Here is a 57,671-nt window from a genome sequence, read left to right as displayed (position 1 = left end):
AAACTGTGAGTTTTTATACAATCCAGCATATATCTAAAATAATGCTCGTAAGAATCTTTTTTACTTCGATTTATATAAAAATTCTTATCAAGCACATCCATATTATCTACAAGGTGAACAGAGCCAATAACATAATCAAAAGGATAGCTTTCAATAACTTTTCTATTTTCCTCTACCTGATTAGTTATCATCCCTAACTCAATACCTAATAAAACCCTATCACTTCTATACTTTGAATATTCGTTAAAGTATTGATCAGGATCGAATATAAACTGATTTTTATCTGGAAAGTTTAGGTCCATGTGCTCAGTTGTAATAATACCTATGTCTAACTCTGAAGCCTTCCTTATTGCAGCTTCTATAGTCATTTTAGAATCAGTTGAAAAGTTTGTATGCATATGCGTATCAAACATATCTTTTTACCCCCTACACACCGTAATTCCACTTGTTGTAATTTATTCTATACATAAAAATTATTGATTTTTATTTCTTTTATTCTAAATATTTCATATGTAATTACTAATACTATAGATATCGCGTCTTTAATTTTTCATTTTTATCACTCAAGACAAATATCTCATAATTCTCATTTATTGTTTAAATTATACTATGTATTTACTATTTTTGCACAAATCTAATATTTATAATAAAAAGTCTCAGTGACAGCTATTTCATTAGCCGTCACTAAGACTTTGCCTATTACTATTGTTGATTTGGTTTCATTGTTGGGAATAATAGTACGTCTCTAATAGATACAGCATCAGTTAAGAACATTACTATTCTATCTATACCTATTCCAAGTCCGCCTGTTGGAGGCATACCTGTTTCAAGAGCGCTCATAAATTCCTCATCAATCATGTAAGCTTCGTCGTCACCAAGCTCTCTTTCCTTAGCCTGCTGCTCGAACCTGTCTCTCTGAACTATCGGATCGTTAAGCTCTGAGTAAGCATTACATACTTCTCTTCCATAGATAAAACCTTCGAATCTTTCAGTAAAGTCTGCATTTCCTCTCTTCTTTTTAGTTAAAGGAGAAATTTCTACAGGGTAATCTATAAGGAAGGTTGGTTGTATAAAGTGATGCTCAGCAAATTCTTCAAATAAGCCATTTAATACATCCGCCTTTGTACAATCCTTTATTTCCTTCTTGAATTCAAGATGCTTTTCCTTAGCTATGGCTTGAGCTTCTTCATCAGTCTTAACTGCACTAAAGTCTATTCCAGCATATTCCTTAACTGCATCTACCATTGATATTCTTCTCCATGGTGGAGTTAAGTCTATTTCAGTTCCTTGATACATAACCTTTGTAGTTCCGTTTACCTTTTGGCAAACGTAAGCAACTAGGTTTTCCATAAGCTCCATCATATCGTTGTAGTCAGCATAAGCTTCGTATAACTCTATCATAGTGAACTCCGGGTTGTGTCTTATATCAATACCTTCGTTTCTGAAGTTCTTGCCCATGTCATAAACTTTTTCAAAACCGCCAACTATAAGTCTCTTTAAATATAGCTCTGTAGCTATTCTTAGATACATATCTATATCAAGAGCATTGTGGTGAGTTGTGAAAGGTCTTGCAGCTGCTCCGCCTGCTATTGGTGAAAGTATTGGAGTTTCAGCCTCAAGATAGCCTCTGTTGTCAAGAAACTCTCTAACATATCTTATTATCTGAGTTCTCTTTATAAAAGTTTCCCTTACATCTTCGTTCATTATAAGGTCAACTTCTCTTTGTCTATATCTTAAATCTGGATCCTTAAGTCCATGCCACTTGTCTGGAAGTGGTTTTAAAGACTTTGATATAAGCTGGAATTCTTTAACGTGTACAGAAGTTTCTCCTGTCTTTGTTTTGAATACAAAACCAGTAACACTTATCCAGTCTCCTAAGTCAAAAGTCTTAAATTCCTTAAGGTTTTCTTCTCCAACATCGTCAATTTTTATGTATATTTGAAGTCTTCCATATCTATCCTGAATATGTGAGAAACCAGCCTTACCCTGAACTCTTTTGGACATAAGTCTTCCTGCAACTGTAACGGTTTGATTCTCAAGAGCTTCAAAGTTGTCCTTGATTTCTTTTGAAGTATGTGTCCTGTTCACCTTATAAACATCAAATGGGTCCTTGCCTGCTGTCTGTAAATCTGCGAGTTTTTGTCTTCTGATTCTAATCTGCTCGTTAAACTCGGCAGTCTGTTGTTCTAAATTTAATTCATCATTAGCCACTTAATAACCCTCCGTTTCGTTTATGCGCTTAAAAGTGAAAGCTTATTATACTTTCACTTTTAAGCATTATTAACTAATTACGCACTCTTTATTTCAAGAATTTCGTACTTATTAACTCCATCTGGTACTGGAACTTCCACGATTTCCCCAACTTTTCTTCCAATTAGAGCTTTTCCAACTGGTGATTCGTTAGAAATCTTACTTTCCATTGGATTTGCTTCAGCTGAACCAACTATTAAAAGCTCCAACTCTTCATCGAATTCAAAGTCTTTAACTTTAACCTTTGAACCTACACTTACCTTATCAGTAGAAATATCTGCTTCATCGACTACTGAAGCATTTCTAAGCATGTTTTCAAGCTGTGCTATTCTTCCTTCAACGAAAGCTTGTTCATTCTTAGCTTCGTCGTATTCAGCATTTTCGCTTAGGTCTCCATAGCCGCGTGCTACCTTGATTTTTTCTTTTATCTCAACTCTTTTTATAGTCTTAAGATACTCTAATTCTTCTTCTAATTTTTTTACGCCTTCATAAGTCATCAAAAATTTTTTTGAATCACTCATTTTTTTCTCCCCTTCAAATGTATTATAATTCCCTATATATTTAATGCTTTACATAAGTAAACAAGCTAATTCATTAAGTACATATTATAAAACAGCATTTCTGTTGTGTCAATAAGTAACAGCCTTGCTTTGTAATTTTAAAGTTACTCATTATTTAGCGTTAATTCATTAAACTTAATCCTATCTAAATAAACCCCATTATACTTAAGTGCCTTCTCAATATCTTTTTCTTCCATTTGACTAAGTACAGCACCGAGAAGCTCAAAGCTAAACTCAAGGCCATCAGTCTTCCATGGAACAGCAAAGCTTATATCATTTACTACTATAGCATCAGATGTATTGGGTAGATAAAAGTTATTTATGTACCAAATAGGCTTAATAACATCTATATTTCTCGAGCTTATCACAAAGTCGGCTTTGCTCATTGCATAATTATAATCAGAGGTTACAATAGGCGAAACTCCAAAGTTAGCCATAATGTAGTCACTTAAATTGCTTGTCTTGCTCAGATTGCCTGATAATAAGATGAAGTACCCGCATTCTTTTGCAAGTTCGCATATAATACTGTAGTTAATATCATCTTCAGCATCAAATATAACAATGCATGATGATTTAATACTTTTCTGACTAGTTCTTAATATTAGTTTTATACTATTTATTATCCCATAAGCAAACAGCCTCTTTTGAAAATCATTTAGTAAATTATAATCAAGATACCTAAAGGTTTTTGGAGCAATAACAGAGCTTTTTTTTCTAAAATATTTCTGTGTGACAGAAATATTTCTTTCATAAGCCTTTTCATTAAAATTAGGAGGGAGTTTTATACGAGCAACTTTTAGTTTAAGCTCCTCTATAAAGCTCTCCCCCTCCACATTTATTCTAACTCTGTCTTTTATTTTTCCAAGAAAACTGTAGTCTTGATACGCTTTCTTAATATCAGTGCTTACATATATAACGGGATTCATACGCATCCTCATTAAGCTTATTTACAGTGCTATTATATTCAAAATAACAATAAAAATTACTCATGTAGCATAATAAGATAAGAAAATATATTGCAGCTGTAGTTATTGCTTAAGAATCTCTTTATAATCGTAAAGTATTCTGTACACACCTTCTATACTTTTTTCTGTGTTAATTAGATTTTTTACATCTGTGCAGTTTTTCATACCTTTGATGTACCAAGAAATATGTTTTCTCATTTCTCTGACTGCTCTTGCTTCTCCATAATAATGAATAGCTAGTTTTAAGTGTCTTATACACATATCTATAACTTCATCATCAGTTGGGTAGATTACCTCTTCCCCCTTTAGTGCTTGATTAATCTGCTTGAAAAGCCATGGATTTCCTTGAGCCCCTCTGGCTACCATGATGCCGTCGCATTTTGTTTGCTCCACTATTTTCTTAGCCGCCTCTACAGAAAATACATCACCATTTCCTATTACGGGAACTTTTACTGCTTCTTTTACTTGCCTTATTATATCCCAATCCGCTTTACCTTCATACATTTGCTCTCTAGTTCTTCCATGAACCGCAATTGCATCCACTCCAGCCTGCTCCATCGCTTTTGCAAAATCTACAGCATTAATTTCTCTATCATTAAAGCCTTTTCTAAATTTAACAGTAACAGGTTTGGATGAAGCCTTTTTAACTTCACTAACTATTTCTGCAGCAAGCTTTGGGTTTCTCATTAATGCTGAGCCTTCCCCATTTTTTACTATCTTAGAAACAGGGCAGCCCATGTTTATGTCAATTATACATATATCGTCATTATTATTAAAATGGTCGCAAGCCTTTGCCATTATAAGCGGTTCGCTTCCAAATATCTGGACAGCTACAGGTTTTTCTTCCTCGGAGACCCTTAGTAGTTCCTCTGTATTTTCGCTTCCATAGTAAAGCCCTTTTGCGCTTACCATCTCTGTGTATACAAGTCCGCAGCCCATTTCAACACAAAGTCCTCTAAAGGCTATATCTGTTACTCCAGCCATAGGCGCCAAAAAAACATTATTATTAAATTTTAGGTTTGCTATCTTCATTAAACCACCTGTTCTCTATTCTTATCGTATATTATTCTTAACCCTTCTAATGTTAAGTAATGTATAACCTTCTCTATATGCTTTGAATCTTTGCTTATTAAAGTTGCTAAACCTCCGGTCGCAATAACCATTGGAGAAACCTCGCCATAGGCTTCCATTTCCTTTTTCATCTTTTCAACTATAAAGTCCACAGACCCAGTATAGCCATAAATGATACCCGCCTGCATACTGTTTACTGTGTTTTTGCATATAACTCCAGGTGTTTTTACAAGTTCAACTCTTGGAAGCTTTGCAGCCTTTTCAAATAAGGCTTCTGCAGAAATCTTTATACCTGGGCATATGGTCCCCCCTAAATAGTCACCGTTTCTAGTTATAGCGCAAAAAGTTGTGGCTGTACCAAAATCGATTAATATAAGTGGCCTATTGGGATACATCTCATGAGCAGCTACTGCATTAACAATTCTATCTGCTCCTACTTCCTTCGGATTATCATACTTCACATTTATGCCTGTCTTAATTCCAGGACCAACAACTATGGCTGTTTTGTTAAAATATTTTCTCACCATATGTTCAATAGTATACATAATATTAGGAACAACAGAAGATATTATTACTCCTTCAACCTTTGAAAGGCTGATATTCTTTTGCATGAAAAGCTGAGTAACTTGTATTCCATATTCATCAGCTGTCCTCTTATGGTCTGTAGCCAATCTCCAGTCAGCGATTAATTCCTTTCCTTCATAGGCTCCAAGAACTATATTTGTATTTCCAACATCTAAAACTAAAATCAATTTAAACCCTCCTGTATTCCTCAAAATCACACATCAATTATTATAACTTCATTTAGCACGGTTATATTGTAAACCTCATATTAAATTTGTCAAGTAAAATTATAAGTAAAGTGCAGTGCACTTTACTTATAATTTTTATCTATTCAATAACAGCTAGTAAATCTTCTGTATTAACAGTTTCTCCTTTAGTTACAGCTATACTTGCTACAGTACCATCCACAGGTGATACAATTTCATTCTCCATTTTCATTGCTTCTAATACAAACAGCAAATCACCTTTCTTAATAGAATCTCCTTCTTTAATGTTAATGTTCACTATAGTCCCCGGCATTGGACAGTTTATCTTCTCTCCTTCAGATGGAGTATTCTTAGATTGTGTTTTTTTTGTTGCTGCAGAAGATGCTGTCGAAGCAGCTGGCTGTGCTTGAGACTGTTGAGCCTGAGGAGCAGGTTCATTCATATTATCAAAATTGTTTTTAACCTCTTCAACTTCAACTTCGTATCTATTTCCATTCACCGTTACATAATATTTTTTCATTTCAATATTACACTCCTATCTTTACTATTATTACTCTAATCCATGTTCTCGCCAAACAGAATTGTTTCCATCTACTCTTTTAATGCTTCTTATTATAAGACTTGAAGCTGGCACCTCTAAATAAGCAGATAACGCCCCCATAATAGCCGCGACAAGTTCCAACTCTTTCTGCTTTGCTGCAGTTTCTTCCTTTGCTGTAGGAATGCTTGATACAGCAATTTGCTTTTCGTGATTATCTTCTTCATTTTCATTGCGCTTTGGTTTAGGACTCACAAAATAAATTATTACAAGAACTATAACTACTAATGCTGCTATACCTAGCGAACTATTAAAAAATCCTCCCATAATAACACTCTCCTTTATACTAAAACACTCCCATGCTTTTTAGGATAACCAATCTCCCTTTTGCTCTGAAGCATGTCTAGTACCCCAAATATTCTTATCCTAGACTCAGAAGGAAGAATCATATCATCTATGTATCCTTTTTCTGCTGCAATATACGGATTTGTTATTTGAGCTTTGTATTTCTTAATTATCTCGGCTTCCATTGCTTTTGGATTATTAGCCTGCAAGATTTCTTCTTTGTGAAGTGCCATTATAAGCGCTTCTGGTTCACTTACAGCAATTTTTGCACCCGGCCATGCAAAAGTAACATCAAATGCTGCTTCCTTGCTGGCAAGCACTATATAAGCGCTTCCATATGCTTCTCCTATAATTAATGACAATTTAGGCACTTTAGACTCCGCTAATGCATAAATAAGCTTTGAAACCGCTAAAGCTAAGCCTCTCTTTTCTTCATCAAGACTAACAATAAAGCCTTTAGTATCTACAAGGCTTAATATAGGAATATTAAAGCAGCTGCATAGCTTAACAAACTTAGTAAGCTTATCTAAAGCCCTTATACAAATACCTTCATTATTCTCTATTTTATCACTTGCCATAACTCCAACAGTTAATCCATTTATTTTAACTAACCCTGTCAAAACCTCAGGTCTAAAGTTTCCATTTATCTCAAGAAGGCTATCCTTGTCACCTAATAAATTTACAATTTCGTATATATCATAATTTTCTTCTTTTGCAATTTCATCTAACCGACTTTCAGGAACACTTAACACCTCACTGCTGTAAACTGGTGAAAGTTCAAGATTATTTAAAGGTATGTAGGACATGATTCTTCTAACTACCTCTAAAGCTTCTTTATCATCCTTTGCAGTAAGTTGCGCAGTTCCATTTTTACTTGTACCTATAGCATCACCATACATATCTAAATCTACATACTTTACTTCCTTGCTGCTTAATCTCTCTGGTGAACTTATATAAAGCTCTCCTGATTTTTCAACCATTATTGTAAAATCACTCATTGCTGCACTTACAGCTGCAAGACCAGTGCATGCTCCTGCTATAACAGCTATCTGTGGGACGACACCCGAAAGCTCTGCATTCTTTCTAATGATGCATCCGTATGCCCCCAAAGCATCCATACCACTATCGATTCTAGCGCCTACAGAGTCAAAAATCTGAATTATAGGAGCGCCCATCTTAATAGCCATGTTCATTATTCTAACTATTTTATTGCTATTAGCCTCGTTTATGCTTCCACCTTCTACTGTATAATCCTGACTAAAGACATATACAAGCCTTCCATCAATAGTTCCATATCCAGTTATTACCCCTCCACCATTTTTTTCAACTAAAGAACCTGTTTCTATAAAACTTCCCCTATCAAGCAAAACACCAATCCTCTCTCTGGCAGTTAGCTTGCTTAAATTATGTTGAGCCTCAATCTTCGAATCCCCACCACCTTTTTCACTTTGTTTTTTTATATTTAGTAAGTTCTCTATATTATTCATATTTATCCTCCTTTATATAAGGCACGTTAATTTATTAAAACTTTAACAATATACTTAATATAAATAATATCATAATTCCCATAATTTTCAATTAATATTCCTTGTATCAGTAGAGACTTTTATACGCAAAATAATCATGGGGTGATTAACTAATGAAACTAAAAAAGATATTATTTATTACTGCGTTATTGTTTATAGCTTTTGCAACATCCTCGGGTATATATGCATATAGTCAAATAAACAAAATAAAAAACGTTAAAATATCAAAAACTGACGAAGACCTAGGAATAAACATAAAACCTGAATCTATTGATATGGAACCCGAAGATAAAATTGTTAGGGTAACTGAAGAAAATCCAAAAGAGCAAAAGCCCGAGATAATTAATCAACAAAGCATACTTAACGAATACGATACAAGCATCAATAACCAAATTCGAAGCATTGCGCTTTTCGGCATAGACACAGGCAGAGATAAATATGATGTTCCTCATTCAGACTCTATAATAATCGCTACCATAGATCCACAAAATAAAAAGATTAAGCTTTCATCAATTATGAGAGACACTTATGTCCGTATAAAGGGACACGGAAGCAGCAAACTATCTGACGCCTATGCTTTTGGCGGTCCACAGCTTGCTTTAAGAACTCTTAACGAAAATTTTGGACTTAATATAAGAGATTATGCAACAGTAGATTTTTTTACTCTAGAAAAGGCCATAGATGTACTTGGAGGTGTAACTGTAGATATAAAAGCCAATGAGCTTAAGGAACTAAACTTTAGAGTTGAAGAAGCTGCAAACCTTCAGAAAAAAGCTCCAGTACTTATAAAACAATCCGGAACTCAAAATTTAAATGGAATTCAAGCAGTGGCCTATTGCAGAATAAGAAAAATTGGCGGAGGAGACTTTGAGAGAACCTCAAGGCAAAGAATTGTCTTAACCCAGCTTATAAATAAAGCTCAAGCAAGCGGGGTAGTTAAATATCATTCTCTAGCTTCAGAAATTTTTCCATTAATTGAGACAAGCTTATCCAATTCTGACATTTTAAAGCTAGGAACACAGATAATTTCAACAGGCATAACTAATGTGGAACAGCAACGTTTTCCTCTAGATGGCTACTGTAAGGGAGAAATAATAAAAGGAGTGTGGTATTTAGTCCCAAGGCCAGGAATTGAAGCTACCAAAGAACATATTAGAAATTATATTTTTAAGGATGTAACGCCTCATTCAAAAGCACCCTTGTTTTAACCATAGGAGGATATAGGATTTCATAGCTAGATTTCAATTGGCATTATATAAAACAAAAATCCCCTGAATTACTCTTAATACAGTAATTTAGGAGATTTTTTCTTTATTTATTTTTATCTTGACATACCGAAAACTGCACCAGATATAAAAGGTACTAGCCAGATAAGCCATACAATAATACTAAACTTATGGAAGTCCTTTTTAGCTTTTGTATCATTTTTAACTAAAACCACCGTAGCCCATGCTGCATGGAAAAGCATCAAAAGAATTGCTAATAAACCTGTTATACCATGGAAGTTTAATTTGAAGCCTCCACTTGCAATCTTACTCATAATGGTTGTTCCTACAGTGTCAAATACCAAGCCAGCCCAGAATATACCTAAGTGCCATTTCTTCAATTCACCTTGTATTTTTTCACTCCATACTCCGATAGTATAAAAAACAAGTGCTGCAGTTATAGTAATTATTGCAGAAATTAACATAATTAAATCCTCCTAAAATTTCATAATTAATAGTTCTATATGAACTACGTTCATTATATGTTTTATAAAAATATTTGTCAACACTAATTAATTTCCAGTTTAAAGTAAGAAGCTAAGTTGATATTTCTATCAACTTAGCTTCTTACTTTAAACTTTATAAAACCTCTATTTAAAGGATACTCTTGCAGCTTTCCCTAACTACCAGCGAAGTAGGCAATACTATCTTTTTACTTGCTTTTCTACCAGACTTTATTCTTTCTACTAGCAGCTCAACGGCAGTTTCACCAATATAATTAGTATTTATCTTCACTGTAGTCAATGGTGGAACAATAAATTGAGCAGTTGATATGTCGTTACATCCTATAATGCTTATATCATCAGGAATCACAAGACCTTTTTCCATAACTGCTCTATATGCTCCAATAGCCATAGAATCATTAGCAACGAAAAAAGCCCTAGGGAAATCCCCTGAATCTAAAATCTTTTTCATTAATTCATATCCGCTGGAAGGTGTGAAACTTCCTACCTTAACATAATTCTCGTTTAGGGTACCCTTTTCTTTCATATATTCCCTAAACCAGCGTTCTCTATAATCTATATACTTTTCTTCTTCTCCATTAAAGCTGTCTATGCCTCCGATGTACCCAATCTCATTATGCCCAAGAGAAATCAAGTAACTCAAAACTTTATTAACTACTTTTCTCATACTAATCACTACACAGTCAAAATCTTCATCATCAGGATCACTGTCTACAAATATTATATCGCTATTGAATGTTTTAAGGTTTTCTACCTCCTTATTTGAGAAAACCCCAATAGCTAATACCCCGTCAGCAGTTCTTAGTTTTTCACTTATCAGTTCATCTTTAGCCATCACAACATAATCTATATTCTCTTCTTTTAGAGCTTTTTCTACGGAAAGTCTGATGGATAAATAATAGGTATCTTCTAGTTCTTCCTTTTCCGAATATCCTTTAACAATGCAAACTTGGTATAAAACCTTTTTGCTTTTTCTATTTTTAGTTGTAACATATTCCATTTCCTGTGCAATTTCAAATATTCTTTTTTTAGTTGTATCTGATACGTTTAATGTATCATCGTAGTTTAAAACTCTGGAAACCGTAGCCAATGATACCCCAGCTTTTTCAGCTATTTCCTTAATAGTAGCCATTTATAATAAAACCCTCCTAATGACTTATAATGCTTTTTAAATTGCAGCAACCTTTTTTATCAGCCATAAGTATATAATACACAATTAATCGAAATAATGCTATTTGCTATTGTTTTTTGTAAATATTTTATACCGAGCAAATAGATTCTTACTGCTGATTAGCTAAAGTTTATACATTGGACTCCTTTTTCATTTCAAGGAATATAGTTTTACCAAATATCATTTCTGCGACTTAATATCTTCAGCATTATCCAATATTCTTTTAAAACTTATAGTAGCCTTACTCTTCCTATTCTTTAATAGAGCCTATCATAACACCCTTAACAAAATACTTTTGTAAAAACGGATAAGCACATAATATAGGAATTGTAGAAACAATTACAGTACTATATTTTATTAAAGTTTTATAAGCATCTGCTTTAATAAATTGTGCTGAACCCTTAGGAAGATTCATCATTTCTCTTGTTTCATTAGAAATTAAAATTTCTCTTAGTATAAGCTGCAGAGGATATTTACTTCTATCCCTTAAAAAAATCATTGCGTTAAACCAGGAGTTCCACTGTCCAACAGCGTAAAATAAAGCAATAACTGCCAAAGTAGCCTTTGATACCGGGATTACTATCCTAAATAATATTGTAAAGTCATTAGCTCCATCTATCTTCGCTGACTCTATAAGACTTTCTGGTATGCTTCTAAAGGCAGTCCTCATTACAATAAGATTCCATACAGATAAAGCTGATGGAAGTATAATTGCCAATCTACTGTCTATAAGTCCAAGTCTTTGTACCTGTAGAAAGAAAGGAATAAGCCCACCGCTAAAAAACATTGTTATAGTTACCATAAGCATTAAAGGCTTTCCAAAAAGTAGGTTTTTTCTAGATAAAACATAAGCAGACATGCAGGTTAATAATAAGTTTATGCTTACACCAACTACAACATAAAATAATGTATTTAAAAAACCTGTTATAATACTTGGATTTTTAAATACTAGTGCGTATCCGCTGAGTGTAAATCCTAAAGGTTTCAGAAGAATTCCCCTATGCTGCATAAGCCTATAAGGATCACTTAGAGAAGCAAACAATACATATAAAAGCGGATAAGCACAGGCAATCATTAATATAACCATAAATAAAACATTGAATATATCAAAGACTTTCTCTCCGGCACTTCTTTTAATAATCATACCTTAACTCACCTCACCATAAACTTGTTTCAGAAATCTTTTTACTGAACTTATTAGCCAAGATTAAAAGCACAAAACCTATCAGAGATTCAAGAAGACCTACAGCAGTACTAAAGCTGTAATCTGCTCCAATAAGTCCCTTTCTGTAAACATAGCTGGATATTACGTCTGAGGTTTCCCAGGTCATAGGGTTGTACAATAGAATAATTTTCTCTGAACCAACACTCATAAGCCCGCCTATATTAAGTATCAGCATTACTACAATTGTAGGAGCTATACCAGGTAGAGTAACGTGCAAAAGCTGCTTCCATCTTCCAGCTCCGTCTACTGTAGCAGCTTCATATAAGGTTGGATCAATTCCGGCTAGTGCAGCTAAGTAAATAATGCTATCCCAGCCTATGCTCTGCCAAACACCAGAACCAATATATATTGTTCTAAACCATTCAGGCTTTGTAAGCCAATTAACAGGCTCCACCCCAAAACCTACAAGTATTGAATTAATTAATCCATCTGTTGATGTAAAATCTATTATCATACCACATATTACAACTAAAGATATAAAGTGTGGTAAATAGGTAACTGTTTGAACACATCTCTTAAACTTATCAAGCCTTATTTCGTTTAGCAAAAGTGCTAAAATAACAGCTGCAGGGAATCCACTCATAAGTGAATAAAAGCTGATTAAAGCTGTATTTTTAACTGTTCTAGCAAAATACATACTATCGAAAAATGATTTAAAATGTTTAAAGCCTACCCATGGACTATGAAGTATGCCAAGCCTAGTATTAAAACTTTTAAAGGCTATGGTAACGCCATACATAGGGATATAGTGAAATAGTATAAAATACAATATCATCGGTATCGCCATCATATATACATACTTATTAAGCCTAAAATCCTTGTGAACCTTATTCCAAATACTGGTATTTTTTCTATTAATAGTTTTCCTATTAGTCTTTAATTCTGCCACAATGCTGCTCCCCCTAACTATTAGTCTTCTAACAGATTAGTTCTGAAGAAGGCAACGCCTTCTTCAGAATTTATTACCCCTACTTCACTTTTCTGTTATTGTATCTTCCAAGAGCTGCTTGATAAATTTTAATTGCTTCTTCAATTTTCATCTTCTTAAGCTGCTCTACGTAGCTGTCAAACTTGCTGATTGGCTCTTTTCCGGTTATAAATTTTAATACCATTTCGTCTCTATAAGTATCTATATCTCCCATAATTTCAGAATACCTTTCATTTTCTTCAGGAGTAAGTGTTACAGGAGGAATTACATAATCAGCTCCAGCCTTAGTCCACTTATTCATAGCATCCTTATCAAAGCTTGTAAACTCAGGAACAGCTTTGTAGTCTCTTAGGTATGGTCCAACCTCCAGCTTGTATTTATTACATACTGCCCAGAAATCAAGACCATCAGGATTTTTAGTCATTATATCTGTGAATTTTGGCTTTCCATCGACCATAGTATAGCTTGTGCCTTCAATTCCATAGTTAAACAGCATATAACCTTCTTTGCCATAAGCATAATCAAACCACTTAACAACTTCTTCTGGATTTTTGCAGGCTGTTGTTATAACCGCCTCGTAACCACCATTTGCATCATTTACTACTCTATAATTTACATTTTCACCTGGCTTTAAAGAAGGTTGTACTGTAGGTGCAAATACAGCCTTAGGATCTGTTCCTTTTATAGCAGCTGCATATTGATCCACAAGTGCGTATTCTGTTAAGAATGCACCAGCTTTTCCTGAAGTTATTACAGATTCTCTACTCTTTTTATCACGGGTTGCAAAATCTTTATCAATTAGTCCTTCGTTATACCACTTATTCATTGTTGTAAGGTATTCCTTGAAGTTTGCTTCCATAGGTCCATATTTCACCACATTGTTTTTCTTGTAAAAATAAGGTCCAATATCAAAGGCACTTACTATAGTTCCATAAGGGTCTATTCCCTTTTTGCTTATTATTAAAGGTGCTTGAGCATTTTTCTTTTCTTTAAATTGCTTTAGCACGTTATACCATTCATCTATGGTTGCAGGCTCCTTCAAGCCTAGTTCATCAAGCCAATCCTTACGAACAACCGGCCCCCACCATGCTGGTTCATCTTTATCTTCACGAACTATAGGAAAAGTATATATATTTCCTTTGTCTGTAGTTACTTGTCTTGCTAATTCCGGGTCATTCTCTAAAAGCTTTTTATAATTTGGAGCATATTTATCTATAAGCTCATTTAACCTTAAATAAACGCCATCTTCTATAGCCTTATCTATACCGCCTTTATACTCCCCAGCATAAGTCTGTATAACATCTGGAAGCTCCTTTGAATTTACAAGGATATTAAACTGCTCAAGTTCTTGCCCTTCAGCTGGATGTATAAAATCCACATGTACTCCAGTTCTCTTTTCCAGCTCTTTATACATTTCACTTTCATTCAAGCTTTTTATAAGTTGATTAGGAGTAAATGGAACCCAATACTTTATTGATATATTTTTCTTTTCACCTTTACCGGGTTCATTTTCACCTTGGGTTGGTTTAGTTTTGTTACACCCCACAACAGCAGTCATAGTTAACAAAGCACCAAGAGTAAGCGATAGCATTCGTCTGGTTTTCATTAATAGTCCCCCTTTTAATAAAATTAATATTTTAATGCATCATTGGTTTTATGATGCAAATAAACAAATTAACAAACGGTTTATCCTAATCGCAAATAACTTCTTTAGCTAGTGAAATATCTGATACTTCCTTATTATTGTAAAGTGATAGCTTCATAGAAATTCTAAAGGGTTCAAATTTGCATCTATATTTTTCAAGTTGATTTTGACCGCAGGAATTGCTTCCTAAACCATTTTGCTTATAGTCTAAATTCAGATTTATATAGTCCCTCTTTTCTAAATCTATAGTGTGCTTTGCTCTTTCTAAATCCTCAGCCTCATAGTACATAGCACTAAAATCAAACTTTTCCTTTGCTACCGCCATGATTCCCATGCCTCTATCGCTTATAAGCCTCACCCATTTACAATCGGTTCTGTTTCCATTCTCTTGCGGCTTTACATAGCTTGTAAACAGCTCATCTATATTCTTTTCATAAATTCCATAAAGGTTGCATTGCTTGGAATCTGAATAGGACTCTCCAGGGCCCCTTCCACTCCATCTAGCAGCAAAGCATTGCTTATTTAATCCAAGTTTTACCCCTATTCTTGGAAGCATTGCTGGGGCATTTTCAATTCTTCCGCATGGTGTTCCACAAACCTCAAACAATATATCCCCGCTTGGATATATCTTATATTCATAACAAGAATCATAATACCATGCGCTATTTGTACTTCCGTTAACAGTATTAGCACGAATATATACATGGCTTCCTCTATCTTCAAAGTAGAATTCCTCTAGGCTTTCCTTCATAAGATGCATAAAATACTTGTTGTAATAGTCCTCCAAAAGGTACATATCATTGTCAATAGGTGCTCTCCAAAAATTGAGCTGTGGTCCTTTATTTATAATTTTGTATCCATCCTTTTCAGCCCAAAGCATAGTACCTCTTACTTTATCAAAACAGATTTTAAAATCCGCTCCTCTTACAAGCAGCCTGTAATCTTCCTCCAAAAGCTGAAGCTTTCCTTGAGGCTTTACCTTTATAATTTCTTCTTTTGATGGTAATTTGAACTGAGCAGTTGCAACTTCATGACCACATTTAGCCCAGCTTAAATCTTTGTTAAGCTTGTAGGATATATTTAGGTAGTAACTACCATTCAACTCTTCTGAGAGCTCCTTGTTATAACCAAGCTGGATTACTTTCTCATCTCTAGGCATTATGAAGCTTATATCCTCTTTTCCGGTATATATAACTTGATCATCCTTCACGATGGAATAAAACATATCAACATACTTGAGTGCAACAAAGTCATATCTATTTATTACCTTAATTTTTCCCAGCACTAAATCTTCTGGATTAGTATGGATCGGCTCAATAACCTTCTTATATTCAAGAAGTCCAGGTGAAGGAGTTCTATCCGGCATAAGCAAACCATCTATACAGAAATTCTTATTAGTCGGATCATCTCCAAAATCTCCTCCATAGCTGTAATACTTATCTCCAGCCTCTCCAAAACTCTCTATGCCGTGATCAAACCACTCCCATATAAACCCACCCTGAAGCTTATCGTGAGCATAGAACAAATTTTGGTACTCTTTCAAATTTCCAGGTCCATTTCCCATAGCGTGGCAATACTCACAGATTATATGCGGCTTTTTCGAGTTATCAATTATTTTTTCCATAGTCAATCTATTTGGATTTTCATGCTCAAGCCAAGTGTACATAGTAGAATAAACGTCAGCCACTTCAGCCTCTCTATCGCCTTCATAGTGAATAAGCCTTGTAGAATCAATTTCTCTAGCAGCTTTAGCCATTGCTTTAAAATTAGTTCCAAAGCAGGACTCATTGCCTAGTGACCACATTATAATACTTGGATGATTTTTATCTCTTTCAATCATTCTTTCAATTCTGCTTACATATGAAAGCTGCCAGCTTGGGTCATCCGTAATCCACTTATAATCATTAGTTAACTCAAAGCCGTGGCATTCTAAGTCAGTTTCATCCATAACATACATTCCATGCTGATCACACAAATCGTATAAGTACGGAGAATTAGGATAATGGGAAGTTCTAACAGCATTGATATTGTGCTGCTTCATAAGCTTAATATCTTCTTCTATTTCTTCTCTAGATACTACCCTTCCATTAACAGGATTAAAATCATGCCTATTAACACCTTTCAGCTTAATTGCAACTCCATTTACTAAAAATTTATCTTCCTTTAGCTCTATCCTTCTAAACCCTATCTTCTGAGGTATTACCTGCTTTATTTCATCATTCTCCTTAAAGGTTATAATCAAAGTATAAAGGTTAGGCTCCTCTGCAGACCACTTTAGAGGATTAGGCACTACTTTTTCAAACCTTAACTTTTGTTTTGTCACCTGCTGCTCTTCTAAAAATAATTGATTGTTTTTATCATCTATAAGTTCATAGCATATAGAATACATGCTTGCCTCATTATCGCTAACATTTCTTAAAGCTGTATCTACAGTTAACTTTCCATCATTATAGCTGTCATCAATATCTGCAATTATGTAGGTATCTTCTACCCCGGTTATAGGTTCAGCGAAAAGCTCAACATCTCTGAATATTCCGCTAAGCCACCACATATCCTGATCTTCTAAATATGTGCCGTCCGACCATTGATATACTCTCACAGTACAATTATTCTTGCCCAACTTTACGTAATCGGTTACATCAAACTCAGAAGTTAGCCTGGCTCCTTTGCTGTATCCAACCTCTCTTCCATTAACCCAAAGATTAAAGGCTGAGTCTACTCCATTAAATCTCAACACTATTCTCTTATTAAGCCAGGCTTCATCTATATAAAACTCTCTTCTATATATTCCTGTTGGATTTTCTGTTGGCACATACGGTGGCCTTATAGGAAAGTTGTACCATACATCAGAGTAATGCATTTTTCCATAGCCCTGCAGCTGCCAGTTGCCTGGTACCTCAATATTATCCCAGGATGAACAATCATGATTTTCTTCATAGAATCCTTTAGGAGAATATTCTGGCGCCTCCAAATATAAAAAATTCCACATTCCATTCAACAGTTTATATGCTTTACTGTATTTTTTTTCATTTAATAATGCGCTTTCCCTATTCACATATGAATTAAAATAAGTTCTGCTATTCAATCTATTAATATGATTGATGTTTATATTTTCCCATACCTTTAATTCCCTCACATTCATTCCCCCCACAGTCATCTCTTCTTTAAAATAAATCATGTTAAAATATTACATTATTTACTTATTTATATTTTACTGAATTTTATTAATTTTTTCAATAGTTATTTTACTAAAATTTTATCAAATTTATAAAAAAATTTAAGCGTTAAATATATGCACAGCACTTTGGCTTTTCATACATTTAACGCTTTTAATTTATATTAATTGCTATAGTAAAGATTTTCAGAAGGATATTCCGGATCGCTAGTTATATCAATATCCAATTTTCTAAAGGTTTCTTCATCGTGTCTGCTAAGTATAGTAGTTGAGTGAGCCTGACAGCTCTTTAAAAGAGAAAGTTTTCCTAGTGCTGCTTCTGCCATTGGATTTGTTGCAGCACATATGCTTAGCGCAATTAATACCTCTTCGCAGCTTAATGCAGTATTTCTGCTTCCTAAGTCTTTAGATTTTAAGTTACTAATTGGTCCAAGTATAACAGGAGAAATTAAATGCATGTCGTCTGCTATATTTGCCAAGTACTTAACTGCATTTATAACTACAGCAGCAGTTGCATCCATTACTTCTGAGCTTTTTCCTGTTAGAATTGTTCCATCATGAAGCTCTAAGGCTACTACAGGACAAGGGTCGTTGCTGCCACAAGCCTTCTTTAACTCTGCTGAACGTTCCCTAGCAGGCATAACAACTCTTCTATCTTCTTGCTTTAATTTTAACTCATCTAAAATAAGCTTTATTCTCTGATAGGTTTCCTTATCAACATAACCTTTCTTATATTCACAGCCCACCTTGAAGTATCTTCTAATTATTTCTTGTTTTGAAGCTTCTTTAATTATCTCATCATCAACAATACCAAAACCTACTCTGTTAACTCCCATATCTGTTGGGGATTTATAAACAGATTCTTTTCCTGTAATCTTTTCAATAATTCTCTTTAAAACAGGGAAGGTCTCTATATCACGATTATAGTTTACAGATACCTCATTATAAGCATCAAAGTGGAAGGAATCTATCATGTTAACATCCTTTAAATCTACCGTAGCAGCTTCATAAGCTATATTTAAAGGATGCTTTAGAGGAACATTCCACACAGGGAAAGTTTCATATTTTGAGTAACCTGCAGCAATTCCTCTTTTGTTCTCATGATATAGCTGGCTTAAACAAGTAGCTAGCTTTCCACTTCCAGGCCCTGGCGCAGTCACTACAACTATTGGCTTTGTTGTTTCAATATATGGATTTGAACCATAACCCTCGTCACTTACTATAGTATCAACGTCCATAGGATATCCAGGAATAGACTTATGCTTATAAACCTTTATTCCTCTTCTTTCAAGCTTATTAATAAATATTGTTGCAGCTGGCTGACCATCATATCTTGTTATAACAACACTGTTTACATCAAGGTCATAGCTTCTTAAATCATCTATAAGTCTTAAAACATCCATATCATAAGTGATGCCAAAGTCACCTCTTATTTTGTTTCTTTCAATATCACCAGCATATACACATATAACTACTTCAAGCTTATCCTTTAGCTGATGAAGGACCTTTATCTTCGCATTTTCATCAAAACCAGGTAAAACTCTTTTTGCATGAAGATCAAATAATAGCTTTCCCCCGAACTCTATATAAAGCTTATCGTAGTTGTTAACTCTTTCTAATATAAACTTGGATTGTTCCTCTAGATACTTCTCATGATCAAAGCCTTTTTTCATATGTTCCACTCCTTCGTAAGCTATAAAATCTATTTTATAAAACTACATAAAACCACATAATTCTTCAACCTTTTTATTATGCCACAAACTAATAGCAAAGTAAAACATTAATGTTTAAAATAAATAAAAAGACCTTCAATACCTAGTCTGTATTGAAGATCTGTTTTGATTAGTCTTGTTGAACTGTTATTAAAGTTTATTGTTTCTATCTCATTAATAGCCAACTATTCAGCTATTAAATAAATAGATAAACATTTAAGTATTTAAATATAAGAACAAATAAATATAAGAATATGTAGTAATTATGCGGCTTACAGCCTTATCAACAAATTTTAGATATGCTAAAATGGGGTATTAAAATAAAATACCCCTTTAAAAAGCTAAGTCAATGTGGGATTCACATTCGAACTCGTAGAAATAGATTATAAACAGTTCATAACATTAATATATTTACCGACAAACTTTACTTCTTTAATTTCTTGGGCACCTCAGGCTGATACACATAGTAGGTTGAAACGCTTGAATTTGCTGTTGAAGCAATTTTTCTAGTTAGTTTAGCAACTACTTTCAATATCTTTTCCTTGTTCATCTTGTACACCTCCCTTCAAAAGTGAAATTAACATAAGAATGGCTACAGCCATCACAGTTAAGCTAACCATAAAATAAAAATCAACTGCGGACTTGTTAAAATAAAGTCCTAGTAGAGTGAAGAAAAATATAATTGCAATTATTATCCTACTGATTTTTCTGTACTTAGTCTTTTCGTTTTGTGATAATGGATTGTTTTTGTGTTCTATAGGAGACAATTTATATATAATTAGCGAAGAAATAATTACGCAAGAAATCCCCACAGTTATTTTTAAGTCATTAGGCACAATATAGCTTAGAAGCAGCTGACCTAAATATATTGTCATAGATATAGTAAAGCAGCTATTGAATTTATTGGCATGGTATCCGCCAGTATAGGTTCTTAAGGATATAAATGTAAGCATAAACCCTAAGGTTAGAGGTATTTCATGAAATATTATGCCTAAAGTTAATAAGCTTCCCGTAACAATCAAAGTCGATAATATAACTTGCAGTCCATATATGTAAATGTCCCTGTCATCCATATCTATAATTTTATTTCTTAATAAAACAATTGTTATGTCTTCAGCAATATTTGTTAACACTTGTCCACCTTCTTTCAATTAGATGATAACTTCCTCTAAATAACTTTATTTACTAAGCATCTTAGTAAAAAGTTCAATTAACATAATTGGTACAATAAGAATCAAAGGAATAGAAATAGAAATAATTATAACAATAATCTTTTTGAATAGCTTAGACTCAAAGATAGACTTTTTCATAATTTATAACCCCTCTTTAATAGTTGTTTAGCATGTAATAAAAAAATGTTATCCCCTTGGCAAGAGCTGTCTTAGCTTGTCTCTTTTATTGCCAAAAGCATAACATATTTAAAAGCTTTTATGTTGTTTTCCTACCGAATGGTATGTTTTTCCTACCGAATGGTAAATCAGCTCTAAATCTTTAATAGAATCTTCACTGTAAATACATTACTATCATAATCGTATTCAACAGAACCACTATATTTTTCAACTATACTTTTGATTATTTTAGTTCCTAAACCATGATTTTTACTATCTTCTTTTGTAGTCTTAAATTTATGTGGTTCCAGCAGCGGATTCACATTAGAAGTATTTGAAACTAAAATGAGCAAATAGTCTTTATAGGGATTAATTTTAACTTTTACTTTTCGTTCATTCCCTTCATTGATCTTCATGGCAGCTTCAAGGGCATTGTCAATAACATTAGCTAAAATTGCACACAAATCCATAGGTTTTATATCTATCTCCTTTGGAACGGCTGCAGCTACGTCCATATTTACACCTAACTTTGATGCTTGTTCTGATTTTTGATTCAATATGGCATCTACAATATCATTACCGCTTCGAATTAAATTAGAATTTATCGAGGCAATTTCATTTACTTCCTCAATATATTTTTTAGCTTCTTCAATTTTATTACTATCTATAAGAGCTTTTATGCAAAACATATGATTTTTGAAATCATGACCAAGCTTGCGGGTTTCTTTATAAACTTGTTCCCTGTCCAAATAGTACTTTTCCATAGACTCATTTCTTACTTTAATAATATTATAAGTCTGCTCCTTTTCGTAATATCTGCTAAGTTGTATAAAAATATATTGAACAAATACGTTTATTACCAAAATCCCACTGCAGGTTACTACAAAATAAACAGGTTTATGTGAATAGTAAGGGGTTGATACTCCTATTTCTCCAATAACCATCAGTATTATTAATGAAATTATAAAGATGCTCATCATCATATACCAATACTTTAATGGAATATGAAGCTTATCATGACCTATAAAATGATGTACAAACTTTAATATAAATAATAAAACCATCTTTGATAAACAAAATAAGAACACCCTAAACCATTCTTCAGTAAAAATAACTTCTTGTATGTTAAGCTTCATTATAATTCCTAATATATTTGCTGTAAGTACATCACATAATACAAGGAGCATAAAAAAGACAAGGGTTAGAATCATTTTGCTTTTAACACTTCCTCTGTATATGACTATAGCAAATAACATAGATATCAAAACTATCACCATAAGCTTGCCATTAGAGAAAGGGAGATTTTTTGACAAAAACGAATTAATAATAAAATATAAAACAACAAGCAGAGTATTAGCAGCGCTATTAAACCTTTTCCTTAATATCATTGATAGAAAGTAAAAGAATAGAGCACATTCAATTAAGCTAAAAATATACTCAAGTAAGTTCCAGCTAAAAAGTTCCAATATTATCACCTCGCAAATAAGGTGAAAGCTTTTTTCACCTCGGTAGCCTTGTATCTGCTCATTGGCAGCTTCTGCCCAGTATCCAAGGTTATATCAATTTTCCCAATACTAAAGATACATTTAAGATTAACAATACACGTTCTATGAAGCATAACAAAATCCTTATTTATAAATTCAGTAACTAATTCGCTAAATTGAACACCAATTATACCGTAATATTCTTCCTTTGTCTTAAGGAATACTTTTCTGTTAACGCACTCAATATACAAAATATCCTCAATATTAAACTTTACCTCACCATATTCTGTCTTAAATATGTATTGGTACATAACGCTGTTTTCTTGTACAGCTAATATAGCTTCACTTAATGCTTCCTGAAGCTCTTTGTCTAATTTTCTTTTACGTATATACCTAAAAGGCTTGTACTTAAAAGACTCATATACTAGCTCTTCCATTGAAGTTAAAAATATTATAATTACCTCCTTATTAAAGCTTCTTATAATTTCAGCTGTTTCAAATCCGCTCATTTTAGGCATATCTATATCTAAAAAAAGTATATCAAGTTCATTTCCCTGATTTGTATCTCTAAGCAGCATATTTGCATCTACAAAAGTCTTTATGTCAACCTCAATCTTAAGCTTATCAGTAGCCGCTTTTACTTTATTGCATACGCAGCCTAGTATAACATCATCATCATCGCAAATTGCTATTCTTATCATAAATCCTCCATTTAAACTTTAATTACAATAACTTACTGTTATTGTAATATTTTTATAATTAAAAATCAATTTTAGGCTGCTAATTATCTGCAATAAAATAATAATTAATGTTGTTTATATCCTTCTCATGCTACATACCAACTTTCCTGATTCTTATACATCTTTGCATATTCCCCATCTAGATTCATTAAATGATGGTGAGTTCCTTCTTCAATAATCCTACCGTTTTCAAAGACGACAATTCTATCTGCCTTTTTAGCAAAACCTAGACGGTGAGATATAAAAAACACGGTTCTACTCCCTGCAAGTCTATAAATCAAATCATATATTTCAATCTCAGAAATTGGATCAAGGTAAGCTGTAGGTTCATCTAAAATCCATACTGTTGCTTTATCATTTGTTAGAAGTCTTGCTATAGCCATTCTCTGCCATTGTCCTTTAGATAATTCTATACCTTCTTCAAGCTGACCAAGCCTTGTGTCTATACCATTTGAAAGTGAAAGCACATATTCTTTAAGACCAACCTTATCCAGAAAATCAATTATCTCATTATCGCTAAACTTATATTCAATATTTCCAATCTCTATATTTTCTCTTATTGTCATTTGATACTGAGAAAAGTCTTGAAGTATACATGATATGCTGTTTCTAAGCAGAGAAAACACGTTATCGGAGTTTTTGTCAGCTTCAATATTTCCATCAAAGTTTTTAGTAAGAGCCATCAAAAGATTGGTAAAGGTTGTTTTACCGCTTCCATTATGTCCAACTATGGCAATTTTTTCACCTTGATTTATTTCAAAATTAAAATTATCTAGAGCTTTAGCTTTTGATTGTGGATAAGAATATACAACATTACTAAAACTGATATTGCCTTTTATAGTCTCATCATTAAAACGCTTCTCTTCATCCTTTAAATCTAGAATATCAAAAAAGCTTTTCGTAAACTTGGTTTCTATTTTATCTTTATTTATACAATCCTGAACTCCTCCGAAAGTATTAACAATATTGTTAAACATGCTTTGACAAAGTATCAAAAACCCTATTTCATACCTTCCGATTACAATTTCATAAGAAACATAAATCATCATAAGTATATATGGCGTATTTAAAATAATTCTAGCAGTTTGAAGAGTAATTTCATATTTTTTAAATATTTTAAGTCTAAGCTTATACTCCTCATCAAAATATTTTTCCCACCTGCTGCTTACAAAATTGAACATCCTGTTAAATCTATACTCCTGGTGCTCAGTCTTATTTCCACTTATGCCAAAGAAGTAATTCTGTTTTTGACTGTAAGGCTGTATTTTATCCCATATATCTCTTACTTCATTAAATACTCTATCAGATACTTTGATTGAAGATACAACTAGAGTTAAATATACTATAACAGCAAAAAAATTTATTTGAGACAAAAAAAATCCATAAACAAAAATATATATGAATGTAGTAATATAAAACATGCTACTGTCTATTAAAGAAAGCATGGAGGAAAGAGATTTTGTTCTCACCTCATAAATTTTCACAGAGGTTTCGTGCTTCTCATAGTAATCCCATAAAATCGTACTCAATTTTGAATTTAAGTCTTTTTCAAACCTAAAAGAAATCTCAAGAGTTATTTTCTTCAAAAGTAATTGCCTTAATATAGATGCTGAATAAAGTAGTGCTAAAGCTAATCCATATAGAATTATGACATTCATTTCTCTGTTAAAACCTTTTGAAGTTTTAGTAAAGAGCCTGTATACCGCATTGGTAATAAATTCCATTGACTTAAGAACTACAACTGTTTCTACAACAGACATTACATTTAATAAAACATAAACCATATACTTAGTAGGTGAACATTTAAATATATACTTATTTGTTTTTAAAAAGCTGCTAAGCATGTACTTCACTTAACCTACCTCCTCATACAATTCCTTTTGAGATGTGAAAAGTTCAAAATATTTTCCTTTAAGGTTCATAAGCTCTTCATGTGACCCCTCTTCAACTATGCTGCCCTTTTCCATAATGCATATCCTATCGCTAAGCCTTGCGAAGCCTATACGATGAGATATTAAAACAGCAGTTTTCCCTTCAATAATCTCTTTAAACTGATTTAACATTCGCATTTCTTCTATAGGGTCAATAGAAGCTGTAGGCTCATCAAGTATTAAAATTTCAGGCTCGCCCATATAGGCTCTTGATAAAATAACTTTCTGCCACTGTCCTCCGCTCAAATCCTGACCATTTCTATCATATTGCTTACCTAAAATAGTATTTTCTCCATAAGAAAGCCTTTGAATTAATGTGGTTAAGTTTCCTTTTCCAATAGCTTTATCAATCGCTGATTCATCTTTCATTTTTTCTGTCATTCCAATAGCTACATTTTCCTTTAAGCTTATACTGTATTTTGAAAAATCCTGAAAAGCTATACCGAAATATTTAAACAGTTCCTCTTTCCTTAATTTTGAGATATCAATACCGTTGATGCTTATTATGCCAGTGTAGTTTTCCAAAAGGCCGCACATTAATTTTGATAAAGTACTCTTTCCGCTGCCATTGTACCCTAGTATGCTTACAACCTCCCCCTTTTTTAATGTAAAATTAATATTCTTCAAGTTATCTTCTGCACTGTGAGGGTATTTATAACGTATATTTGTAAGTTTTAACTCCTCAAAATTATCACAGCATAGCTTAGGTCTATCATTTTTATTATTAATTATATTTTCTTTATCCAGCGTGCCTACGAAGCTGTCATACCTTTCTGCATATTTATATTTCTCATTAATTTCACTGCTTAATATACTTGCGAAATTTGTTATACTTCGACTTAATGAAGCAACTATGGTTATTAAAAATACGCATTCCCCTGCATCAATACGTCCCTTAAAAACCATATATACAAAATAGATAGACATGCCTTTCTCCATTGCTATCTGGAGAAGTCCTATTATGCTGCCAAGTAATATAGCCTTTACGTCAAAGTCAAACTTAGCTTTACAATACTTTTTATAGCTAACTTCCCACTTTTCAAGAAATAATTCCCTAAGTTTGAATATCCTAAGTTCTCTTACATTATCTCTTCCAGAAAGCAGCTCCTTAAAATAAACTGCCTTTCTTTCATCCTTTACATACCCTTCATTTATCTCTATCTTCCTTTTCACCAAGTATTTATTTAGAAAGGTAAGGCAAAATGTAATAATTAAAATACATATTAGTATGTATAAATCAAAACTTACTATGGCAGTTGCAGATAGAATAATACTAAAAATAGACATCAACAGATTATTAAATATAGATACTGTTATATCTGTTGTAGTGCCAATATTATTTTTCACGAACTCGTAATCATTGTAAAAGCTATTGTCATAAAACTTATCCTGATTTGTTATATAGCTTTTATATAAAAACATTTTTGAAAAAAGCTTTTTGGACTTTCTTGTATATATTGATACAATCATGTTCTGAAAGTTAAAATAGTTGCCTCCAAGTGTTATTCCAATAAAAAACAATAATGAAGGTAATACAACAGAAAAGTTAAATACATGAGTTTTCTGAGCTTCTATTATAGAATTTACAAGCAGTTTACTTGAATAATTAGCCGCAAACCAAGAAAAAGCTATTAAAAATATAAACGCTATATTTAATGAAAAATATACTGGAGATGATATTATAGTAATTTTACAAAAGTTAAATACCTTTTTTAGCATAAAATCACCGCCTTTATTCCTTCCACAGGAAAGTTGTCAGCGCACCTTTTTCTTCTTCTCTTGGTGTACGCAGTCTACCTACACGTTCTACATATTCCATGCATCCTACTATAATATTACATACGTCATTAACTGCCCTGTATTTAATATCATTATCAGGTATGGTAGCTGGGGTTCTTCCCTTCCAAAGCTTATAGCATTTATCTGCCAAGCCTTTAAGAAGCTCCTTTGTATTAAGCCTTTCAAACTCTGCATCCATAATCTCATCAACAGTTTCTTTTTCTTCTTTTGTCATTATAGGAAAGTTAAAGGCTACTTTTTCATCTTTAACAGATAAATATCCAAGTTCAACATATTCTGCAATAATTATTTTTTCAAATTCATTCGGTACTACATTGTTTCTAACTACTTCAGCTGTTCTCCAAAGTTTAACTAAGTCACTCTGATTAAATTCTCTCCATTTTAGTCCTTCAAAGTATGAATCAATCTGATAAGAATGTAAGTTAGAATCCGACTCCCTTGTTTTAAGTCCTTCGCATTCATAGCGAGGATATATTTCAGGGTATTTGCTGTCCTTGTATCTTATATCTTCTCCTATTTCTACACTCCCATTAGCTATATATTTCCCTCCATCCTTGTGTTCTGGGGGTGATGCTTTGATGAGTTTTTTATAATCCTCTACCGTATTCAATAGTCTTTGAATGTAAAATGGATAGAAGGTCCACATTAAAATATCATCATCAATTTCACAACCTATAAATCCAATTTTTTTTATTTTTGAAAGTATACTATATATTATTTCATAAATTGTCAGTGCGATTTTTCCTGACTTTTCAATCATTAAATCGCGAAGAGGAATATTATCTTTAGGCTCATATACAAAAAATGATGTCTGATACTTATTTCCTATTTTCTTTATGAGGTCAGAATACTCTAAGTTTTCAACTGCCTCTTCTATAAAAGCGCAGCCCACCTCCAGCCTTCGTGATATTTCCTCTATAGTAAGGGGTTCTTTATAAGCCGTATATGCAATGTTTTGATATAAAAGGCTCTTAAAATAGGAATTCGGTTCATTATTTCTTCCCGGACTCCCACAATATCCAACCAACATTTTTATAGGACGATAGCTCTCCATACTGCCTGTCATGTTTATTTCCTCCCTTAATTTACGTTTTGCTTCATATATATACCATTTTACAGTTCCTTGGGGTAATCCTAGTTCCTCTGATATCGTCTTTACAAGCTTACCTTCAAAATAAAACTTTATTAGTACTTCTCTATAGGTTTTGCTCATATAAGCAAGCTCCTTACGCATAATGAGTATAAGTCTTTGCTTTTCATTTTCCTCTATCATCTCATCTATCTCATTTATACCGCTAAACTCTCCAAGCATATCTATATTTAAATTATTCCAATGCTTCTTTTGTCTGCGATAAAAATTTGACCAGCTGTAAAGACAGATTTTATAAACATATGCATCTATATTATCAACCTTATTTATTTTTTCAGAAGAATTATAAAGTGCTATAAGTATATATTGAGACAAGTCTTCTGCATCTTGTATATTATTTGTTTTAGATACAGCAAAGCCAAATATTTTCTTTGCATAAAGTCCAATATCCATAATCATCACCCACTTTAAAACTGTTTATATAATATAAGTAGCACAATAAATCAAAAGGTTGGATTATTTCTAAAATAAAAAAATATGTTAATATATAATAATTAACATACTAAGACAGTATAAAAATGTCGCTTTCTTACGCATAAACGAAAAATATAAATCATGCAAATAAACCACATATTTATCATTAGCCTTCTTTTGTATATACTTCTTGCTACATTAATAGTCTCACAAGAAATGTATCTTTTCCATAAATGTTCACATTCGTAAAATTCTATGGGTTTGAACTAAATAAACTATAAAATAATTATAACATAATAATGTAAAATAATGTCACATTATTCCTCATTCTCAATTAATGAGTATATACTTCGCTTTCGAAGTGTTACGTAATTGCTGAAGATTAAACTTTAGAATTTTAAAATTATTATCTATGTTTTTGATTTAACATTAAATCCTAAAGTGTATTTTAAATTTTATTAGTTATTTGTAATCCTCTGTATTATTACCTTCAGTTCGTTGACAAGCAATATTATATGTGCTATAATGAACATTGTTCAGGTTACCGTTACTATAAATAAAATATTAACTTCTAGAGAATCAATTCTCTGTAAGCATTACATATGCCCACCTATGGTGGGTATTTGCAGCAAGCAAAGTGAACAACGTTCAATAAGGATTAAGGAGGATTATTATGCAAGCAATTATGGAAACTTTATTTGATGTGGTATATTTAGCCACAGTGGTTACTCTCGGAGTACTTATGATAAAAAAATCTAAAGGCAATAAACAATATATGTTGTTTGGTATCATGGCAGTGGTACTTGGTGCAGGCGATTCATTCCACCTTGTTCCCCGTGCAATTGCAATGTGTACAACCGGACTTGAAAATTACACTGTTCCACTTGGAATAGGTAAATTCATCACCTCCATTACCATGACTATTTTTTATATCTTGCTTTACTATGTTTGGAGAAAGCGCTATAACATCAGCGAAAACCAAGGCCTTACCATAGCACTTTATCTTCTTGCAGCTATAAGAATTGTTTTATGCTTATTCCCTCAAAATGCATGGACAAGTGCAAATGCACCTATATCCTGGGGAATTTACAGAAACCTTCCGTTTGCTATCATTGGGCTAATTATTATAGTTATATTTTATAAAAGTGCAAAAGAACATAATGATATATCATTCCGTTTCATGTGGCTCACTATTGTATTAAGCTTTGCTTTTTATATTCCTGTAGTTTTGTGGGCTGATGTTTACCCACTTATCGGTATGCTTATGATTCCAAAAACCTGCGCCTATGTTTGGACTGTATGGATTGGATATAACGACATGATAAGGTGTGAGAAAAAATGAAAAGGCTAATACCTAAGGTTACACCAAAATATCTGCTGCTGATTGCGGGTATTGTATGGCTAATTGCTGGTGGAAATATTCTTAAGATTGGTTTTACAGAATTTATATTAAACTGGCATGGAAACATCATATATTTATTAGAAGTTCTGTTAGTTTTTATGATATTTATGGGATTGATATTTTATCCCTTAGTAAAAAACATCATCTTCGTATATCGCAGATTAAGGAAGAAAAGGTTCCATTTTATCAATTCTTTGATAAAAAAAGCTATTTGATTATGATATTTATGATTACAGGAGGCTTGCTAATCCGAAATTTGCATCTTCTGCCTGGAATTGCAATAGGTGTTATATATTCCGGCATAGGCTTCTCGTTAGCGGGCGCAGGAATCTTATTTCTTAAAAGATTTGCATCCACAGCTGGAACCAATAATAAAAAAGGGGTTGAAAATTTAATTATGAAAAAATATATTAATATATCATTTATTTACGCAATTGCTGCTCTTTTCAGTGGTGTGTTTTACCGCGAATTCACAAAGGCATTCGCATTTACAGGCAAAACTACCCTTGCCTTTACACATCTTCATTTCTTTGCTCTAGGTACCATAATGTTTTTACTGGTAGCAATATTTAGCTGCATCACTAATTTATCAGAGCAAAAACAATTTAAACATTTTATGAGGTTTTACAATGTAGGCTTACCTTTTGTGGTGACAATGTTTTATGTAAGAGGTATTACTCAAGTGCTTGGCACAGAGCTATCAAAGGGAATGTCCGCTGCTATATCAGGCATCTCAGGGATTGCACATATTATAATGACAGTTGGTATTGTTATGCTCTTTTTAGCACTGAGAAATAGTCAAGCTATCAAAAGGCTCGAATAAGCATTGGTCTGCTCGTTAGCAATGAATTACTACCTTGAAAATTTAATTTATGATTATTCTAAAAGGTATTTTAAAGTTAAAAGTTTTATCTTATAATAAACTATATACACTTATACAAAAAGAAGGTGAGCTATTGAAATCTGCCATACTAAAGGATATTTTCAAGTGCACTAAGATTGCTCTTTTTATTTCTTTGGGCATAGCTATATTCTTCACATTAATCTACTATATTTTCTATAGTAACAACGACATATCATTACTTAACTTTATTAAGAATAACTTATATTACGTAGGCTGCTTTGGTTTCCTTATTAGTTCAGGATTTTTTATCCAGAAAAATGCTACACGACCACTTACATATCAAGATTCATGGAACAAAATGTTTTCAAAATTAAATCTTGGATTTGTTGTAATGTTTGTGTCTTTATTCATCTGCTTTTATGGGATGATTATTCAGCTTTCTTTAGAAACTAGAATAATATAAAAAGGGATTAATATAGTATTACACTACTATCATTAATCCCTCTTTATTTAGTGTTTTTTAATATAGATGACAGGCTACATAATGACCTGCACTTATTTCTTTAAGTGATGGATTCACTTCATTGCATATTGGCTTTACATACTTGCACCTTGCTCTAAATCTGCAACCAGGCTTAGGGTTTATTGGACTTGGTACTTCTCCTTCTAATGCAATTCTTTTTTTCATCCTTTCGTAGCTTGGGTTAGGTATAGGAATTGCAGAAAGAAGTGCTTGTGTATATGGATGCTGTGGGTTTTTATAAAGCTCATCACTGCTTGCAAGCTCTACCATACACCCTAAATACATTACTCCAACTCTATCTGAAATATGTTTTACCATAGATAAATCATGTGCAATAAACAAGTAAGTTAAATCAAATTCATTTTGCAGGGTTATTAGCAAATTAACAATTTGTGCTTGAATAGATACATCTAAAGCAGATATTGGCTCATCACAAACTATAAATTTTGGATCAATAGCTAAACATCTTGCAATTCCTATTCTTTGTCTTTGTCCGCCAGAGAATTCATGAGGAAATCTGCCAGCATGCTCTTTATTTAGTCCTACCAATCGAAGCAGCTCATATATTCTATTTTGCTTATCGCTTTCACTGTACATTTTAAAGTTGTCCATTCCTTCGGAGATTATATCTCCTACGGTCATTCTTGGGTTTAAGGATGCATATGGATCCTGAAAAATTATTTGAGCATTCTTTCTAAATTCCTTCTTCTCTCCTTTATTCATCTCATAAATATTTTTACCTTCAAAAAGTGCTTGACCATCTGTAGCTTCATACATTCCTAATATAGTTCTTCCGCAGGTAGTTTTTCCACATCCTGACTCTCCAACCAAACCCAACGTTTCTCCCTTTTTGATAATAAAAGAAACATCATCAACAGCTTTAAGGATTTTATCATTTCCAACATTAAAATATTTTTTTAAATTTTTCACTTCAACTAAAGTATCAGGCTTCATTACAATTCCCTCCTTATGTCTTCAGCTAAGTCTACTTTAAAGGCTAATGGATGCTGAAGCCAGCAGGCTACCTCATGGGTATCACTTATTGTGCTTACTTCTGGATACTTAATTCTACATATCTTCATACAATACTTGCATCTGCTTGCAAAACCGCACCCCTTAGGTGGCGCCAGCAAATCTGGAGGTGTACCTTGAATAGAAACTAGTTTTTCTTTATTTTTTAACTCTAGCTTTGGAACAGCATTTAACAGCGCTAAAGTATATGGATGCTTTGGATTTTCGAATAATTCATCAACAAAGCCTTTTTCAATAATCTTTCCCGCATACATAACCGCGATTTTTTGGGCCATACCTGCAACTACTCCAAGGTCATGTGTAATCATTATTATTGCTGTTCCTAATTTTTTTTGCAATTCCTTTAATAAATCCATAATTTGTGCCTGTATAGTTACATCTAATGCAGTTGTTGGTTCATCCGCAATTAGTAATTGAGGATTACAAGCAAGCGATATTGCTATCATAACCCTTTGGCGCATCCCACCAGAGAACTGGTGAGGATATTGCTTTATTCTTTCTTTCGCATTAGGTATATTGACCATTTCAAGCATTTTTACTGCTTCTTGTAATGCTTCAGCTTTGCTCATGCCTCTATGTATTATTAAACTTTCAGCAATTTGATTTCCAACTCTCATAGTAGGATTTAATGAAGTCATTGGATCTTGAAAAATCATGCTTACATCTTTTCCTCTATAATGCTGCCATTCCTTTTCGCTAAATTTTAGTATATTCCTGCCATTAAATAATATTTCACTATCTTCCTTTATCTCTCCTGGAGGGGTATTTATAAGCCCCATTATAGTTTTTGAAGTTACAGTCTTGCCACAACCTGATTCTCCAACAATAGCAAGTGACTCACCTTTGTCTAAAGCAAAGGAAACTCCTCTCACAGATTGAACTTCACCGGCATAAGTATGATATGAAACTTTTAAATTATTTACTTCAAGTAGTTTTGACATGCTGTTTTCCTCCTTTTCCTACTGGCGAAGTTTAGGATCTAATGCATCACGAAGTCCATCTCCAAGAAGATTAAATGCCAGCATAGTTAAACTTATAGCTGCTGCTGGAAAAAATAATTCGTGAGGATAGTAGGCCATCTGCTGCTGGCCTAGAGAAGCCATGGCTCCCCAGCTTGTATATGGCGGCTGAACTCCTAATCCTATGAAGCTTAAAAATGCTTCAGCAAATATAAATCCTGGTACCTGAAAGGTTAGATTAACAATTATTACGCTTAACGTGTTAGGCAAGAGATGCTTAAGAACAATTTTCATAGGGGAAGATCCCAACATTTGTGCTGCCAATACATACTCGCTTTCTTTTAGTTGCAAGACTTGACCTCTAACAAGTCTCGCCAATCCTGTCCAGCTTGTTATGCATAATGCAATAATTAAAGAAGCAAGACCCTTCCCTAAGGATATAGACACAAGAATTACAATAATCATATATGGTATTCCAACTATAACTTCAACAATACGCATCATTATGTCATCAACCACTCCGCCAAAATATCCGCTTATTCCACCATAAATAGCTCCAACTATTAATGACACAAAAGCTCCAACAAGGCCGATTACAATTGAAACTCTTCCACCAACCCATATTCTAATAAAAATATCTCTACCTAGCTCGTCCATTCCAAACCAATGAGCCTTGCTTGGCACCTGATTAGCAAATTCAATAGCTTGTTCTTTAAAATTCATTTTTGAAAGCATAGGTATGAAAATACATGCTAGTATTATAATAATCAACATGAGCATTGAAAGCATTGCTACTTTATTTTTCTTCAGTCTTCTCCAGGCATCCTGCCAATATGTAATACTTGGTCTGACGATAGCATCTGAAACTTCCTTATCGTAGCCAACTACTTCAAATAATTCTTTATCAATTTTTGTTTCCATTGCATTAGCACCTCCTATCTCTTTTCTCCAGTTATTCTAACCCTCGGATCTACAATTCCATAAAGTATGTCCATAAGAACTATTGAAACAACAAAGAAAAATGAGAAGAAAATAGTAGTTGCCATAATCATAGTAAAATCTCTTCCATTTATACTTTCAACATAATACATGCCAAGTCCTGGAATACAAAAAATTCTTTCAATAATAAAAGAGCCTGTAACAATGCCTGCTATTTGTGGAGCAATCATTGTTATAATTGGAGTTATACTATTTCTTAGTATGTGTTTCCTAATAATTGCCCACTTTGAAAGTCCCTTAGCCTTTGCAGTTTGAATATAATCATTATTTAATACATCTAAAACAGAGGTTCTCATGAATCTTGAATAGGTTGCAATACTTCCAAAAGAAGCTGCCAGGGTAGGTAAAATTGTATATTTAAAGCCTGAAGTCCATATATTTTCAGAAGGCCATCCGATTATAGGAAGTATTTTCCCACCTAACGTTTTTTGTAATAATGCAGCTAAAACAAAGCTTGGAACTGATACACCAACCAAAGCAATAAATATAACAGAATAATCTACCCAAGTGTTTCTCCTAAAGGCAGCAATTATCCCAAATAATAATCCAACTACAACTCCAAGGCATATAGCCTGAAGTCCTAATCTAGCTGATGCTGGAAACTTTTCTTTGATTATTTGATTAGCAGTAAGTCCTGGACTCTTCATAGACTCTCCAAGATTACCTTGCGCTACATTTTTTAAATAGATAAAATATCTTTCTACTACAGGCTTATTTAGGCCCCATTTTTCTCTTAAGTTTGCTTCTACTGCCGGTGGTAATAACTTAGTGCCAGTTTGTATTGGATCACCAGGTAACGTATTCATAAGAAAAAAAGTTGCTGTGACAATTACCCACATAGTAAGAATTAAGTATCCTACTCTTTTTAAAATGTACTGGGCCATACTAAAACCTCCTTCTAGGTAAGTAATACTGCAGCCGGCATTAGCCTGCTGCAGTATTTATATGTGAATTATTTCTTTTCTATATAAGCACGCTTTAATTCATATGCTGGTCCGCCTGCTTCTATATCAAGACCTTTTACATAGCTTTGCATGTAATTAGATGCAACATTGAAGGTTAACGGAGCGATACCTGCTTTATCAGCAATTAAAATCTTCTCAGCTTGTTTAAACATTTCAAGTCTCTTACTCATATCTGATTCAACACTTGCCTTTTTTACTAACTCATCGTATTGACTATCTGAGAAAAATGCTGAGTTGTTTCCATCACCAGTTATAAATAGTCCCATAAAGGTCATTGGATCGTTATAGTCAGCGCCCCAACCAGTTTGAGCTACTTGGTAAGTTCCCTTCATTATCATCTTGTTAAAGGTTGCACCATCGCTGGCAGTGTCAATTTTAACTTTAACTCCAAGGTTCTTCTCCCATTGGCTCTGATAGAATTCACCTACTACTCTTGTATCTGCATTTGCATTTCTTTGTAAGAAGGTTACTTCAATTTGCTTGCTTGGGTCTAAACCAAGTTCTTGTAAGCCTTGCTTTAACAATTCCTTAGGGTCTTGTCCCTTTACTTCCTTTAGAGGTTCTGCAACTACTTCTCTAAATATCTTATCCCCATTATTTAAACCGTATGGAACGAATCCATATGCAGCTTGATCTTTTTTAGTAATATTCTTTACATAGCCTTCTCTATCTAATGCTAATGAGAATGCTAATCTTACCTTTGCATTAGTAAAAATTTTGTTTGGATCGTTATTGTTAAATGCTATATATCCTACACTTGGATAATATCCAATTATTGATGTTACCTCACCCTTATCAATTTTATCTTTAAGCTTAGTTGAATACTCCTGCTTAACATTCTGTATTAAATCTAAGCTCTTTCCATCAAACATTTGCTGTCTTGTCGCTTCTTCAGGTATTAAATTTATATTCACTGTTTCAAGCTTTACAGATTTAGCGTCCCAATACTTTTCATTTTTCTTTAAAACTACCTTTGAACCCTTAACCCATTGATCTACAACAAATGGCCCTGAATATACTAATACTTTAGGATCTGTACCATAAGACTCGCCAGCCTTTTCCACTATATCCTGTCTAAGTGGTAAAACATTAACAAAATTCATTAATTGAAGGAAATAAGGCGTTGGTGTATTTAATGTAAACTGTAAGGTTTTTTCATCTACTGCCTTAACTCCTATATCTTCAGCTTTACCTTTATTTGTGTTGTATGCTTCTCCACCTTTTATAACATAAAATATTCCTGCATTAGGACATGCTATTGAAGGCTCAAAAAGTCTTTTAACTGCATACACATAATCTTGTGCTGTAACCTTTTTCCCATCTGTCCATGAATAATCTCTTAAATGAAAGGTCCATGTAAGCCCATCTGCCGAGGTCTCCCACTTTTCTGCACCTGCAGCTACTAGCTTCTTATTCTCCAGTCTTACTAAGCCTTCTTGAGTTTCTTGTGCTACAGTGTTAGATGCAGAATCAGCCAATTTTGAAGTATCAAGAGTAGCTGGATCCTGTGTAGTTGCCACATTGATCACTTGTGGAGTATTGTTTGCACTGGAGTTTGTTGGTGTTGTGTCACTTCCTTTGCATCCTGTAAGGATAGAAGTCATTGTCAAAACTGTTGTGATAGTGATTGCCAAAAGTTTCTTTTTACCCATAGAAATGTACCCCCTATAATTTTTTATATATTTATATAATTAAATATTTAACTAATTATATATATTTCTTTACAGTCTCAAACTTAAATGTGCTTTCTGTAAACCTCCAAAGTAAATCAATACAAGCATTTACATCATCCATATTTACTATTCCATTAGGACTGTGTCCATATCTTGTTGGTATAGATATGCCTAACGCTTTTACTCCACAATTGGATTTATTTATAGCGCCAGCATCGGTACCTCCACCTGCAAGAGCATCCAGTTGATATTTTATTTTGTTTTCTTCAGCACATTTAATCATAACTTCAACTAGTTCCTCATCACATATAACTGAATTATCCAGCACCTTAACAGCTGCTCCCCCTCCAAATACTGCATTTCCATCAGTATCTGTTGGTACATCAAAGGAACCTGTTATATCGACTGCTATTCCTAAATCAGGATTTATTCTTTCAGCAGCTACAGTAGCGCCAATTAGACCTACTTCTTCTTGTACTGAAAATACAAAATAAATATCATGATATGGATTAGTTGCTTTCTTAAGCGCCTCGATTAATATATAGCAGCCTATTCTATCGTCTAAAGCCTTTGCTGTAACACAATTATTATTAAGTTCTTTATATTCTCCTATGTAGGAAGCAGGCTCACCAATGGAAACATACTTTAATGCATCCTCTTTCGAAATTGCACATATATCAACATAAAGCTTATTTATATCTGCTGCTCCTACCTTGTCCATCTTCTCGAAAGAACTTATTGTTCCAAGTGCCCCATTTTTGAACTGCACTCTATTCATGAATGATACCTGTGCTGATATTCCTCCAACCTTCTTAATTTTTACAAAGCCCTTGTCAGTTACTCCAAGCACTGCAAAGCCTATCTCATCCATATGACTTGAAACCATTATTTTTTTCTTTTCGTCTCCGGTACCTTTCTTTAATGCTATGACATTTCCAATAGCATCAACCGTAAGTTCATCAACATAATCCTTTACATTGTCTATAACGATCTTAGCAATCTCTTTTTCAAAACCGCTAACACCAAATGCTTGAGTCAATTCTTTTAATAGCATTGGATTACCCCCTGTTCTAAAATAATTATTTAAATTTAGCTAAGAACGTTTTAATCTCATATGGCTTTATCTCAAAGCTAATTTTATTAATATCACTTTCAATAACACCAATTGGATTCTCTAATAAATCACATTCATAAACACTTTCTATCTCACTGCAAAAACTTACTTCTATCTTTTCCCTCATGTTTTTATATTCATAAAGTCTTACTATTACTGCGTCACCGGTTTCAGCTTTCTTAACTACCTCAGCAATACAATTATTCTTATTAACTTTTAATAGAGACATATTGTTTTGCAGCACTCCTTCATGAGAATCTTCAATTACTGCATGCATTGGTACGTTAAGGTTATAAGCCATCTCTTGAGTACTTGCTTCTTTCCAAGTGTTTTTATGTGGATATATTGAATAAGTAAACTCATGCATTCCTAAATCTGCATCAGGATTTGGATAGGTACCTGCTTTTATTAATGTAAGCCTCATAGTATCGTTCTTAATGTCATAGCCATACTTACAATCGTTCAATAAACTTACACCATAAGCACCTTCAGATAAATCAGCCCATTTATGCGCACATACTTCAAATTGAGCTAAATCCCAGCTTGTATTATTATGTACTGATCTTTCTATATTTCCATATTGTATTTCATAGGTTGCCTTGCTTGAGTTTATATCAACTGGAAAAGCTGCTTTAAGGAGTATATTTTTTTCCTTCCAATCCACGCTATTTTTAAAATCTACACGAGGTATATTGTTATAGAAATAAATATATTGGTCTATAACAGAATCGCAGAATTTTCGTTTAATGCTAATACAGTATCTTACAGGTCCCTTCTCAATTAACTCTACATGACTTATATCATTTACTTCCCACATCTTCCTCTTGTAGAATATATCTATATCCCAATTCTCCCAGTTCATTGGTCTGTCTTCAAAAGCTTGAAGCACGTTAGCTTTTTTATTACTTTTAATTATTTCTCTGTTATTTTTTTTATCATATAAAGATGTAATATTATAGTTTTCATCAAAACTTACTTTAAAACATTTGTTTTCAAACTCTCTGTCTAAGCTCATAGTCTGGTTAGAAACCATCGGAGTTTCAGTTATTATGCTATATGCCTTATAGCCCTTAGAAGGAACTTTTTCTGCAAAGAATACAAACTTCTTGCCATTATCTATTATCTGTATATCAACATTTTTTCCATCTAAATCCTGAAGCCCTTGAACCTTTGTTCCTTCTTTTATAATAACTTCTACAATATCATCTCTGTCATAGGATAAAGTATTAAACACAACAACAGACTTCTCATTTAAGTTAATCTTTGAAGCAATTTTTCTCAAAGAACTATCAATTAATTCTTGTCCCAGTTCTATAGCTTCTTCATACTGCTCATGAGATTCATCATAGACCTGCTTTATTGATGAACCCGGTATAATATCGTGAAATTGATTTATAAGAACTTTCTTCCATCCCTTTTTAAGTTCTTTCTCTGGATAAGCTTCTCCTAACATCATGTTTAAGGTTGATAGCATTTCAGCATCCTCATACAAAACTTCAGTTTTCCTATTGTATCTTTTGTTCTTACCCATAGAGGTATAAGTTCCCCTATGATACTCCAGGTATAGCTCGCCCACCCAAGTTGGAATTTCTTCCTTTGCTATTGTTTTTTCATACAGTCTGTCAAAAAACTCTGTTTCAAAGCCTATTTCTACTCTTGGACATCCCGGAATACCGTATTTCAATCTTCTGGCATTTTCAAGCATTTCCTTTGTAGGTCCGCCGCCCCCATCTCCATAACCAAAGAGCATTAGAGTTTCTTCAGATATATCTTTGTTTTGATACCTTTTCCATGTTCCCATAGTCTGGTTTGCATTAATTATGCCTGTGTAGGTTGTCTTATTTTTTGATTCACTGAAGGTTACAGCTTCACCTTGTTTTTTATAATCGCTAGTTGTAACTAAATGAGTAAACACTTCACTCCCATCTATTCCACGCCACATGAAGGTATCATTAGGAATGGTATTAAATTGATTCCAATCCAGCTTCGTAGTCATGAAATACTTAATTCCACTTTTTAGAAGTATCTGAGGAAGCGCTGCGCTATAACCAAACACATCTGGAAGCCAAAGTGACTTGCTCTCTATTCCAAACTCATCCTTAAAAAATTTATGCCCTAATATTATTTGTCTTATAAGTGACTCTCCAGACGGTATGTTACAGTCTGCCTCTAGCCACATTGCTCCATCTATCTCCCAAGCTTTTTCTTTAACCTTCTTTTTGATTTCTTCATATAGCTGTGGTTCATTTTCTTTTATGTACTCGTATAGTTGAGGCTGGCTAGACATAAACTTATATTCTGTGTACTGCTTCATAAGGTTTAAAACCGTCGAAAAGCTTCTTACAGCTTTTTCTTTTGTTTGGCTAATTGTCCACAGCCAAGCAATATCTATATGTGTGTGCCCTATTGCTGTTACAACAGGACTGTTATAGTTAATATTAGAATAGAATTCCCTTTGCAGATAACTATTTGCTGCCTCTACAGACTTATAAAACTCGCAAGAATAAAGCTTCCTAAGATCAAGCATATCTATGGCTTTTCCAAGCTTAATTAAGATGCGATCCTTATTATCATCATTGTTTTCAAGCAGCTTAGCTACTGATAAAGGAACATTTAAATTATAGTAAATATCTTCTATTCTTCGATCTAATACAACCATAGCTGTGTGTATAGCTATTTTGCTATCAATAAGACCACTGTAGCCTAAGAATGCTATTGAATACTCTTTACCTGTCTCTGCGCATTCACTTAATAATACTTCACGGTGATTTACGTCGAGACCTTGAATAAGCTTCCCATCAACATAGAAAAGAAATTGTGGGTTTGTTGCATCCCAGAGACCTTCACGTCCTGTAGTAATTCTAAATACTACACTTTTCCCTTCAAATCTCCCAGGTATCTTAACAGTAGTTCTAAACCATTGATGCTTGTCATACCCACCCCACAAGCTTCCAGTTATATAATCATTCCAATTCTCATCCTTAAATTCTTTATGTTCTCCGCCTGCAAATTTTCCTTCACAAACCTTATACCTTGGAATTGGTTCTAAGTCTGGGTAGATTGCCATTTTTAAGTCCTTTACTATTCTTTCGATTCTTTCAATCTCAAACACCATAAAATATTGCCACGACCTTTCCGGTTAAATTTCTATTAAGCACTTCTAATCAAGCTGCATGCTAACTGCTATCAGCTATCAGATAGGTTGTTTTTTCTAAAAAGCTTGTATCAATATACAAGCTTTGTTCATAATGCACAAGTTATAATACCTTAATGACTTTCAAAGTACTTGAACATTAGCTATACTTTGAGGTCATTAAAGAGAAAACTTTATTGCAATTTCAACTAATTAGCTGACTTAACATCTCTATATATCATACTGATAATTTTATCATTAATTGCTTGTGCTTTTTTAACATTTCTTTTTCTTATATTTATAAATAAATCTTCGTGTAATGGTATAGTATCTGTAAAAGGATCCTTCATTCCTAAAGGGAACTCCCACAGCTTGTTTAGAAGTCCATCTATGGAATCTATTAACTGAATCATTATTCTATTGTGGCAGCTGTTATATATAGCCATATGGAACTGCCTATCTTCAACGTTTTGTTTTACGCCTCTATGGTATTTCTCCATTAATACTTTCAAGATTTTCTCAATTCCATCCAACTCTTCTTCTGTAGCATTTTGAATAACTAGATGTATTATTTCCTTTTCTAGTATTCTTCTGGCCTCTAAGAGCTCTAATATGGATTCTTTCTCTTTTCCAAACTCTATTTCGGCAGATATAGTATTTGAGGATCCATCCTTCACAAAAACGCCCTTACCATTAGCAACTTCCAAAACATTTTTTGCTTCTAAAGTTTTAATAGCCTCTCTAATTGAAGATCTGCTAACTCCCAAAATCTCAATTAATTCCGACTGAGAAGGAAGTCTATCCCCATTCTTTAAATTATTTTTTTCAATATATTGCTTTATAAATTCAATTATCTCTGATTGTAATGGCAATCTTTTAATTGTGCTCATATATACCTCACATGTGAACGATATCATATAACTATCAGCTATCTGATAGGTTAATATAATTATACACTATATAATTTATAAATCAATATGTTTTTAGGATATTATTTTTGTGGACAGCTTACCTTTAGCGTTAAAATTTCGAAGGGCTTGAATGATAATTCATTACTTACTCTATTAAATACATCATTCTCTATAGCTTTCTCCATTAAATTAACGAGCTGTACATTCTCAATTCTATATCCAAACTTCAGTTTTGCTTTTTCACTGCTGCCACTGCATTCATACAGCCTTACAATAATATCATCACTATATTCTGCCTTTTTTATGGATTCAACAATTATGTTTTCACTATCAACTCTTATGAAGGCTTCCTTCCTGCCAGTAATGTAACTATCACAGCTAAATTCAATGGTTTTTAATGGCAGATTCAATTCATACGCTTTTCTATTAACCTGTCCTTTGATACAATCGCCATTATGAGGATATAGTGAATAAGTAAATTCATGAGCCCCTTTATCTGCTTCAATACCTGGCATATTAGTACTTCTTAAGAGATTTAAATCCATTATATTTTCTTTAACTCTATGACCATATTTGCAGTCATTTAATAATGCAGCTCCATAATCTCTTTGAGATAAATCAACATATTTATGAGCACATATTTCATACTTTGCCATATCCCAGCTTGTGTTGTCGTGATTAGAGCGTTTTATAGTTCCAAACTGAATATCACAACTTACCTCATTAGTATATACATTGATTGGAAAAGAGGTTCTAAGCATTTTATTGCTCTCATGCCAGTCAACCTTTGTGCAAAAATCAATTCTCCTGCTGCCTTCAGTTAATATAATCTGCTGCTCAACAGTTGATAAATTATATTTATAAATTTGTTTAACAATTGCCTTTGGGCCATCAGTCATACTTTCAGAATACTGTAATTTAAAGCTCTCCTGAGGTATATCATAGCAAGCTGGTGAAAAATCCCACGCATTTCCATAAGGCTCTTCATATACAGTAAGCACATTTGCCTTAAAATTTGTATCCAAAACTTCTCTTGAAAATTCTTTATCAAATACAGATTCGAGGGAGCCATCTTCGTTAAACCTTACCTTCAGTAAATTGTTTTCTATAAAGTTATTTTCTGAACTAACTCCAAAAGAATCAGTATTGCATTTGCTGCACATCACAGATATTTCACTCATAGCTGGTACTTTGGCCTTAATCCAGTTTCCATTTATATTAATCCATTCTTCTCTATCCCAGGATAGCGAGTTAATTACTGCAAAAGCTTTAGCTTCTTTGGAGGTTTTATTTGTTAACAAAGCATCAGAGGCGGCCTCATCTATGCGGCATGAACTCTCAAGTAAAGCTCTATAGGTATCCTTGGTTAGCTCTTCTGTTAGCTTAAGCAAATATTCATACCTTTCAATTGATTCATCATATACTCTTTTTATGGATGATCCCGGCAATATATCATGGAACTGGTATAGCAGTATTTCCTTCCATATACCCTCGATTTCTAGCTGAGGATATAACCTTACACCTTCTATTTGTGCTAGTACAGATGCATACTCCAATTCCCTAAGGGCAAATTCCATTCTTCTATTGAATTTTTTATTTTTAGCTTGTGTAGTGTAAGTCCCCTGATGTTTTTCCAAATATAATTCTCCCCACCAGACCTTGTAATTTGATATGTTTTTCTCAATCCTTTTGAAAAACTCTAATGAGGGCTCTTGCTTAAGAGGTACTAATCCATTTAAGTTCTTTTCTCGTTTTAGCCTCTCAAGATGTTCTTCTCCTGGCCCTCCGCCTCCATCTCCTATTCCAAAGAGCATTAAACAGTCCTCAGAAACTCCCTTATCTTTAAAATTTCTCTCTGCTTCTTTTATAGCCCTTGGAGCAGCTGAGCTGTTGTAAGTTCCTTCCGGAGGCATATGTGCTAGTATCCTGCTTCCATCTATCCCTTCCCACATGAAAGTGTGATGCGGAAATTGGTTGTATTCGTTCCAAGATAGTTTTATTGTCATAAAATAATCTATATCAGATTTTTTTAGAATTTGCGGAAGGGCAGCACTATATCCAAATACATCTGGAAGCCATAATATCTTCATTTCCTTATTAAATTCTTCTTTAAAAAACTTCTTCCCATAAAGAACTTGACGAACTAAAGCCTCTCCACCTGAAACATTTGTATCAGGCTCAACCCACATACCGCCTTGAGCTTCCCAGCGTCCTTCTTCTATACGCATCTTTATCTTATCATAAAGCTTAGGGTATCGTTCTTTAATCCATGCATAGAGCTGAGGCTGACTTGCTCCGAATACGTATTCAGGATATCTCTCCATATTTGACAAGACTGTTGAAAATGTACGGGCTCCCTTTCTTATGGTTTCCCTTATGGGCCAAAGCCAAGCTAAGTCAATGTGAGCATGTCCTATAGCACTTATCTTTAAAGCTTCATCTCCGCAATTTCTATTAAGCTCTACAGAAAGAATTTCTCTTGCTTTTTTAGCCTCTTCTTCATCATAGTTTATCATAACCTTAAAAGCGGAAAACAAAGCAGATAAAATTCTCTGATATCTTGGGGAATCCTCTGAAAGTTGCTCCATCAGTTCTTGAAGCACTTCTATATCGTAGTACAGCTGATGCATTTCTTCATTCAAAATTGCAATATGGGCTTCTTTTATTTTTCCGCTATCTCTATAATATCCAAAAAGATCATTACACCCAGCATCTGCCCATATATCAATTTTCTCACCCCCATGGGCTTCATTTAAAAAATGAATCACTCTCTTACCAGGTTTTCCAAGAGTTAAATCAAATTCAGAGCTAACATTAGTTAGCCCCTGTATGGGACAACCATCTTCATCAAATATGCATGCCTCCCCACTTAAGTCTATCAATAATACAATTTTTTTATGAGCTGCAGATTTTGGTACAACTCCAGTAAATTTAAACCATGCACAATCCCAAAGTTTTCCCCAGCTATCTTCTAAATTTAGCGAAATATACTTACCTTTTGTTCTTTCTTTAAAATGAATTGGTTCTTCTGTAACCCATGCATCAATACTCAGCAAGGCAATTTTGTTATATATTTTTTCTTCTACCCTTGCCTTGAACACACTAATGCTTTGTTTGTATGAGCTAGTAAAATACGGCATCTTTTCCTCCTTTTTAATTAGCAGCTTTGCTGTTATTATGGCATTTAGTAATTTTACTTAATTGTATAAATCTGCTAGCACAATGTCAACATTAACTCTTCAGGCATTGTTTTCAAAAATATATATTCTTTTAAATATATGAATAAATAAATATAAGAATATGTAGTATTCATGCAGGTTCCGATGCTTTCAAACCAATACCTTCTGCTTATCTATCCTATACAGATAATATAAAAATAAAAAATACAGCTGACTGTCTTAATAAGACCTATCACCTGTACATTTTCATTTTTTATCTTCTTTCAATCTAAAGCATACATATGCTCCTGCTTTAATACTCCATTATCCATAGATAAAATTCTATCTGCAACCATTGTTGCAAAATTCATATCATGAGTTATGATTAAAACTGTCATATTCTTTTCCAGGCTAACCTTTTTAATTAGGTTTGCAACCTCTCCCGTCATGCTTGGGTCTAGGGCAGAGGTTGGCTCGTCAAAGCATATAAGCTTTGGCTCCATAGCAAGAGCCCTTCCAATACCTACTCTCTGTTTTTGTCCTCCTGAAAGCTCACATGGATAATTAAGCTGCTTATCATCAAGACCTAAATAGCTTAAAATTTCTACTGCTCTATCCTTTGCTTTGTCTCCTGCCATACCTAACACAACTCTTGGAGCCTCAGCTATATTTTCTAAAGCATTCATGTGAGGAAACAGATTAAAGTTTTGAAATACAAGACCAACCTCCTTCCTTATTTGTGCTTCGTTGCTCTTTTTAGCCAGCTTTCCATCCTTAAACAAGAATGCTCCATTTATTTCTACTGAACCCTTATCAGGAGTGGTTAATCCACCTACACATCTAAGAAGAGTTGTTTTACCACCGCCTGAAGGTCCAACTATAACAGTGATTTCTCCCTCCTTAAGCTCAAGGTCAACTCCCTTTAATACTTTGTTTTTATCAAAGCTTTTTTCTAAACCTTCTACTTTAAGCATAGTGTCCTTCCCCCTACTGATAATAACTATATCTTTTTTCTAGTCTCTTAAACATCTGTGTAAATAATCCTATTAAGAGCAAATAAATAATTCCTACCAAGAATAATGGTACTAAGGAAGCTTCTTTATTTGAAGCTATCTTCCCAACCTTCAAAAGCTCATCTAGTCCTACTACATAAACCAAAGCTGTATCTTTAACAAGAGTAATAACTTCATTAGCGACTGCAGGCAGTATTCTTTTAATAGACTGAGGAAGTACTATTCTAAAAAATATATATTTTTGCGGGAAGCCAAGAACCTTTCCTGCTTCATATTGACCTTCATCAATAGACGCTATTCCGGCTCTAAAAATTTCTGCAAAGTAAGCGCCATAGTTAAGCACGAAGGCTGCTATTGCTGCCGGAAACCTGTCAAAGGTTATACCTATAACAGGAAGTCCAAAGAATATAAATACAATTTGAAGCAAAAGAGGAGTTCCTCTCATAACAAGCACGTAAAAACCTGTTGCCTTGCTAATTATTTTGTTTTTAGAAAGCCTTCCTAGTGATATTATTACTCCAAGCGGTATTGAGAGTATTAAAGTTAGCGCAAATACCTGTAGGGTTACCTTAAGTCCTTCAAGCACCTGAGGCAATAAGTTAGTTATGCCGTTCATAGAATCCTCCTGTAGAAGCTTATTTAACTATATCTTCTCCAAACCATTTTTCAGAGATTTTCTTTGCTGTACCATCCTTTTTCATATCGCTAAAAGCTTGATTAATTTTATTAAGTAAAGCTGTATCTGATTTTCTTACTCCAACTCCATAGGCTTCGCTTCCAAAGTCATCTTTTAGCACTTTGTATTTTTCTTTACCTTTTGCATTTATATAATATCTTGCGAGTATTTCATCAGCTACAACTGCATCAATTCTTTTTGCTTCTAAATCCATTAAGGCATCGTTATTTGTTTCAAAGGTATATACCTTTCCATCCTTAAAGCTTTTTAAAACATCAGCTTCTTTATTTATTGCATCTACTGCACTTGATTGGTTTTGAGCTCCAACCTTTTTACCTTTTAAATCAGTCTTGCTGTCTATATTTGATTCTGCTATGGTTATTATAACTTGTCTATTATCTAAATAAGGCTTAGTAAAGCTTACCTTTTCTTCTCTTTCCTTTGTTATAGAGTAGCCGTTCCAAATAAAATCTATCTTGCCCGAATTAAGCTCCGACTCTTTCATTGACCAATCTATGGGTTGGAAAGTTATTTCTTTACCTATTTTCTTTGAAACTTCTTTTGCAAGATCAATATCAAAGCCAACAACATCTCCCTTATCATCTTTAAAGCCCATTGGAACGAAAGTATCATCAAACCCAAGCACAAGCTTATCCTTTGCCATTACGTCCTTTGTCTTGCTACTGCAGCCTGCTGCACCAAAAGCTGTCACTGATATGATTCCTAATGCTACTATTGCTTTAAATATTTTATTCATTATTCATTCCCCCTGTTAATTTCTTTTACATCATTACTTTATCATGATGAAGTAATAAAGTCAATATATTAATTGCTTTTTAAAAAGAAAAAAACAGAGGCTTACCCTCTGTTCTTAATTATTCTTTATAGTTATGTTCCCTGATACAGTATTAAGGGAAATATCATTCTTTCCACCGCCTACAGTTCCTTCCGCTCCTCTTCCTTCTAACGTTACAGGAAAATCACACTTTATTTTTCCTGATACTGTTCTTAGTTTAAAATTAAACTCTGAATCTTTAGAAATACTTATATCAATATCTCCAGATACTAAATTTATAGCAAGGTCACTTTTTAAGGCAGCATCTTTCCTATAAGTAACATTCCCAGAAGCCGTATTTACATCAAAATCTCCTCTGCAATTCTCTATATTTATATCTCCTGAAGCAGTGTTTATATCACCGTATCCTCCGAAATTATTAATATAGACATCACCGGAAGCTGAATTTAATTTCGACTGCCCCTCATACTTTTTAGGCATGTATATATCCAGCTTTGCCCTTCCCTTATAAGATATACTATTAAGCCCACTTCTTAGCTTCTCTGCTAATACAAGTGATGAACCAGTCTCATCTATATCAATATACGGTCCAAGACTATTCCTAGTTGATGCAATTGTTACATCTCCATAGTAATGAAATCTTAACTCCTTTTCATTTGTAACTATCACTTTAATATCCGCGCCAACAGTACTCACAGTTATGCTCTTAAATGCTTCTGCACTAAATTTATCTTCCTGATTTATATTGTACTTATGGTTAGACCATCCCCTAGGTGTTATAGCACAGGCTGAAACCACTACCATCATTACAATCATAACTATTGTCAAAGCTATTTTCCTTAACTCTTCGTTAATGATTCGTTGTTTCATTATATCCTCCTTGCAGGTATTAATATTTTCCTACAGCAATATTTTATTATATGCTTGTAAGATAACCTTTGTGCAAGGTATTGCAGTAAGCTAAATAAGCTTATAGACTAATACTTCAAAAATGTTACTATAAACCGTGTTCCCACTCCTATTTTGCTTTGAACCTCTATCACTCCATTATGTGCTTCAATTATAGCTTTTGCCAAAGCTAGCCCGATACCAACTGAATCCGTCTTCCTTGAAGTCTTTGCTTTATAAAATCTTTTAAAAATATGAGGTAAATCCTCCTCGTTTATACCTTCTCCACTATCTTCAATTATCAGTCTTCTATAAATTGGGTTTTCTATTATTTCTATATGAACCTTCCCGCCTGAAGATGTGTGCTCTACACCATTTTTTATGATATTTATAAAAGCCTCTTCTAGCCATAACCTGTCATGCTGAAAAGCTATGTCAGCCTTCTCTTCAATACTTATTTCTATGTTGTTTTCCAGCGCCTTACTCTCTAATGCTTCTACAGACTCTTTAAGAGTTTCGTTAAGGGATTGGTTTTCTTTATGAAGCTCTATAGCTTTAGCGTCAAGCTTTGCAAGCTTTAACATGCTCTGTATAAGCCATTGCATTCTGTTAAGCTGATTTTGGTTGTTAAGCAAAAAGGTTTCATTTTGTTCCCTAGATAGTTCTTTGCTCAGCATTATATCGTTATACAAAATCATTGACGATAGCGGGGTCTTAAGCTGATGAGATATATCAGATAAAAGGTCAACTAAAAACTGTTTTTCATTTCTAAGCTGGCTTAAATTATTTCTTATAACCTCCTTCATGGAATTAAAGGAAACAGCAAGCTTTGAAACATCCCCTTCTTTATTTTCATTTATGCTTATATCATATTCTCCATCAATTACACGCCTTGCCCCTAGGGTTAGCTTTCTTATCCTTTCATAGAAGTAGCCAAGCTGAGAGTAGTTAAACATAAATAATGCTGCAGCCATTGCAAAGTAAATAACCATAACAGTTTGAGTATTTCTTGCAGCCGTTTTATTTACGTAAGGAAAAAGCTCGCTTTCAAGGTCTTTGCTTAAGCCATATTGGCTTAACACTGTCTTTCCTTTTAATGCTTCCTCCTCTGATATTTCCTTAGAGATAAGAGGCATAATCTCCTTTTCTAACTCCGGATGCTTTTCAATAATTCTAGTGGCAACAGCACCTAAGCTTTTAATATAGTCTTCTTTCAAGCTGTCATTATGAAGCTTTAAAACCGAAACCTGTATTACTAAAAAAATACTCAATAACCCAAAAAGAATACCTGAGCTGATTTTAAGCTCAGGATTTGTAAAGTATCTCTTCATTACTAATTCACATCCTTGTTCCACTTATAGCCTAGTCCTCTTTGAGTAACTATATACTCTGGCTCTCTAGGATTGTCTTCAAGCTTCTCCCTTAGCCTTTTAATATAAACAGAAAGAGTATTTTCATCGAAGAAAACCTGATCACCCTCTGTAATCTCTTTTAGTATTTCTTCTCTCTTAATTAGTACATGAGGCTTTCGCATAAATGCCAGCAAAAGCTTATATTCCTGAGCTGTAAGAGTAATGCTTTCACCCTTTTTCTTAACTAAAGCTGCCCCAGTATCTACCTCTATATAACCGCTTTCAAGCTTTGATTCTGGTGCTGAACTCACCAAGCTTCTTCTAAGCAGAGCTTTTATTCGCGACAAAAGCTCCCTCACTCTAAAAGGCTTAGTTATATAATCATCCCCGCCAATTTCAAGCCCTAAAACCACATTAACCTCATCATCAAGTGCTGTTAGAAATATTACGGGCACATTGCTTTTAGACCTAACATATTTACACAAATCATATCCGCTGCCATCAGGTAAATTTATATCTAATATAATAAGGTCAAACTTACTATCCTCAAACTGTCTTTTTCCCTGCTCAATACTTTCTGCTGTAGCCACTTCATAGCCTTCATCCTTTAGAGCGAACTCTATTCCAAGAGCTAACGACTTGTCATCTTCAACTAACAATAATTTATTCATCACATCAACCTACTCATTTTTTACTTGTATTTACTGCTATTTAGTTACAATTATACACTACTTTCTTAAATGCTATCCATAACTAAATTGAAACTCCGCAATTAGTAAAGTCCTTTTTATGCTGACAGGTTCCTTCATTAATCAATTCCTTTGAAAAAAACATCAATAATATACATATATATAAAGTTTCTAACACATATTTAAATCTATTCATTTTAAACTCTACCCCCTAATTCTTAGTATACTTAAATTATATAAGCCCTCGCCTTCAAACTCCATGTCTGCAGGCTTACAGAAAAAAGACTTATCTTACAGCTTAGTAAGATAAGTCTATCAAAGTAATATTATAATTATTTAAGTTTTTCCTTAAGTAAATCTTAATTTATTCCTCTCTAATAGCCTCAATCAGATTTTCCTTTTTAATTCTTGAAAGTGGAGTTAAAACTGAAAGATATCCAATTATAAGGGCTGCTGCTCCTGCTATAGCCATGGCATCCCAAGGTATTGGCCACCCAAGCTCTCTAACGTCATTCATACTTCTAAACAAAACGTAAGATAATCCACAGCCGAGGATAGAACCATACACAGTACCCACAATTCCATACAGAATACCTTCTAAAACTATCATTTTTCTTAAGCCTTTTTGTGTCATACCTATGGATTTTAGTGCTGAAAATTCTCTTTTTCTTAGAATGATGTTGGTGGTAATGGTGTTTATAATATTTACACTTCCTATTAAGGAGACTACAATTACAAAGCCATACATCAATATTTTCACCATAAGTACTGTTGTTTTCTCTCTTCTATTAGAGTCAATATTGTTTATAAGGCTTAAGGATGGATTTTGCTTTAACACTGCTTCTATTTCTGTCTTTGCCATATCCTCCTGCTTTAAATCTTTTATAGATATATTTAAATTAATAGGTTCTACCTTCTCATTTCCAGTCAAGCTTTTAGCAACTTCTTCAGTACCTATAAGCTTTATACCCCTTTCCCCTCCTCTAAAGTTGAAAGGCTCTTCCTCTAATATAGCCATAATCTTGGCTTTTTTAAGCTTTCCTTTACCAAACTCAACAGGCTTCGCATCCCCTTCCAAAGGTGGATTATATTGAAGATATACTTCATCCCCAACCTTTAGGTTTGCTACTGGTCCAAAATAGTCCTTCTTAGTATCCATATTTCTGATTCTATTTTTATTTATAAGAATTACTCCGTCTTCTTTATTCATCTTTTCAAGATTGATGCTTCCAGACTGAACATACTTCTTTGCAGTTTCTAGCGCTAAAGCGTCATAAGTTACTATTGATGCATTTATTAAGGTTTTCTCATTGCCTTCCACAGTAGTCTTTCCATAAACATCTTTAATATTTTGAACTTCTTTTACTTCGCTGCCTTTATCTATAGCCCCACCAAAATAATAGGTCTCATATATTTCATAAACCTCTTTTACTGTTTTTAATCCTCTTAAATCCTTTATTATCTTATCCTCAATAGCTAGGTTTTTCTCTGTAGCTTGACCATCCCTTATTACAGAAAAATGCATATCCTTTGATTCATTTATTCCACTAGTCACTGTGAAAGCCATGTCCATAAAGGATTTAAACACAATAAATAAAAGCACGCTTATAACAATTGAAAAAACTGTTATTCTATATCTCTTTCTGCTTCTTTTTATATTCTTAGCAGCCATTGCTCCTTCAAAGCCAAATACTTTTTGAGCAAGCATATTTTTTCCCTTTTTTATCTTTTCTTTAGTTATAGCATTTCTACTGCTTATAGCTACAAGCGGAGAGATTTTTCCAGCAAAGAAGGCTGGCATTAAAGCAGAAATATATATTGCCGCAATCCCTACACCAGCACTAATAGCCAGCACCCCAAGATCCATTGAAGCCTTCATTGGCAATACTGATTCCCCACCAATTATCTTAAAGGTAAACCCTATTGTATATATAGCAATTACACCAAATAAAAGTCCTATTGGAATACCTATGACAGCTAAAAGTGTAGCTTCTCTAAATACAATTTTTCTAATTTGCTTTGGAGTTGTTCCCACAGCTCTTAAAAGTCCAAACTGTTTAATTCTTTCAACAACGCTTATCTGGAAGGAGTTGTATATTACTGCAATTGTGCAAATAACTACTATTGCAACTATTATACCCACTGTTACAAATAAGCCCATTAAGGCATCTCCGCCTTCTCCTGCACCCAAAACTGAAGTCAGATAGATGTTTTCTTGTACATCCTCCTTAGGAGCAAGGCTCTTTAGTTCCTTTAGCGCCTTATTCAAATTGGTTTTAGAGCTTATTTCCACTAAAAGCATTGACTTATCTTTATTGATTTCCTTGCTCTTGGTCAAAATAACAGCCTTATTTTCAATCTGATTTTCTATGGTGTTTTCCAGTATACCAACAAGAGTATATTCTTTATTATTAAGCTTAATCTTGCTTCCTAATTTCGCATCCTTGTCTATATATCTTAAAGACCACTGTTCTACTGCTGCCTCAGTTTCATTTTCAGGAAGCCTGCCCTCCTTCGCTTTATAAGGAAGAAATTCTAAAGCTTTATCTGTAGCTAAAACCTCTCCTATAGTCAGCTTATCGTCTACTTTTACTTCCTGTCCTAAACTGTAAAGACCATATTTAGATACCTTAGGATTGCCCGTTATCTTTGCATAAAGATTATCATTAACATTTCTAAACACTAAATGAAAAGAACCATATCTATCTTTATATTCTTGTATTTGTGCTATCTGAATACCTTTAAAAAATAAACCTATAGAAGATATAAGCGCAACAGAAAGCACTATACCAATAATCGTAAGTATACTTCTCTTTTTATTTGACTTGAGATATCTGCCAGTAAGTTGTTTATAGCTTTGTATCATTTCACTTCACCCTCTTTAGTTAGCAATTTTTAAGTATTTATCAGAAACTATTTCTCCATCTTCAATAGTAATAACTCTATCTGCCATGGAAGCTATGTTTACATCGTGTGTTATAAGAATTAAGGTTTGATTGTACTTTCTTGCTGTAAACTTTAAAAGTTCAATAACTTCTTTAGAATTTTTGCTATCAAGATTGCCTGTAGGTTCATCTGCTAGTATTATTGAAGGCTTATTTAAAAGAGCTCTTCCAATAGATACTCTTTGCTGTTGACCACCGGAAAGCTCAGAAGGTAAATGTCCTTTTCTTTCTGTAAGTCCTAATATCTCAATAATCTCATTTAAATACTTTTTATCTACCTTTTCGTTGTCTAATAATGCTGGAAGCGCTATATTTTCTTCAAGATCTAAAACAGGAATCAGGTTAAAGAACTGAAATATAAAGCCTATTTTTCTTCTTCTAAAGATAGCCAGCTTTTCTTCTTTATAATCGTAAATACTTTCTCCATCGATAACAACTTTTCCTGATGTAGGTCTATCAAGCCCGCCTAGTAAATGTAAAAGAGTACTTTTACCTGAGCCGGAAGCCCCTACTATTGCAACAAACTCGCCTTTATTAACAGATAAATTCACACCCTTAAGGGCTTCTACCTTGTTATCTCCCTTGCCATAAGTTTTATTTAAGTTTTCAACTCTTAATATTTCCATTAATATCGCTCCTTCAACTTTAATCATTATGGTTTAATTATATCCACAGAGCAATAATTACTCCATGTCTGCTATCTTACAAATAAATAGGCCGTCTTACAAATTTGTAAGACAGCCTATATAACGCAAGTATTTATCTACATATTCTTATATTCTTATGTTCTTTTATTCTTATGTTTTTATATTTATATATTCCTATATTCTTATATTTATCTATTTATCAGTCTTAACCATCTCTAAATTTTGATAAGTAATACACATAGGAGTCTTAAACAGAGGACATTCAATTATCACAGAGTTTATATCAAACACATCTTTTATAAGTTTCTCTGTCACAACTTCGCTAGGAGCTCCTTCCGCATAAACCCTGCCATCTTTAATTGCAATAATATTGTCTGCATATCTGGCAGCCAAGTTTATATCATGCAGAACGATAACTATAGTTCTCTGCTCGTATTTGTTTAAGTCCTTAAGCAAATCTAAAACCTCGATTTTATATTTTATATCAAGGTGGTTTGTAGGCTCATCAAGTAAGATTATATCCGTCTGCTGAGCAAGTGTCATTGCTATCCACACTCTCTGTCTTTGCCCCCCGGATAAATCTGATATTTTTTTGTGCTTTATATCAGTAAGTCCGGTTTTCTCAAGAGCATAATCAACTACCTTTTCATCCTCCTTGCTCCACTGGCTAAACCATTTTTGATAAGGGTACCTCCCCTGTTTTACTAAATTAAACACCGTTAAATCATCTGGAGCAGAAGGAGTTTGAGTAAGTATGGCAAGCTCCTTTGCAATATCCTTCGAGGATTTTTCAAAAACGCTTAAATCATCAAGCATAACCTTCCCTGACATAGGCTTTAAAAGCCTTGCCATAGTCTTTAGCAGGGTTGATTTGCCGCAGCCATTGCTTCCAACTAATATTGTTATTTTATTCTTAGGTATTTTCAAATTTATATCTTTAAGTACTATATAATCCCCGTAGCCTAAAGTTAAATTGTTTGCTGATAAAGTACTCACTTATACCCTCACACCCTTTCGCTGACTTTTCAATAATAAATATATAAAAAACGGTGCCCCGATTCCTGCGGTGAATATTCCAACTGGCAAATCCAGCGGAAAGAACAAGGTCCTAGCGGCTGTATCCGATAAAACTACAATAATTCCTCCAATTAGAGTTGAAATAGGTACGATGTTTTCAAAAGAGGAATTTGTAAGCTTTCTGCTTATATGAGGTGCAATTAGTCCAACGAAGCCTATGCCTCCTCCAACTGCAACCGCGCCTGCCGCCATAGCTGCACTAAGCACCATTAATATAAATCTGTTCCTTTCAACTGCTCCTCCAAGTCCAGTAGCTATTCCATCTTCAAGGTTTTGAAGATTAAGTTCTCTAATAAAAATCATAATTAGTATAAATAAAACTGTAAACCAGCTTGCTATTAGCTTTACATGAGTCCAGTTAGTTCCATATACCGTGCCGGTTATCCAGAGCTGAGCTTCTTTAATAAAAACCACAGGACCGTTTATTATAAGTACAGAGGTTAATGCCTTAGCCGCCCCCGAGATTGCAATACCTATAAGTATAAGCCTAAAGGGTGTAACTCCTTTTTTATAGGCAAGCATATATACTAAAACTACCGCAATGAGCGCTCCTGCAAAAGCAAACACAGGCATATAAAATATGCTTGTAGTTAAAGAGTTGTTTTTAGGGTCAGTAAAAATTGTTAAAAATATCAACGCTCCAACTGAACCGCTATCGGTAATTCCAATAATGTTTGGAGCCGCTAAAGGATTTTTTACAACTCCTTGAAGCACTGCACCGGATAATCCAAGCGATGTACCAACAAAAAACGCTGCCAAGGTTCTTGGAAGTCTCAAAGTATTTATTATAAGCTTATCTCCACCACTTCCTATGCCAAGCACTGCCTTAGCCACTCTATCAAAAGAAATAAATTTTTGTCCTACACTTAAGCTTAAGATAATAGACAGTATGGTTATCAGTATAGTTATAACCAAAATCATCAAGCTTTTTTTCTCGTATATGATAGAAAACTTTCCTCTTCTAAAAATCAAAAACTTCTTCATTATTTATTTTCCGCCTTTCTAGCTATATAGATAAAAAACGGAGTTCCTATAATAGCTGTAAGTGCTCCTACAGGTATATCCTTTGGATAAGCTATGAACCTTGAGCCAATGTCGGCAAGCAGTAGAAATATTGAGCCAAGCACCAAACTGTAAGGTATTGCCCACTTAAATTCAGAGCCTACCAAGGCACGAGTTAAGTGAGGAATTATAAGTCCTACAAGGGATATTGGTCCTGCAACAGCTACAGAAGCACCTGCTAAAATTACTGTAAGTAAAATCATTTGTATTTTTAAAAGCTCTGTATTCACTCCAAGACCCTTTGCAATCTCCTCACCCAAAGAAAATATGTTAAGCTTACCCGCCATTAAAAAGGCAAGTATCCATGCAAGGATTAAATAAGGAACAATATAAAGAAGTACATTCATGCTTCTTCCTTCTACAGAGCCTGTCATCCAAAACATAATCTCTTCCATAGTTTTTTGGTCCTTAAATAAAACTACTTGAGTGAAGGATAAAAAGAAGGCTGCTACTGCTGAACCAGAAAGAGTTAAGTCAAAGGTTTGAATTGAGCCCTTAAGTCCTCCTGCTAAAGCATAAACCAATACTACAGCTAAAGCTGCTCCTACAAAGGAAAGCCCCATTAGGTACCCTTGGGTAAGGCTTGGAAATATGCTGTAGCCAAGTACCATAAAGAACGCTGCTCCAGAATTAACTCCAAGCAGCCCTGGAGATGCCATGGGGTTTTTAGTAAGGGTCTGCATCAAAACTCCTGATACGCTTAAGCTTGCCCCAACAAAAAGAGCGGTAAGAGCTCTTGGCATTCTAGAAGTTTTAATAATAATGTGTTCCGTAATATTTTCATAAGCCTTGTATGTATTCATCAAATCAGTAAAGTTAGTCTTTATATAGCCTAGCAACAAGCTTCCCAAAAAACAAACAATAAGAACTAATATAAGTATAAAAAGAATTATTGCTTTTGCTCTGCTGCTTTCTAATGAGATTTTCTTGTATGTAACTTTAAACAACTAAAACATCCTCTCATTTTATTAGTTAATAATATTTTTTCCCCTGGTTAAACTACTTTATAAGTTCATTTAAATTATAATATTTTGTTAAACTTCCGTCAATGAGATAAATTTCTATTTGAAAACTATTTGCATTTATAAAAATCATATGTTATATTATTGCCATAGTAATTAAGAATTATATTTTAGAAAATTTTCAGGAGGTACACATGAAAGCAAAAAAAATTCTACATACCGTAGCAACTTTAGCATTAGCAGTCACCTTCACAGCTTGTAATGCACAGAAAAAGGAAGAAGCTGCTCCTAAGGTGACAAATACAGAAACAAGAACTATTGAACACGCAATGGGAAAAACAGATATTAAAGGAACTCCTAAGAAAATAGTAATACTTACAAATGAAGGCACAGA

Annotated in this window: 50 protein-coding genes (2 of these 50 running past the window's edge); 5 read left to right on the top strand and 45 right to left on the bottom strand. The window is 33.7% G+C overall.

All coding sequences use genetic code 11. The annotated features are described in order from the left end of the window. The 9 genes from NBE98_RS05060 to NBE98_RS05020 form a co-directional block, all read right to left on the bottom strand. Window positions 1-413, bottom strand: the 5' portion of a protein-coding gene (locus tag NBE98_RS05060) for a histidinol phosphate phosphatase (protein ID WP_250813230.1). The gene continues 352 nt to the left of window position 1, outside the view; the window shows 413 of its 765 coding nt (coding positions 1-413); it begins with the start codon at window positions 411-413; the stop codon falls past the left edge of the window. Between the two features lie 289 nt (window positions 414-702). Further along, window positions 703-2,157 carry a lysine--tRNA ligase gene (gene lysS, locus NBE98_RS05055; protein WP_432432676.1) on the bottom strand — a complete coding sequence of 485 codons (1,455 nt, stop codon included), beginning with the start codon at window positions 2,155-2,157 and terminating at the stop codon, window positions 703-705. A gap of 131 nt (window positions 2,158-2,288) precedes the next feature. Next, window positions 2,289-2,771: a transcription elongation factor GreA gene (gene greA, locus NBE98_RS05050; RefSeq protein WP_250813226.1), complete on the bottom strand. Its 483-nt coding sequence runs from the start codon at window positions 2,769-2,771 to the stop codon at window positions 2,289-2,291. 143 nt (window positions 2,772-2,914) lie between these two features. After that, on the bottom strand, window positions 2,915-3,736 hold the full coding sequence (locus NBE98_RS05045) for a Rossmann-fold NAD(P)-binding domain-containing protein (RefSeq protein WP_250813224.1): 822 nt from the start codon (window positions 3,734-3,736) through the stop codon (window positions 2,915-2,917). Between the two features lie 102 nt (window positions 3,737-3,838). Beyond that, window positions 3,839-4,807: a tRNA dihydrouridine synthase DusB gene (gene dusB, locus NBE98_RS05040; RefSeq protein WP_250813222.1), complete on the bottom strand. Its 969-nt coding sequence runs from the start codon at window positions 4,805-4,807 to the stop codon at window positions 3,839-3,841. Continuing rightward, a complete protein-coding gene (locus NBE98_RS05035; RefSeq protein ID WP_250813220.1) occupies window positions 4,807-5,598 on the bottom strand; it encodes a type III pantothenate kinase in 792 nt (263 codons plus the stop codon). The genes dusB and NBE98_RS05035 overlap by 1 nt, the downstream gene beginning before the upstream one ends. Window positions 5,599-5,737: 139 nt before the next feature. After that, window positions 5,738-6,136 carry a biotin/lipoyl-containing protein gene (locus NBE98_RS05030; protein ID WP_250813218.1) on the bottom strand — a complete coding sequence of 133 codons (399 nt, stop codon included), beginning with the start codon at window positions 6,134-6,136 and terminating at the stop codon, window positions 5,738-5,740. A gap of 30 nt (window positions 6,137-6,166) precedes the next feature. Next, window positions 6,167-6,481, bottom strand: coding sequence for a hypothetical protein (locus NBE98_RS05025; protein WP_250813216.1), 315 nt, complete (start codon window positions 6,479-6,481; stop codon window positions 6,167-6,169). Between the two features lie 14 nt (window positions 6,482-6,495). Further along, window positions 6,496-7,986, bottom strand: a complete 1,491-nt coding sequence (locus NBE98_RS05020) for an acyl-CoA carboxylase subunit beta (protein ID WP_250813214.1) — start codon at window positions 7,984-7,986, stop codon at window positions 6,496-6,498. A gap of 152 nt (window positions 7,987-8,138) precedes the next feature. Between NBE98_RS05020 and NBE98_RS05015 the strand changes: the two genes are divergently transcribed. After that, complete coding sequence (locus NBE98_RS05015; RefSeq protein WP_250813212.1) at window positions 8,139-9,233, top strand: LCP family protein; 1,095 nt, start codon at window positions 8,139-8,141, stop codon at window positions 9,231-9,233. Between the two features lie 113 nt (window positions 9,234-9,346). Here NBE98_RS05015 and NBE98_RS05010 read toward each other — a convergent pair whose 3' ends face one another. The 15 genes from NBE98_RS05010 to NBE98_RS04945 all read right to left on the bottom strand — a co-directional run bounded on the left by NBE98_RS05010 (window position 9,347) and on the right by NBE98_RS04945 (window position 28,436). After that, the gene (locus tag NBE98_RS05010) at window positions 9,347-9,715 is read right to left on the bottom strand and encodes an HsmA family protein (protein ID WP_250813210.1); all 369 of its coding nucleotides are present in this window, start codon (window positions 9,713-9,715) and stop codon (window positions 9,347-9,349) included. Window positions 9,716-9,884: 169 nt separating this feature from the next. Further along, on the bottom strand, window positions 9,885-10,886 hold the full coding sequence (locus NBE98_RS05005) for a LacI family DNA-binding transcriptional regulator (protein ID WP_250813208.1): 1,002 nt from the start codon (window positions 10,884-10,886) through the stop codon (window positions 9,885-9,887). Window positions 10,887-11,175: 289 nt separating this feature from the next. Continuing rightward, a complete protein-coding gene (locus NBE98_RS05000) occupies window positions 11,176-12,069 on the bottom strand; it encodes a carbohydrate ABC transporter permease (protein WP_250813206.1) in 894 nt (297 codons plus the stop codon). A 13-nt stretch (window positions 12,070-12,082) separates the two neighbouring features. Further along, window positions 12,083-13,039 (bottom strand): ABC transporter permease, encoded by a 957-nt coding sequence (locus NBE98_RS04995; RefSeq protein ID WP_250813204.1) that lies wholly within the window; start codon window positions 13,037-13,039, stop codon window positions 12,083-12,085. Between the two features lie 79 nt (window positions 13,040-13,118). Continuing rightward, a complete protein-coding gene (locus NBE98_RS04990; RefSeq protein ID WP_250813202.1) occupies window positions 13,119-14,684 on the bottom strand; it encodes an extracellular solute-binding protein in 1,566 nt (521 codons plus the stop codon). 85 nt (window positions 14,685-14,769) lie between these two features. Continuing rightward, the gene (ebgA, locus tag NBE98_RS04985) at window positions 14,770-17,859 is read right to left on the bottom strand and encodes a beta-galactosidase subunit alpha (protein WP_250813200.1); all 3,090 of its coding nucleotides are present in this window, start codon (window positions 17,857-17,859) and stop codon (window positions 14,770-14,772) included. A gap of 203 nt (window positions 17,860-18,062) precedes the next feature. Beyond that, complete coding sequence (locus NBE98_RS04980; RefSeq protein ID WP_250813198.1) at window positions 18,063-19,571, bottom strand: DUF1846 domain-containing protein; 1,509 nt, start codon at window positions 19,569-19,571, stop codon at window positions 18,063-18,065. 463 nt (window positions 19,572-20,034) lie between these two features. Beyond that, window positions 20,035-20,160 (bottom strand): cyclic lactone autoinducer peptide, encoded by a 126-nt coding sequence (locus NBE98_RS04975; protein ID WP_250813196.1) that lies wholly within the window; start codon window positions 20,158-20,160, stop codon window positions 20,035-20,037. Continuing rightward, window positions 20,126-20,761, bottom strand: coding sequence for an accessory gene regulator B family protein (locus tag NBE98_RS04970; protein WP_250813195.1), 636 nt, complete (start codon window positions 20,759-20,761; stop codon window positions 20,126-20,128). Before NBE98_RS04970 ends, NBE98_RS04975 begins: the two co-directional genes overlap by 35 nt. A gap of 27 nt (window positions 20,762-20,788) precedes the next feature. Continuing rightward, window positions 20,789-20,920 carry a hypothetical protein gene (locus NBE98_RS22395; protein WP_284703601.1) on the bottom strand — a complete coding sequence of 44 codons (132 nt, stop codon included), beginning with the start codon at window positions 20,918-20,920 and terminating at the stop codon, window positions 20,789-20,791. Window positions 20,921-21,093: 173 nt separating this feature from the next. Beyond that, a complete protein-coding gene (locus NBE98_RS04965; RefSeq protein WP_250817476.1) occupies window positions 21,094-22,194 on the bottom strand; it encodes a sensor histidine kinase in 1,101 nt (366 codons plus the stop codon). 215 nt (window positions 22,195-22,409) lie between these two features. Continuing rightward, on the bottom strand, window positions 22,410-23,123 hold the full coding sequence (locus NBE98_RS04960) for a LytR/AlgR family response regulator transcription factor (protein WP_250813193.1): 714 nt from the start codon (window positions 23,121-23,123) through the stop codon (window positions 22,410-22,412). A 125-nt stretch (window positions 23,124-23,248) separates the two neighbouring features. Then, window positions 23,249-25,006, bottom strand: a complete 1,758-nt coding sequence (locus NBE98_RS04955; protein ID WP_250817475.1) for an ABC transporter ATP-binding protein — start codon at window positions 25,004-25,006, stop codon at window positions 23,249-23,251. Window positions 25,007-25,015: 9 nt separating this feature from the next. After that, entirely contained in the window at window positions 25,016-26,812 is a 1,797-nt protein-coding gene (locus tag NBE98_RS04950; protein ID WP_250813191.1) for an ATP-binding cassette domain-containing protein, read from the bottom strand. A 13-nt stretch (window positions 26,813-26,825) separates the two neighbouring features. Then, the gene (locus NBE98_RS04945) at window positions 26,826-28,436 is read right to left on the bottom strand and encodes an RNA polymerase sigma factor (protein ID WP_250813189.1); all 1,611 of its coding nucleotides are present in this window, start codon (window positions 28,434-28,436) and stop codon (window positions 26,826-26,828) included. A gap of 694 nt (window positions 28,437-29,130) precedes the next feature. Here NBE98_RS04945 and NBE98_RS04940 point away from each other — a divergent pair. The 3 genes from NBE98_RS04940 to NBE98_RS04930 are packed head-to-tail and all read left to right on the top strand — an operon-like array spanning window position 29,131 to window position 30,682. Further along, on the top strand, window positions 29,131-29,799 hold the full coding sequence (locus NBE98_RS04940; RefSeq protein ID WP_250813187.1) for a hypothetical protein: 669 nt from the start codon (window positions 29,131-29,133) through the stop codon (window positions 29,797-29,799). Beyond that, entirely contained in the window at window positions 29,796-30,074 is a 279-nt protein-coding gene (locus NBE98_RS04935) for a hypothetical protein (RefSeq protein WP_250813186.1), read from the top strand. Before NBE98_RS04940 ends, NBE98_RS04935 begins: the two co-directional genes overlap by 4 nt. 2 nt (window positions 30,075-30,076) lie before the next feature. Beyond that, complete coding sequence (locus NBE98_RS04930; RefSeq protein WP_250813184.1) at window positions 30,077-30,682, top strand: DUF2871 domain-containing protein; 606 nt, start codon at window positions 30,077-30,079, stop codon at window positions 30,680-30,682. Window positions 30,683-31,223: 541 nt separating this feature from the next. Here NBE98_RS04930 and NBE98_RS04925 read toward each other — a convergent pair. The 21 genes from NBE98_RS04925 to NBE98_RS04830 all read right to left on the bottom strand — a co-directional run bounded on the left by NBE98_RS04925 (window position 31,224) and on the right by NBE98_RS04830 (window position 57,262). Next, window positions 31,224-32,180 carry an ABC transporter ATP-binding protein gene (locus NBE98_RS04925; RefSeq protein WP_250813182.1) on the bottom strand — a complete coding sequence of 319 codons (957 nt, stop codon included), beginning with the start codon at window positions 32,178-32,180 and terminating at the stop codon, window positions 31,224-31,226. Beyond that, window positions 32,180-33,199, bottom strand: coding sequence for an ABC transporter ATP-binding protein (locus NBE98_RS04920; RefSeq protein ID WP_250813180.1), 1,020 nt, complete (start codon window positions 33,197-33,199; stop codon window positions 32,180-32,182). The genes NBE98_RS04925 and NBE98_RS04920 overlap by 1 nt, the downstream gene beginning before the upstream one ends. 18 nt (window positions 33,200-33,217) lie before the next feature. Beyond that, window positions 33,218-34,138: an ABC transporter permease gene (locus tag NBE98_RS04915; RefSeq protein ID WP_250813178.1), complete on the bottom strand. Its 921-nt coding sequence runs from the start codon at window positions 34,136-34,138 to the stop codon at window positions 33,218-33,220. A gap of 14 nt (window positions 34,139-34,152) precedes the next feature. Next, a complete protein-coding gene (locus NBE98_RS04910; protein ID WP_250813176.1) occupies window positions 34,153-35,100 on the bottom strand; it encodes an ABC transporter permease in 948 nt (315 codons plus the stop codon). A 68-nt stretch (window positions 35,101-35,168) separates the two neighbouring features. Continuing rightward, on the bottom strand, window positions 35,169-36,833 hold the full coding sequence (locus NBE98_RS04905; RefSeq protein WP_250813174.1) for a peptide ABC transporter substrate-binding protein: 1,665 nt from the start codon (window positions 36,831-36,833) through the stop codon (window positions 35,169-35,171). Between the two features lie 55 nt (window positions 36,834-36,888). Then, window positions 36,889-37,908 (bottom strand): M42 family metallopeptidase, encoded by a 1,020-nt coding sequence (locus tag NBE98_RS04900; protein ID WP_250813172.1) that lies wholly within the window; start codon window positions 37,906-37,908, stop codon window positions 36,889-36,891. 25 nt (window positions 37,909-37,933) lie between these two features. After that, window positions 37,934-41,083 carry an alpha-mannosidase gene (locus NBE98_RS04895; RefSeq protein ID WP_250813170.1) on the bottom strand — a complete coding sequence of 1,050 codons (3,150 nt, stop codon included), beginning with the start codon at window positions 41,081-41,083 and terminating at the stop codon, window positions 37,934-37,936. Window positions 41,084-41,310: 227 nt separating this feature from the next. Beyond that, complete coding sequence (locus NBE98_RS04890; protein ID WP_250813168.1) at window positions 41,311-41,991, bottom strand: FadR/GntR family transcriptional regulator; 681 nt, start codon at window positions 41,989-41,991, stop codon at window positions 41,311-41,313. A 101-nt stretch (window positions 41,992-42,092) separates the two neighbouring features. Continuing rightward, window positions 42,093-45,152 (bottom strand): alpha-mannosidase, encoded by a 3,060-nt coding sequence (locus tag NBE98_RS04885; protein ID WP_250813166.1) that lies wholly within the window; start codon window positions 45,150-45,152, stop codon window positions 42,093-42,095. A 302-nt stretch (window positions 45,153-45,454) separates the two neighbouring features. Then, window positions 45,455-46,144: an amino acid ABC transporter ATP-binding protein gene (locus tag NBE98_RS04880; protein ID WP_250813164.1), complete on the bottom strand. Its 690-nt coding sequence runs from the start codon at window positions 46,142-46,144 to the stop codon at window positions 45,455-45,457. Window positions 46,145-46,157: 13 nt separating this feature from the next. After that, complete coding sequence (locus NBE98_RS04875) at window positions 46,158-46,799, bottom strand: amino acid ABC transporter permease (RefSeq protein ID WP_250813162.1); 642 nt, start codon at window positions 46,797-46,799, stop codon at window positions 46,158-46,160. Between the two features lie 19 nt (window positions 46,800-46,818). Continuing rightward, window positions 46,819-47,616 carry an amino acid ABC transporter substrate-binding protein gene (locus NBE98_RS04870; RefSeq protein WP_250813160.1) on the bottom strand — a complete coding sequence of 266 codons (798 nt, stop codon included), beginning with the start codon at window positions 47,614-47,616 and terminating at the stop codon, window positions 46,819-46,821. A gap of 114 nt (window positions 47,617-47,730) precedes the next feature. Beyond that, a complete protein-coding gene (locus tag NBE98_RS04865; protein WP_250813159.1) occupies window positions 47,731-48,525 on the bottom strand; it encodes a DUF4097 family beta strand repeat-containing protein in 795 nt (264 codons plus the stop codon). Between the two features lie 107 nt (window positions 48,526-48,632). Beyond that, window positions 48,633-49,874 (bottom strand): HAMP domain-containing sensor histidine kinase, encoded by a 1,242-nt coding sequence (locus tag NBE98_RS04860; RefSeq protein ID WP_250813157.1) that lies wholly within the window; start codon window positions 49,872-49,874, stop codon window positions 48,633-48,635. A 2-nt stretch (window positions 49,875-49,876) separates the two neighbouring features. Next, window positions 49,877-50,566: a response regulator transcription factor gene (locus tag NBE98_RS04855; RefSeq protein WP_250813155.1), complete on the bottom strand. Its 690-nt coding sequence runs from the start codon at window positions 50,564-50,566 to the stop codon at window positions 49,877-49,879. Window positions 50,567-50,648: 82 nt separating this feature from the next. Continuing rightward, window positions 50,649-50,780, bottom strand: coding sequence for a hypothetical protein (locus NBE98_RS22390; RefSeq protein WP_284703600.1), 132 nt, complete (start codon window positions 50,778-50,780; stop codon window positions 50,649-50,651). Window positions 50,781-50,948: 168 nt separating this feature from the next. Next, entirely contained in the window at window positions 50,949-53,450 is a 2,502-nt protein-coding gene (locus tag NBE98_RS04850; protein WP_250813153.1) for an ABC transporter permease, read from the bottom strand. Between the two features lie 15 nt (window positions 53,451-53,465). Beyond that, complete coding sequence (locus tag NBE98_RS04845) at window positions 53,466-54,155, bottom strand: ABC transporter ATP-binding protein (RefSeq protein ID WP_250813151.1); 690 nt, start codon at window positions 54,153-54,155, stop codon at window positions 53,466-53,468. A gap of 213 nt (window positions 54,156-54,368) precedes the next feature. Beyond that, a complete protein-coding gene (locus tag NBE98_RS04840) occupies window positions 54,369-55,172 on the bottom strand; it encodes an ABC transporter ATP-binding protein (protein WP_250813149.1) in 804 nt (267 codons plus the stop codon). Further along, window positions 55,173-56,237 carry a FecCD family ABC transporter permease gene (locus NBE98_RS04835; RefSeq protein WP_250813148.1) on the bottom strand — a complete coding sequence of 355 codons (1,065 nt, stop codon included), beginning with the start codon at window positions 56,235-56,237 and terminating at the stop codon, window positions 55,173-55,175. Next, a complete protein-coding gene (locus NBE98_RS04830) occupies window positions 56,237-57,262 on the bottom strand; it encodes a FecCD family ABC transporter permease (RefSeq protein ID WP_250813145.1) in 1,026 nt (341 codons plus the stop codon). The genes NBE98_RS04835 and NBE98_RS04830 overlap by 1 nt, the downstream gene beginning before the upstream one ends. A 209-nt stretch (window positions 57,263-57,471) precedes the next feature. Between NBE98_RS04830 and NBE98_RS04825 the strand changes: the two genes are divergently transcribed. Further along, window positions 57,472-57,671: the 5' end (the start) of an ABC transporter substrate-binding protein gene (locus NBE98_RS04825; protein WP_250813143.1), read on the top strand. Its footprint extends 760 nt past the window's final position; the window shows 200 of its 960 coding nt (coding positions 1-200); it begins with the start codon at window positions 57,472-57,474; the stop codon falls past the right edge of the window.

Source organism: Clostridium swellfunianum, assembly GCF_023656515.1.
Classification (GTDB): Bacteria; Bacillota; Clostridia; order Clostridiales; family Clostridiaceae; genus Clostridium_AT; species Clostridium_AT swellfunianum.
Note: the sequence above shows the minus strand (reverse complement) of the source record. Positions and strands in the feature narration are given on the sequence as shown.

Excerpts from the sequence above, each read along its gene's own strand:
- greA (WP_250813226.1), bottom strand. The coding sequence starts at position 2,771 with ATGAGTGATTCAAAAAAATTTTTGATGACTTATGAAGGCGTAAAAAAA.
- NBE98_RS04930 (WP_250813184.1), top strand. The coding sequence starts at position 30,077 with ATGATATTTATGATTACAGGAGGCTTGCTAATCCGAAATTTGCATCTT.
- NBE98_RS04905 (WP_250813174.1), bottom strand. The coding sequence starts at position 36,833 with ATGGGTAAAAAGAAACTTTTGGCAATCACTATCACAACAGTTTTGACA.
- NBE98_RS04860 (WP_250813157.1), bottom strand. The coding sequence starts at position 49,874 with ATGAAGAGATACTTTACAAATCCTGAGCTTAAAATCAGCTCAGGTATT.
- NBE98_RS04850 (WP_250813153.1), bottom strand. The coding sequence starts at position 53,450 with ATGATACAAAGCTATAAACAACTTACTGGCAGATATCTCAAGTCAAAT.
- NBE98_RS05005 (WP_250813208.1), bottom strand. The coding sequence starts at position 10,886 with ATGGCTACTATTAAGGAAATAGCTGAAAAAGCTGGGGTATCATTGGCT.
- NBE98_RS04870 (WP_250813160.1), bottom strand. The coding sequence starts at position 47,616 with ATGAATAAAATATTTAAAGCAATAGTAGCATTAGGAATCATATCAGTG.
- NBE98_RS05045 (WP_250813224.1), bottom strand. The coding sequence starts at position 3,736 with ATGAATCCCGTTATATATGTAAGCACTGATATTAAGAAAGCGTATCAA.
- NBE98_RS04980 (WP_250813198.1), bottom strand. The coding sequence starts at position 19,571 with ATGAAAAAAGGCTTTGATCATGAGAAGTATCTAGAGGAACAATCCAAG.
- NBE98_RS04960 (WP_250813193.1), bottom strand. The coding sequence starts at position 23,123 with ATGATAAGAATAGCAATTTGCGATGATGATGATGTTATACTAGGCTGC.
- NBE98_RS04835 (WP_250813148.1), bottom strand. The coding sequence starts at position 56,237 with ATGAAGAAGTTTTTGATTTTTAGAAGAGGAAAGTTTTCTATCATATAC.
- NBE98_RS05025 (WP_250813216.1), bottom strand. The coding sequence starts at position 6,481 with ATGGGAGGATTTTTTAATAGTTCGCTAGGTATAGCAGCATTAGTAGTT.
- NBE98_RS04950 (WP_250813191.1), bottom strand. The coding sequence starts at position 26,812 with ATGCTAAAAAAGGTATTTAACTTTTGTAAAATTACTATAATATCATCT.
- NBE98_RS04910 (WP_250813176.1), bottom strand. The coding sequence starts at position 35,100 with ATGGCCCAGTACATTTTAAAAAGAGTAGGATACTTAATTCTTACTATG.
- NBE98_RS04990 (WP_250813202.1), bottom strand. The coding sequence starts at position 14,684 with ATGAAAACCAGACGAATGCTATCGCTTACTCTTGGTGCTTTGTTAACT.
- NBE98_RS04890 (WP_250813168.1), bottom strand. The coding sequence starts at position 41,991 with ATGAGCACAATTAAAAGATTGCCATTACAATCAGAGATAATTGAATTT.
- NBE98_RS04940 (WP_250813187.1), top strand. The coding sequence starts at position 29,131 with ATGCAAGCAATTATGGAAACTTTATTTGATGTGGTATATTTAGCCACA.
- NBE98_RS04900 (WP_250813172.1), bottom strand. The coding sequence starts at position 37,908 with ATGCTATTAAAAGAATTGACTCAAGCATTTGGTGTTAGCGGTTTTGAA.
- NBE98_RS04855 (WP_250813155.1), bottom strand. The coding sequence starts at position 50,566 with ATGAATAAATTATTGTTAGTTGAAGATGACAAGTCGTTAGCTCTTGGA.
- NBE98_RS04955 (WP_250817475.1), bottom strand. The coding sequence starts at position 25,006 with ATGCTTAGCAGCTTTTTAAAAACAAATAAGTATATATTTAAATGTTCA.
- NBE98_RS04920 (WP_250813180.1), bottom strand. The coding sequence starts at position 33,199 with ATGTCAAAACTACTTGAAGTAAATAATTTAAAAGTTTCATATCATACT.
- NBE98_RS22395 (WP_284703601.1), bottom strand. The coding sequence starts at position 20,920 with ATGAAAAAGTCTATCTTTGAGTCTAAGCTATTCAAAAAGATTATTGTT.
- NBE98_RS04875 (WP_250813162.1), bottom strand. The coding sequence starts at position 46,799 with ATGAACGGCATAACTAACTTATTGCCTCAGGTGCTTGAAGGACTTAAG.
- NBE98_RS04945 (WP_250813189.1), bottom strand. The coding sequence starts at position 28,436 with ATGGATATTGGACTTTATGCAAAGAAAATATTTGGCTTTGCTGTATCT.
- NBE98_RS04925 (WP_250813182.1), bottom strand. The coding sequence starts at position 32,180 with ATGAAGCCTGATACTTTAGTTGAAGTGAAAAATTTAAAAAAATATTTT.
- NBE98_RS04885 (WP_250813166.1), bottom strand. The coding sequence starts at position 45,152 with ATGCCGTATTTTACTAGCTCATACAAACAAAGCATTAGTGTGTTCAAG.
- NBE98_RS04865 (WP_250813159.1), bottom strand. The coding sequence starts at position 48,525 with ATGAAACAACGAATCATTAACGAAGAGTTAAGGAAAATAGCTTTGACA.
- NBE98_RS05030 (WP_250813218.1), bottom strand. The coding sequence starts at position 6,136 with ATGAAAAAATATTATGTAACGGTGAATGGAAATAGATACGAAGTTGAA.
- NBE98_RS04845 (WP_250813151.1), bottom strand. The coding sequence starts at position 54,155 with ATGGAAATATTAAGAGTTGAAAACTTAAATAAAACTTATGGCAAGGGA.
- NBE98_RS04975 (WP_250813196.1), bottom strand. The coding sequence starts at position 20,160 with ATGAACAAGGAAAAGATATTGAAAGTAGTTGCTAAACTAACTAGAAAA.
- NBE98_RS04935 (WP_250813186.1), top strand. The coding sequence starts at position 29,796 with ATGAAAAGGCTAATACCTAAGGTTACACCAAAATATCTGCTGCTGATT.
- NBE98_RS05000 (WP_250813206.1), bottom strand. The coding sequence starts at position 12,069 with ATGATTATTAAAAGAAGTGCCGGAGAGAAAGTCTTTGATATATTCAAT.
- NBE98_RS04880 (WP_250813164.1), bottom strand. The coding sequence starts at position 46,144 with ATGCTTAAAGTAGAAGGTTTAGAAAAAAGCTTTGATAAAAACAAAGTA.
- NBE98_RS04965 (WP_250817476.1), bottom strand. The coding sequence starts at position 22,194 with ATGTTATTTGCTATAGTCATATACAGAGGAAGTGTTAAAAGCAAAATG.
- NBE98_RS04895 (WP_250813170.1), bottom strand. The coding sequence starts at position 41,083 with ATGGTGTTTGAGATTGAAAGAATCGAAAGAATAGTAAAGGACTTAAAA.
- NBE98_RS05015 (WP_250813212.1), top strand. The coding sequence starts at position 8,139 with ATGAAACTAAAAAAGATATTATTTATTACTGCGTTATTGTTTATAGCT.
- dusB (WP_250813222.1), bottom strand. The coding sequence starts at position 4,807 with ATGAAGATAGCAAACCTAAAATTTAATAATAATGTTTTTTTGGCGCCT.
- NBE98_RS04915 (WP_250813178.1), bottom strand. The coding sequence starts at position 34,138 with ATGGAAACAAAAATTGATAAAGAATTATTTGAAGTAGTTGGCTACGAT.
- NBE98_RS05010 (WP_250813210.1), bottom strand. The coding sequence starts at position 9,715 with ATGTTAATTTCTGCAATAATTACTATAACTGCAGCACTTGTTTTTTAT.
- NBE98_RS05020 (WP_250813214.1), bottom strand. The coding sequence starts at position 7,986 with ATGAATAATATAGAGAACTTACTAAATATAAAAAAACAAAGTGAAAAA.
- NBE98_RS22390 (WP_284703600.1), bottom strand. The coding sequence starts at position 50,780 with ATGAATAGATTTAAATATGTGTTAGAAACTTTATATATATGTATATTA.